The sequence below is a fragment of the Pedobacter jeongneungensis genome (assembly GCF_000633455.1).
Classification (GTDB): domain Bacteria; phylum Bacteroidota; class Bacteroidia; order Sphingobacteriales; family Sphingobacteriaceae; genus Pedobacter; species Pedobacter jeongneungensis_A.
Map to the genome: position 1 here is coordinate 57,672 of NZ_AYMG01000031.1, position 48,780 is coordinate 106,451.

21 protein-coding genes and 1 pseudogene (1 of these 22 cut by a window edge) are annotated in these 48,780 nt (G+C 41.1%); 8 read left to right on the forward strand and 14 right to left on the reverse strand.

Translation table 11 applies throughout. The annotated features are described in order from the left end of the window. Positions 1-738, reverse strand: the 5' portion of a protein-coding gene (locus U859_RS0125130) for a LacI family DNA-binding transcriptional regulator (RefSeq protein WP_025146017.1). 270 nt of this gene lie to the left of the window's left edge; 738 of the gene's 1,008 nt are visible here — the first part of the coding sequence; its start codon is at positions 736-738; its stop codon lies beyond the left edge, outside the window. 499 nt (positions 739-1,237) lie between these two features. On the opposite strand from U859_RS0125130, the gene U859_RS0125140 reads away from it, so the two are divergent. From U859_RS0125140 to U859_RS0125180, 8 genes and pseudogenes are all read left to right on the forward strand, one after another. Beyond that, complete coding sequence (locus tag U859_RS0125140; RefSeq protein ID WP_025146018.1) at positions 1,238-2,125, forward strand: inositol oxygenase family protein; 888 nt, start codon at positions 1,238-1,240, stop codon at positions 2,123-2,125. A 68-nt stretch (positions 2,126-2,193) separates the two neighbouring features. Continuing rightward, positions 2,194-5,232 carry a SusC/RagA family TonB-linked outer membrane protein gene (locus U859_RS0125145; RefSeq protein ID WP_025146019.1) on the forward strand — a complete coding sequence of 1,013 codons (3,039 nt, stop codon included), beginning with the start codon at positions 2,194-2,196 and terminating at the stop codon, positions 5,230-5,232. Between the two features lie 18 nt (positions 5,233-5,250). Next, on the forward strand, positions 5,251-6,924 hold the full coding sequence (locus U859_RS0125150; protein WP_025146020.1) for a RagB/SusD family nutrient uptake outer membrane protein: 1,674 nt from the start codon (positions 5,251-5,253) through the stop codon (positions 6,922-6,924). A gap of 205 nt (positions 6,925-7,129) precedes the next feature. After that, entirely contained in the window at positions 7,130-8,110 is a 981-nt protein-coding gene (locus U859_RS0125160; RefSeq protein ID WP_025146022.1) for a metallophosphoesterase, read from the forward strand. A 70-nt stretch (positions 8,111-8,180) separates the two neighbouring features. Beyond that, on the forward strand, positions 8,181-9,404 hold the full coding sequence (locus U859_RS0125165; protein WP_025146023.1) for an acyltransferase family protein: 1,224 nt from the start codon (positions 8,181-8,183) through the stop codon (positions 9,402-9,404). A 175-nt stretch (positions 9,405-9,579) separates the two neighbouring features. Continuing rightward, positions 9,580-11,645 (forward strand): annotated as a pseudogene (locus U859_RS32735) (alpha-N-acetylglucosaminidase); the annotation flags it as partial. Between the two features lie 27 nt (positions 11,646-11,672). Next, entirely contained in the window at positions 11,673-13,190 is a 1,518-nt protein-coding gene (locus tag U859_RS0125175; protein ID WP_025146024.1) for a glycoside hydrolase family 28 protein, read from the forward strand. A 1-nt stretch (position 13,191) separates the two neighbouring features. After that, positions 13,192-15,513: a GH92 family glycosyl hydrolase gene (locus U859_RS0125180; RefSeq protein ID WP_240183097.1), complete on the forward strand. Its 2,322-nt coding sequence runs from the start codon at positions 13,192-13,194 to the stop codon at positions 15,511-15,513. Positions 15,514-16,655: 1,142 nt separating this feature from the next. On the opposite strand, the gene U859_RS0125185 is transcribed toward U859_RS0125180, so the two are convergent. From U859_RS0125185 to U859_RS0125245, 13 genes are all read right to left on the reverse strand, one after another. Continuing rightward, positions 16,656-19,910, reverse strand: coding sequence for a family 78 glycoside hydrolase catalytic domain (locus U859_RS0125185; RefSeq protein WP_025146026.1), 3,255 nt, complete (start codon positions 19,908-19,910; stop codon positions 16,656-16,658). A 57-nt stretch (positions 19,911-19,967) separates the two neighbouring features. Continuing rightward, positions 19,968-21,440, reverse strand: coding sequence for a RagB/SusD family nutrient uptake outer membrane protein (locus U859_RS0125190; protein ID WP_025146027.1), 1,473 nt, complete (start codon positions 21,438-21,440; stop codon positions 19,968-19,970). Positions 21,441-21,622: 182 nt separating this feature from the next. Continuing rightward, positions 21,623-24,583: a SusC/RagA family TonB-linked outer membrane protein gene (locus U859_RS30675; protein WP_205314442.1), complete on the reverse strand. Its 2,961-nt coding sequence runs from the start codon at positions 24,581-24,583 to the stop codon at positions 21,623-21,625. 198 nt (positions 24,584-24,781) lie between these two features. Continuing rightward, a complete protein-coding gene (locus U859_RS0125200; RefSeq protein ID WP_162800038.1) occupies positions 24,782-25,846 on the reverse strand; it encodes a GntR family transcriptional regulator in 1,065 nt (354 codons plus the stop codon). Positions 25,847-25,996: 150 nt separating this feature from the next. After that, the gene (locus tag U859_RS0125205; RefSeq protein ID WP_025146029.1) at positions 25,997-28,750 is read right to left on the reverse strand and encodes a glycoside hydrolase family 2 protein; all 2,754 of its coding nucleotides are present in this window, start codon (positions 28,748-28,750) and stop codon (positions 25,997-25,999) included. A 185-nt stretch (positions 28,751-28,935) separates the two neighbouring features. After that, a complete protein-coding gene (gene galA, locus U859_RS0125210) occupies positions 28,936-31,785 on the reverse strand; it encodes a beta-galactosidase GalA (protein WP_025146030.1) in 2,850 nt (949 codons plus the stop codon). A gap of 15 nt (positions 31,786-31,800) precedes the next feature. Continuing rightward, the gene (locus tag U859_RS0125215; RefSeq protein ID WP_162800039.1) at positions 31,801-33,465 is read right to left on the reverse strand and encodes an alpha-L-arabinofuranosidase; all 1,665 of its coding nucleotides are present in this window, start codon (positions 33,463-33,465) and stop codon (positions 31,801-31,803) included. 6 nt (positions 33,466-33,471) lie between these two features. After that, positions 33,472-35,235 carry an alpha-L-arabinofuranosidase gene (locus U859_RS0125220; RefSeq protein WP_051584777.1) on the reverse strand — a complete coding sequence of 588 codons (1,764 nt, stop codon included), beginning with the start codon at positions 35,233-35,235 and terminating at the stop codon, positions 33,472-33,474. A 69-nt stretch (positions 35,236-35,304) separates the two neighbouring features. Next, on the reverse strand, positions 35,305-36,540 hold the full coding sequence (locus tag U859_RS0125225) for a glycan-binding surface protein (protein ID WP_025146033.1): 1,236 nt from the start codon (positions 36,538-36,540) through the stop codon (positions 35,305-35,307). A gap of 32 nt (positions 36,541-36,572) precedes the next feature. After that, positions 36,573-38,156 (reverse strand): RagB/SusD family nutrient uptake outer membrane protein, encoded by a 1,584-nt coding sequence (locus tag U859_RS0125230; protein WP_025146034.1) that lies wholly within the window; start codon positions 38,154-38,156, stop codon positions 36,573-36,575. A gap of 17 nt (positions 38,157-38,173) precedes the next feature. Beyond that, positions 38,174-41,338 (reverse strand): SusC/RagA family TonB-linked outer membrane protein, encoded by a 3,165-nt coding sequence (locus U859_RS0125235; protein WP_025146035.1) that lies wholly within the window; start codon positions 41,336-41,338, stop codon positions 38,174-38,176. Between the two features lie 41 nt (positions 41,339-41,379). Next, on the reverse strand, positions 41,380-44,223 hold the full coding sequence (locus U859_RS0125240) for a TIM-barrel domain-containing protein (RefSeq protein WP_025146036.1): 2,844 nt from the start codon (positions 44,221-44,223) through the stop codon (positions 41,380-41,382). A gap of 175 nt (positions 44,224-44,398) precedes the next feature. Further along, a complete protein-coding gene (locus U859_RS0125245) occupies positions 44,399-48,526 on the reverse strand; it encodes a hybrid sensor histidine kinase/response regulator transcription factor (protein WP_025146037.1) in 4,128 nt (1,375 codons plus the stop codon). Positions 48,527-48,780: the final 254 nt, after the last annotated feature.

Here is a 48,780-nt window from a genome sequence, read left to right on the forward strand (position 1 = left end):
AGAGAAAAGTGCATCGGGTTTGTGCCGGGAAAGCAAGGTCTTAATATTTTCCAGATTATTGGCTTCTTCATCATGGTATTTAACAACAAGCTGTTCATTAACATCCAACTGGTGTGCTTTTAAGGCATCAACATAGCCTGCAAACCTGGCCTTACCTGCCGGAAGGTTCTCTAAGCCATATAAATGGGCAATTTTAGTACAACCACACTCAATTAAGTGCGCTGTTGCCTCAAAAGCAATCTCATAATCATCCGTAGTTACCTTAACCGCATCGAGGTTTTCGTAAACGCGGTCGAAAAATACCAGTGGAATTTTTTTAACCAGATTTGCATAGTATTCACTGTTGTATTCGCTGCTCGATACTGATGTAAGTATTCCATCAACGCGGCCGCTCAGCAAACTATTGGTAAAGGCTACTTCTGCCTCTATATTTTCGTGGGTCTGATAAATGAGTACGTGGTAACCATACTGGCGGGCAATTTCTTCAATTCCTTTTATCGCTAAAGAAAAAAAGTTATTGGCTACACAGGGAATTACCACGGCTACAGTTTTGGTTTTATGGCTCCTTAGGTTACTTGCTGCCGGGTTTGGGGTATAGTTAAGTTGCTTGGCAAGGTCCCATACCCTGTTCTTTGTTTTTAAACTGATTTCATAACTGTCGTTAAGGGCTTTGGAAACGGTGGCTATGGAAATATTCAACTCCTGAGCCAAACGCTTAATATTTACTGCTTCCGCCATGATTAATAGTGTATTTGTTAGTTTCTTTGAGGATTATTTTCCATCGTTGGCAGTTCCTTGCCGCAACAACGGTTTATCCTCTTCTTCACCAGTATCTTCATCAAAAACAAACAGCAGCCCGGCCACATCGGTATGGCTCCAGGCGAATTGATGTTCATAATAAGTTATTTGGTTACAGCATTCAAACACCTCCTTTAACAGGAAAAAGTATTTGTTTACAAACGAAAATATAAAATAATCGTAACAAGAACGTTTATTTTTTTTCTTTCGCGTATTTCAAGTTCAGGTGCTTCAGGCAGAAAATGGCACCTGTAAAATCAAGAATTACTATAACCTACTAAATTTAAACATATTAAGTCGGATTGTAAAGACTAAAACATGATTTTACGTAATCGTTTAAGTAAATAAAATTGGCAAAATATAAAAGTTTAAGCTTTCAAAAACTCAACTTTAACTTACGAACCAACGAAAATTTTTAACCAAATCAATTTCTAGCCTTATGAGAAACCAAAGCGCAGCTTCGAAGGATGACCAAAATCCGTTACAAAACCTTGATCAATGGGAAGAGGATATTTTGATCCGTTATCCCGACCCTAAAAATATCAATGCTGAAAAAACAGAGGAACAGTTCAGAAATTACGAAGAAACAGAAAAAGACAGTGTAAAAGAATTTTACAGGCTTAACCATACTTATCAAACCTACGATTTCGTAAAACAGAAAAAAGCAGAATATTTAAAGTTCGACAAACAGGAAATGCCGATCTGGAGCGCATTTGATTTTCTAAATAAGTTGGTAGATGATTCTGATCCAGATACGGACTTAGACCAGATGCAGCACCTTTTGCAAACATCAGAAGCCATTAGAAACGACGGTCACCCCGATTGGATGGTACTGGTAGGCCTCATCCACGATATGGGTAAAGTATTATGTTTGTTTGGAGAGCCTCAATGGGCTGTTGTTGGCGATACTTTTCCGGTAGGCTGTGCCTATTCGGATAAAATTGTTTATCCGGAGTTTTTTAGTCAAAATCCAGATATCAACAATGAAATCTACCAAACCAAATTAGGGGTATATACGCAAAACTGCGGTCTTGATAATGTGGACATGTCATGGGGCCACGATGAATATGTGTACCACATGATGAAACCCTATATTCCTGAACCAGGATTATATATGCTCCGTTACCACTCTTTTTATTCGCAGCACCGCGAAAACGCTTACGATCACCTGATGAATGAAAAAGACCATGAAATGTTTAAATGGGTAAACCTGTTTAATCCTTACGATCTATACTCTAAAAACCCCAATCAAAAAAGCTGGGCCGAATTAGAGCCTTATTATAAAGCACTTGTCGCAAAATACCTGCCAGCTAACATAAAATTTTAACATTCTATCTCAAAATCATACATAACCAAATTAAACAAACCATTTATGAACCTAAATTTACAAAAATCATGAGATTTACATGTACAAGCTTAAAGTATGGCGGCATCTTTTTGCTGTTCTTACTCATTAGCCAGGCTTTTAATCCTGCTTTTGCGCAGGAGGAACGAAAAATCACCGGAAATTTGATGGATACCGAAAACATGCCAATCATTGGTGCTTCTGTTGCGGTAAAGGGCACCAGCAAAGTAACGGTTACCGGAGACAAAGGTGCATTTAGCATCACCGCTAAAAATGGCGATAAACTCGTATTTACATTTATGGGTTATGAGGCCAAAGAAATTACCATTGGTACCGCCTCCAACTATAAAGTAACCATTAAAGAAGCCACTGCCTCATTAACCGATGTAGTGGTAGTGGGTTACGGAAAAAGCTCACGTAAAACTTTATCAAGTGCCATTACTTCTGTTAAGCCTGAGGAGCTTAACAAAGGCGCCATTGCCGATGTTGGGCAGTTGCTGCAAGGTAAGGTTGCGGGTATGAATATCAGTGCCAGCGGCGATCCTAACAAACCAGCAGCCGTAATATTACGTGGTGCATCAACAGTTAACAGTCCCGGGGCGCCCTATTATGTAATTGATGGTATACCGGGTGCAGATATTGCGGCGATCGCACCAGCCGATATCGAATCAATCGATGTATTAAAAGATGCCGCAGCAACTGCAATTTATGGTAACCGTGCGGCGAGCGGGGTAATTATGGTGACCACAAAACGGGGTAAATCGGGCAAGCCACAATTAAACTACAGCGGCTACGGTGCAGTTGAAAAAGTGAGTAACCAGCTCGACCTGATGAATGCTGACCAATTAAGGTCATTCCTTTCAGCCAATAAAGCCGCATTTTCGCCAAATGATGACCTGGGTGCAAATACCGACTGGATGAAATCGATTGAACGTTCTACAGCTTTTTCTCAAAACCACAACCTTTCTTTTAGCGGAGGTGCCGAGCACAGTAACTATAGTGCCAGTTTAAACTACTTTAACAAGGAAGGTATTTTAAGTAAAAGTTCATTAAATCGTATTATCGGCCGATTAAATATTGATCAATATGCCTTTAACGATAAGGTAAAATTCAGTTTAAACCTATCCAACTCGAGCAGCAAATCGATCAACGAACCTTTGCAGAACATCGTTTTATTACAGGCGGCTAAACGTTTGCCGGTATCGCCTATATATAATGCAGATGGAAGCTACTTCGAAAACCTGAATAACTCGGGTTATTTTAATCCGGTTGCCATCGCTAATAATGCACAGGATGAAACCAAATACAACGTTTTACTGGGTGGTTTTAATACAGAGGTTAAATTACCTTTCGGCTTTACTTATAATATTAATTTATCTTACCAGAAAACTACCGCTGCACATGGTGAATTTTACAGCAGTTATTTTGGCAAATATCCAACTTCAAATTTTTATAACAACCCTGATCCGGGGATTGGGATAGCACATACGCTTATTGGCGGCTTATTCGGCACCAACGGATCGGCTTTGCGCAGCAATTACGAAAACACCAACAAAACGCTTGAAACATTTTTAACCTGGGATAAGAAACTCGGCGACCATAGCATCAATGCAGTATTGGGTTACACTTACCAGGATAATGTTTACGGAGACGGTTTCCAAACCTCCAGTACCAATTTCCCAACGGATTACATTGGCTTTTCGAACCTTGCACTTGGTAATCCTTACGCCATTTCTTCCTACCGTATTAATTTAGGCAATGATTTAACTTATGGCAGAATATTGATGATTTCTGACTTTTTTAGGGTAAACTATAACTACAAAAACAAATACTTGTTTCAGGGATCGATCAGACGTGACGGAAGTTCCGTTTTCGGAAAAAATAATCAATGGGGTTATTTCCCTTCAGCTGGTTTAGCCTGGAGAGTGAGCGAAGAAGAATTTATGAAAGGTCAATCTGTGATCAGCGATTTAAAAATCCGTGCCAGTTATGGAGTAACCGGAAATTCATCGGGTATTGGTGCTTATACCGGACAATTAATTTATGGCATAAGTGGTACTTATTACAACAATGGCGTTCAGGCAGCAGCCTACGCTCCAATTCAGGGTTCAAATCCTGATCTTAAATGGGAAAGAACAGCAACCAAAAACCTTGGTGTTGATTTTGGTATCCTAAACAATAAAATTACGGGAAGTGTAGATGTGTACGATAAAAACACAACCGATATGCTTTTCAAATATAATGTTTCGGCCTCATTGGTTCCGGGTGGAGCAATATGGGCGAACGGTGGCAGCATTAACAATAAAGGGATTGAGGTGAGCTTAACAGCCTCACCTGTAAATACCAAAAGTTTTTCCTGGGCGAGTACCATTAACATGGCTTATAACAAGAATAAAATCACCAGTTTAAAAGGTCCATATTCTAATGGCGATTCGGTACGTTACTCCGATCCTGAAGGTCCGGGACAAACTAATGCAACCTTACAGATCCTTAAAGTGGGCTATCCCCTTGGTCAGTTTTTCTCACTTAAATATGCGGGTAAAGATGCCAGTGGCAATTCACTCTTTTACAAACATGATGGTTCTACTACCACTACCCCAAGTATAGGTACCGATTACTTTTATTTGGGCAATGCGCAACCAAAAGTATTAATGGGCTGGAGCAATACCTTTAAATACAAGGCATTAGAGCTAAACATCTTTTTAAGGGGAACATTTGGGAACAAAATATTTAACGCAACCCGTGCAGATTTATCTTATACGGCCGGTGCAGCAGTTAATAATATCCTGAACAGTGCAGCAGATGATAAGATATCCGATACCAGAAACTCCTTCTATTCAGACCGCTACATTGAAAGTGGATCTTACGTGCGCCTGGATAATGCCACATTGGGTTATAATTTCAAAAACCCGGTCAAGTATGTAAATACGATTAGGCTTTACCTGTCAACCAACAACTTGTTTACCATTACAGGCTACAAAGGCATCGATCCGGAAATTAACCAGGGTGGCGTTGCCCCGGGTATAGATTACAATAACTTCTACCCTAAAACACGTACCTTCTTATTAGGCCTTAACGCATCATTTTAAAAGATAAATTTTAAAGACATGAAAAAGATATTATTTGGAATATTTTGTGCACTAACAGGGGCATTAATATTTACTTCCTGCCAAAAACTCGAAATTCCCATTACATCCGAACTTACACCGGAATCTTATCCGCAAACAGCTGCCCAGTTAACCTCGGCATCCGGCCCGGTGTACATCAATTTAAGAAGCGATTACGCGACTACCTATTTCTTTTTGCAAAGTTCATCTACGGATGAATCGGTACTGCCCATTTTTGCATCGGACTGGATTGATGGCAATAAATACCTGGAGCTGCATCGCCATACCTGGAATAAAGATAATGCCTGGGTGGCAGCGGGCTGGAGTTACTTAACCAATATTATTGGAACGGCTAACCAAACCATCTCTATTATTAACGCATCGGCCCCGGCAGGTGCAGCAAAAAATACCAACCTTGCAGAATTGAAAACCATGCGTGCATTGTCCTATTTTATGATGATGGATATGTACGGCAATGTACCTTTAGATACTTTGTATGGCGCTACAGCATTAAAAACCAATACGCCACGTGCACAGGTATTTAATTATATAGAAAGCGAACTTAAAGCGGCTATCCCTTACTTAAAATCGACAACAGGTGTTTCAACTTATGGTTTACCGACCAAATACCTTGCTTATTCTATATTGGCAAAAATGTACCTGAACGCTGTTGTTTACACCGGTACGGCACGTTACGATGATTGTATTGCGGCCTGCGACCAGGTAATCAGTTCGGGCTTGTACAGTATAGAGCCTATGTCGAGCTACCTGCAGATGTTTTATCCGACAAATGGCCCATCGCAAAAGGAATTTATTTTTGCGATCCCATTTGATGCGTCTACCTCTTCCGGCAATATGTTTTTAGCCCGTTACGATCTTAACCGAAACCTGGGAATCCGTTATCAGTATTCTGGTTCTACGGCAGGTTCTTTTACCAATCCGGTGATGAACCAAAGCAGCGGCGGTGGTTTAGCGAATAATAAACCCAGCGGACCAAGAATGACCACCAGCGAGTTTTATGCAAATTTTAACGATGCTAATGATATCCGCAATAAACAATGGCTTACAGGCCCGCAGTATTGGCCAGATGGCAGCCCTATTATGGTAAGTACCACCAATTTAGGCTACGATCAGTTTTATACTGGCGGAAGTCCTGCTACAGCGTACACCTACGCTTTAAACTTAACTCCTCTTACTGCCTCGCGTTTGGCTGCAGGTTCTTATGACCTGGGTAAAGACGAAATTGCCTGGAACACTGGCTACCGCAACATTAAATTTATTGCCGATTACACCAACCCAACCAACCGTAACCAAAATAATGACATGCCGTTATTCCGCTATTCGGATATTATCCTGATGAAAGCAGAGGCCATATTCAGAGGTGGAACTCCAACCCTTGGTGCCACTGCAATTGGCCTGGTAAATAGTGTAAGAAGCAACCGTACTACTTCTCCTGCTTTGGGAAGCTTAACTTTAGATGTTATTTACAACGAACGTTCGAAAGAATTTGCGTGGGAAACCTGGCACCGTAATGATATGATCAGGTTTGGTAAATTCGAAAACAGTTATGGTTTATCGAAAACCAATGCCGATACTTACCGCCGTATTTTCCCAATACCAAGCACGGCCATTGCAACAAATAATACCCTGGTACAAAACCCAGGCTACAACTAGGCCCGATATCATTAAGCTAAGGTTTTTAGCCACAGATGCACACAGATAAAAACAGATTTTTATATCTGTGTGCATCCTTTTTATCTTCCGAAAGGTCGGTACAAGTGGTGGTTAAATTATTTTTACGTGCCAACAGCCAGAGAAATTTATTTGCTCCTGGCCAAACCCACGCTTTCCAAAGTTTTTTCAAAATAAAATCAACTTCATGAGTAAACATTTACTTTTTTTTATTTCCGTATTTATATATGGTTCTGTACAGGCGCAGGTTTTGTTAAAAAATCCCTCAGAAAGCAATCAACCAACCAAAAGCCTGACCAAAGAATCTTCCGCACTTAATTTTATTGCCATGGGCGATTGGGGCCGTAATGGGGCCGACCACCAGAAACAGGTAGCACAACAAATGGGCATTACCGCAGCGGATGTGAAAGCACAGTTTATCATTTCAACAGGCGATAACTTCTACCCTAGCGGTGTAATCAGCGAACATGATCCGCTTTTTAAATATTCGTTTGAAGATATTTACACGGCATTTTCTTTGCAATGGGACTGGTATCCGGTACTGGGTAACCACGATTACAAATCCATTCCGGATGCCCAGGTGGCCTACTCTAAGATCAGCAGAAGGTGGAAAATGCCTGCCCGTTATTACGCCAAAAAATTCCCGATCAATGGCGATCTGAATAATCAGGTATTAATTGCTTTTATCGATACCAATCCCTTAATTCCCGAGTTTTACAAAAATGCTGAATATGGCCCCAATGTAAAAGGTCAGGATACCACGCAACAAAAACACTGGCTCACCAAGGTTTTAAGCGATAATGACCCGGGCATCCGTTGGAAAATCGTGGTGGGCCATCACCCTATGTATACCGGAGGAAGCCGGACAGACGGATATGATACCAAAGCCATCCGAAGCTCCTTAAAACCCATTCTCGACCGTTATGGCGTAGATGTGTACCTCACCGGGCATGAACACAGCTTGCAATACATTAAACCCGAAGGCAAAACGCATCATTTCATTTCAGGCGCAGCTTCAGAAAAAACACCCGTAAAACTCATTGAAAATGCTCAGATGGTGGCTTCAGTTTATGGTTTTATGCTTTTTTCGGTCAGTAAAGATTTGATCCGCGTACAAACCATTAATGATGAAGGAGAAATTATTTTTAATACCATTATCAAAAAATAAATCGCATTTTTCTCTCAACAGCGCTTATTTTTAGGAAACCAAAATCACCCATCCTCAGCTTAAAGATATTATGGCCATTACCGAATCTGTACCACAGGCTTTGTTACCGAAAAAGAAAAGGCTACTTTCTTTAGATGCCTTGCGCGGTTTCGACATGTTCTGGATTGTTAGCGGAGAAGGTATTTTCCATGGTTTGGCAGATGGCGTGATGAAAGAACACGCTTTGATCAGGAATCCCAATGACTGGACCATCGCCAGCAATGGCCATTTATCCTTTTTCGAAAGGATTTTTGTTGGCCTCAGCAATCAGCTGCACCACTCTCCCTGGAATGGTTTTACCTTTTACGACCTGATTTTCCCGCTTTTCATCTTTATCTCTGGCGTTTCGATGCCTTTTTCTTATGAAAAACATTTAAATGCCGGAAATGATAAAAAAAAATCGGCAAAAGCCATTTATTACGCACTGATCAGGAGAACATTGATTTTAATTTTCCTCGGCATGGTGGTAAACGGCCTGTTCAGATGGGAAGGTTATGAAAACACCCGTTTCGCGAGCGTACTTGGCCGCATTGCATTATCCACTTTTTTTGCAGCTTTAATTTACCTCAATTTTTCCTTGCGCAAACAGCTCATCTGGCTACTTGGAATATTAGCAGGTTATTACATCATCATGATTGCTATACCTGTCCCCGGTTTCGGGAATGGCGTTTTAACGCCTGAAGGCAACCTGGCTGCTTATGTAGACCGCTTATGGCTACCTGGAAAACTCCACCGCACGGTATATGATCCCGAAGGTCTACTAAGCACTATCCCTTCCATTGCAACAGCACTTTTAGGGGTATTTACAGGTACATTCCTTAATGCGAAAAACAGCCGTTTCAGTTTGGCACGTAAAGCGTTATACCTCTTTATAGCTGGCATCATACTGGTTTCGCTTGGTTTGCTATGGAATCCTTTTTTTCCGGTAAACAAAAATATGTGGACCAGTTCTTTTGTGCTGGTTGCCGGTGGATTCAGCCTGGTGCTATTCTCCTTCTTCTATTACATCATTGATGTTAAAACTTATCAAAAATGGAGTTTGCCCTTTATCTGGATCGGTACAAATTCTATTTTGATTTACGTTTGTGCGCACGGCCTATTTAATTTCGAATCAAGCTCGCATTTTCTTTTTGGTGGAATAATAGCCAAAATACCGCCTGATTGGCAATCGGCAGCCTTGTGGCTGGGTGTGTTGCTGATCCAGCTCGGGATATTAAAATTCCTTTATGATAAAAAATGGTTTTTAAAAGTATAGGCCGAAGCAATAAGACCATTAAAAAGAATAACAGATGAAACATAAAATATACATTCTTGCTGCATTTTTGATCATAGTTTCAGTGCAGGCAAAAGCGCAGGCTTATCTTTCCTCTTCAAATGAACTGATTAAAAGGATTTTACCAAAACAGCATCAGTTTTTTTTAACCGAAAGCATTGCTGCTGAAAATGGCCTGGATGTTTTTGAAATCGAAAGTAAAAAAAATACGATTGTATTGAGGGGAAGCAGTGGGGTGGCCATCGCATCAGCTTTTTATTATTATTTAACGGAATATGCGCATTGCCAGGTAACCTGGAACGGGGTTAACCTTAAATTGCCTCAAAATTTACCGGAAGTTAAAAACAAAATCAGGAAAAACACCCCTTACGAATACCGTTATTACCTTAACTATTGCACTTTTAACTACAGCATGAGCTGGTGGGACTGGGCAAGATGGGAAAAAGAAATAGACTGGATGGCACTTCATGGCATTAATATGCCGCTGGCCATTACCGGGGAAGAATATACCTGGTACCTGTTATACAAAGAAATGGGTTTTAGCGATAACGATCTTAAGGATTTCTTTACAGGCCCAGCTTATTTTTCCTGGTTCTGGATGGGCAACATCGATGGCTGGGGCGGCCCGCTTCCACTCAGCTGGATGAAAAGCCATTTCGAACTGCAAAAGAAAATCCTGGCCAGACAGCGTTCGCTTGGCATGAAACCTGTTCTCCCGGCCTTTACGGGCCACGTACCTGCCGCATTTAAAAAGAAATTTCCTAAGGCTAAACTCAAAGCAACCAACTGGACGAATGGTTTTGCCGATACTTATATCTTAGATTCAGAAGACCCGATGTTTGCGGAAATCGGAAAAAAATTCTTACAGAAACAAACTGAGTTATTGGGTACCGACCACCTGTACTCTGCCGATACCTTTAACGAAAACGAACCGCCATCAGCCGATCCCGAATTTTTAGGAAAGCTAAGCGCAAGGGTTTATGATGGCATGAGCCAGGCCGACCCTAAGGCCATTTGGGTAATGCAAGGCTGGTTATTTTACAGTGATCGAAAATTTTGGAAGGAGCCACAAACAGAAGCCCTTTTAAAAGCAGTACCCAATGATAAGATGATTTATTGGATCTGGCCACAGAAATAGAACCTGTGTGGAAACGCACCTCTGGTTTTTATGGCAAACCGTGGATCTGGAATATGCTGCACAATTTTGGCGGGAACACCAATCTTTTCGGGCGTATGGATGTCATTGCAAACGCACCCGCCGAAGCTTTAAATCACCCACAAAGTGGCAAAATGAAAGGCATCGGCCTCACCATGGAAGGAATAGAACAGAACCCGGTATTGTACGAATTAATGATGGCCAATGTTTGGCAGGCTAAACCGATAGACCTTAATACCTGGCTACCCAATTTTGTATTGAACAGATATGGCAAAAATAATCCCAATGCCCAAAAGGCCTGGAAAATTTTGAGAAAAACAGTTTACAATGTACCTGCCGATAAATACATCAGGGATGGTGCAGAATCCATTATTCAGGCCCGTCCAACCTTCGATTCGCTAAGCAGATGGGCCAAAACAACCTTGAATTACCGGGAAGCTGAACTGTTACCGGCCTGGGATGAACTGATAAAAGCTGCCCCAACCTGTGGCAAAAGCGATGGTTTTCAATATGATGTAGTAGATGTAACCCGCCAGGTGATGGCCAACTATGCCCTGCCCCTACAGCGTCGCTTTGTGGCTGCTTATGAAAAAAATGACATGGCTACTTTTAAAACAGAAAGTCAAAAATTCCTTCAGCTGATTGATGACATGGACAAACTACTGGCTACCCGAAAAGATTTTATGCTTGGGCCATGGGTTAAACAGGCCAGGGCCTGGGGAAGTAATGATGCTGAAAAAGCGCTTTATGAAATGAATGCAAAAGATCTGATTACTTTATGGGGTGATGCAAAGAGTCCTTTAAACGAATATGCCTGCCGGCAATGGAGCGGGTTGTTAAGTGATTTTTATAAACCGCGATGGGTACTTTTTTTCGAACAGGCAACACAGGCTATGCAACAGGGAAAAGCACCGGATATGAAACAATTTAACCAAAAGGTAAGTGCCTGGGAATGGAGCTGGGTAAACCGAAGAAAAGATTATCCGCTTAATACCATTGGAAATCCTGTAAGTACAGCAATTCAAATGCATAAAAAGTACCGCAGCTTAATGCAAAAAGTACATCAGTAAACTAAGAAATTTTTACTCAAAGTGATGAAAGCCCTTCCCTATCTATTTTTTCTATTTTTGTTCGTTTCAAATGCCAGCGCACAACAGCAATCATTCTACATCGTCGATTTTGGGGCAAAACCGGGTTTACAATATACCAACAGCAAGTCCATTCAGCAGGCCATTAATGCGGCTGCAAAAGCAGGTGGCCGTGTTATTGTTCCATCCGGACAGTTCGTTACCGGTCCTATTGAAATGAAATCGAATGTAGAACTTTACCTTGCAGAGGGCGCAGAACTACTGGGCAGTATAAACCGCTTAGATTATGGTAAACAAGATGCTCAACCACTGATTTCCGCAAAAAAACAGCAAAACATAAGCATTTTGGGCAAAGGAACCATTAATGGCCGCGGCGCCGAGGTAGTTAAAGATCTGTTATTGCTCCTGCACGAGGGCATATTGGAAGATGAAACGTGGAAGATTAAACGACCATCGGAAGCTAACCGCCCAAGGCTTATTGCTTTCTCAAATTGCGAGGATATAACCGTTAAAAATGTTACCATCAAAAACAGTGCAGGTTGGGTTCAGGATTTTGTAAACTGCAACAGGTTAAATATTGATAGTGTTACCGTAGAAAGTACCGCTTATTGGAACAACGATGGTATTGATATTGTGAACAGTAAAAACGTTCGCATTACCAATTGCAATATTGATGCAGCCGATGATGGCATTTGCTTAAAATCAGAAGGAAGTCCTGGCATCTGCGAAAATGTTTACGTAGCCAATTGTACCATCCGCTCTAGCGCCAGTGGCTTTAAACTCGGAACGGGTTCTTACGGCGGTTTCAAAAACATAAAGGTACGCAATATTACCGTTTACAATACCTATCGCTCTGCCATTGCTTTAGAAGCTGTTGATGGTGGTTTTATTGATAGTGTAGATATTGAAGGTGTAACCGCAAAATACACTGGCAATGCCATTTTTATCCGTTTAGGACACAGAAACAAAACTGATCAGTACAGCACCGTAAAAAACATCCGCATTGCTAAAGTGAAAGCCGATATCCCCAACTTCAAGCCCGATGCAGGTTACCCGCTTGAAGGACCTTTACCTAAAGTAGCACCACATAACTTACTTCCGGCATCCATTACCGGTATTCCTGGTTATTTGGTTGAAAATGTACTGCTTGAAGATATCGAGATTAGCTATGGAGGTGGTGCATCAGAAAAAACCGCATTTATCCCAATAGATCAATTGGATAGTGTAACAGAAAATGAAGCCGGCTATCCTGAATTTAGCATGTTTGGCGAACTGCCTGCCTGGGGCTTTTATGTCCGCCATGCACAAGGCATCTCCTTTAAAAATATCAAACTGAATGTTAAAACACCCGATTTCAGGCCTGGGGTGATCTTTGATGATGTAACTTCAATCAATATCGATGGATTAAATATCGACAAAGGAGAAAATCCACACCAGATTATCTTAAAGAAAACAGGTAAAGTTTCTATTAAAAACACCAAATTGCCTTCAAACGTTAAAGAAGCCATAAAGGAGCTTCCATAATATGATTTTATCTCCACTTTCAGATATGTTGTTAACCGATTTAAAAAACGTAGTTTCAAAACCAAAAAAATCAATCAGGATTTTTGAGTTCTTACTACTCTTTTTTGCCATAGGAGCCATTAATACAGCTGATGCCCAGCAAAAGTCGTTAATTCCTTATGTTCAGCCTTTTTCCGGCACTTCGGCCAGCACCACATTGGCCAGTCAGCACATTGAAGATAAAACCGAGCGCCTGGCCAACACCATTCCGGCGGTTGCCCCTCCCTTTAGTATGACGCAATGGACGCCACAGACCCAGCTTACTGAAAAAAAATGCCTCGCGCCTTATTATTACAACAATAAAAAGTTTTACGGTTTTAGGGCCACACATTGGATCAGTGGCTCCTGCACCCAGGATTATGGAAGTTTTACCATCATGCCCATTTCTGGTCGCCTTAAAACCGAAGCCAATCGATATGCGGAAGATTATGTTCATGAAAACGAAGTTTCTACCCCATCCTATTACAAGCTAAAATTACCTAAACATCAACTTTTAACAGAAATTACCGCCACCCTTAGAAGCGGTGTAATGCGCATTACTGCATTAAAAAGTGATAGCGTTTACATCATGGTAAGCCCAAATAGTGATCAAAATAAAGGGTTTATCCAAATTGACAAGAAAAAAGGTGAAATTTCAGGCTATAACCCTGTTCACCGCATTTATCAGGGATGGGGAGAACCAGCAGGTTTTAGTGGTTATTTTTTCATCCGCATCAAAAAAGCATTTACCTCAGCTGGGGTATATAGCGAGGGCAATATTTCTGAACAGCAAAGCATTAGCAATAAAAAAGATATTGGTGCTTACGCCGGCTTTAAATTACAAAAAGGAGAACAGTTAATTATCTATTCCGGCACTTCTTTTACCAGTATCGCCGCAGCAAAAGCCAACCTCGAAAGCGAAATTAAAAATGAAGGTTTTGATGATGTTCTGGCACAAACCAATCAAAGCTGGGAAAAAGCTTTATCGCAGGTGCGTATTAGCGACAGCAACGAAAAAGGCAAAAAAATCTTTTACACTGCACTTTATCACGCCATGCAACACCCAAGATTATATAATGATGTGGATGGAAAATACTCACAGTTTGCAGGTAAATACCAGAACAAAACAATTGATAAGGGAAGTTATTATGATGATTTTTCGATGTGGGACATTTACCGGGCACAATTGCCATTAATTGAGTTGCTGCAACCCGATCTGGCCAACAGTTTTGTAAATTCGATAGTACTCAAAGGTCAGCAAGGCGGTTGGATGCCTATTTTCCCTTGCTGGAACAGTTATACCGCCGCCATGATCGGCGACCATGCCACTGCTTTTATCGCTTCTGCATATAACAAAGGGATCCGCAATTACGACATCAATGAAGCTTACCGCTTGATGAGGCAAAATGCTTTCCAAATGCCCGATTCGGCCGATTATTTGAACGGAAAAGGCCGACGTGGCATTAACAGTTACCTAAAATATGGCTATATTCCATTGGAAGACAGTATACCAAACGCTTTTCATAAAAAGGAACAGGTAAGCAGGACTTTAGAATATGCATACGATGATTATGCTTTAGCAACTATTGCCAAAGATTTGGACAAACAAAGCGATTACCGGGAACTCGCTAAGCGTGCACTTAATTATCAGCATGTTTTTGATCGAAATGTTGGAATGGTGAGGGGGCGCTATGCTAACCGTAATTGGTACCAGCCTTTTTATCCCGATCACCGCGAGCCTTATATTACTGAAGGCACCCCAAGGCAATATACTTTTTATGTTCCGCATGATATGCCTGGATTAATCAAATTAATGGGTGGAAAAAAGAAGCTCGAAAACGAACTCGATTCGCTCTTTGCCAAAAAAGAATATTGGCATGGAAACGAGCCTGGCCACCAGATTCCGTTTTTATACAATTATACGGCCTCGCCATGGAAAACGCAGCTGCAGGTATCGCGCATTTTAGCAGAAGAATACGGTGAAGGTGCGGGCGGCTTAAGTGGTAATGATGATGCCGGGCAAATGTCGGCCTGGTATGTATTTGCAGCAATGGGTTTTTATCCGGTTGATCCTGTTTCAGGAAATTACCAGCTCACTAGTCCATTATTTAAACATACCACAATATCATTCAATAGTGGTAAAAAATTAACGATTCAGGCAATTAAAAAGAGTAAAAAATCCATTTATATCTCAAAAATCAGTTTAAATGGAAAAGTTTTTACTAAAAATCAGCTTACACATCAAACGCTTACCAATGGTGGCAAAATTATTTTCTATTTGGAAGATCATCCGATAAAAAAATAAGTGGTTTTTTATTAGACAACGGTTTATATTGGAATCTTTTCGGGCACGTATCGTCTTCCCAACTTGATTGGGAACCCTAATGCGTTAGCATGGCCATTCTAGGTTACATTCATTAAGATTCCCGCCTGCGCGGGAAAGACGACTGCTTTATTGAACAATCGCTTTATTGAACAACAACTATATTGGAATCTGATATAGCACGTTACGTCATTCCCAACCAGATTGGGAATCCTAATGCATTAGCAGGGCCTTTAGGCTACGTCATTAAGATTCCCGCATGCGCGGGAATGACGACCGTTATATTGGAATTTGCTATGGCCCGTACCGTCATTCCCAACTTGATTGGGAATCCTAATGCATTAGCAGGGCCTTTAGGCCACATTCATTAAGATTCCCGCGTACGCGGGAAAGACGACCGATTTATTAGACAATTGTTATATCAGAGTCTTGTTATGGCTCGTACCGTCATTCCCAACTTGATTGGGAACCTTAATGCGCTGCTTTGGCCATTTAGGCCACATTTATTAAGATTCCCGCATGCGCGGGAAAGACGACCGATTTATTAGACAATTGTTATATCGGAGTCTTGTTATGGCTCGTACCATCATTCCCAACCTGATTGGGAATCCCAATACATTAACAGTACCTTTAGGCTAAATTCACTAAGATTCTCGCATGCGCGGGAAAGACGACCGATTTGTTAGACAATTGTTATATCGGAGTCTTGTTATGGCTCGTACCGTCATTCCCAACCTGATTGGGAATCCCAATACATTAACAGTACCTTTAGGCTAAATTCATTAAGATTCTCGCATGCGCGGGAAAGACGACCGATTTATTAGACAATTGTTATATCGGAGTCTTGTTATGGCTCGTACCGTCATTCCCAACCTGATTGGGAATCCCAATACATTAACAGTACCTTCAGGCTAAATTCATTAAGATTCCCGCCTACGCGGGAATGACGACCGTTATATTGGAATTTGCTATGGCCCGTACCGTCATTCCCAACTTGATTGGGAATCCCAATACATAGCAGGGCCTTTGGACTACATCATTAAGATTCCCGCCTGCGCGGGAAAGACGATTGATTTCTAAATCTTGAATTACTAATTAGTTCTTAAAAAACAACCCTTTCCCCACTACTTGCCTTTAATCACAAAGTGATAATTCCCGGATTCGGCTTGATATACTAATCTATCAGCTTCGGTCCTTAAAAAACTTAAACCATCAGCTTTATCTACCGCTAAGCCACCTTCTTTTACCAGTTCGAGCCTGGTGGATGGAAGATAAATCGTTGCCGAGGTATTTACCGGAATCGAAATATCCAGTTCTATACCATTATCTGTTCTTTTCCAGCTGCAGGCAATGTCGCCGCTAATAGATTTAAAAGAACCCTTTACCCAGTTAATATCTGAAACGAAAGCTGGTTTGATGATGATTTTACGAAAACCAGCGCCAGATTCGTCAGGGCTGATGCCAATTAAGTCGTTAAAAAACCATTCGTTAATCTGCCCGGACATAAAATGGTTCTGAGAACCAAAATCACCCACACCGGCATCCCATTTTTCGGTTAAACTGGTGGCGCCTTTTTTAATCTGGTAGCCATAACCTGGTTTATCAGACTGGTTGTTCATATCATAAACCACATCCGAATATCCACCATCGGCCAAAGCCCTTAGTAAAAAACGGTATCCCACTTCACCAGAATTAAAACTGTTGTTGTCTTTTCTGATGCTATCTACCAATGCATTTAACAATTTAGGTTTGTTTTGCGGCTCTACAAGATTAAGGAATAAAGGTAAAGCGCAAGTGGTGTTTGAACCTGTTGCATACAATCCAGATGCAGCGTTGTAAAATTTATCGTTAAATGATTTTCGGATCTGTTCTCCCGATGCACGGTATGCATCTGCATCGGCCTGTTTACCGAGTTGCCTGGCAATGTTGTGCATAATCAGGTTATCATAGTAATATATGGCCGTTCCGGTAAAAGATACCGGAGTGAGCTGAGAACCCCATGCGGGCTTAGGACCGATATCGTACCAATCGCCAAGACCCGTAACAATGATATTATCTTTAGCTGTTGAAGATAAAAAAGCGACATATTTCTTCATTCGTTCATAATACCTTTCGAGCAGGGAAATATCGCCCGAAAACAGGTATTGCTGCCAAGGCACAATGATAAATGAACTTCCCCATTCAGTAGAATTACGGAAACCATTAGTCAGCTCCGGAGAACCTGCTATAAAATATTCGGGTGCAATATTGGGAATAAACCCATTTTCCAGCTGCGCATCTGCCATATCACTCATCGTTTTGCGGAAAAGCGGCGACATATCGAAATTGTATCTGAGCGCTGGTCCGTTTAATTGGTTTTCTTCCAGCCAGCCCATCTTTTCGCGGTGCGGGCAATCGGTCATCAGGCTCTGCATATTGCTTCGCTGTGCCCACCTTACCAATTCGTAAATTTGATTAAAGAGAGGATTTGATGTAGAAAATTTACCTACAGGCGCAGATGATGAATGTACAATGAGGTCTTCTATATCTGTTACTTTTGGCAGTTGCCCGCCTGGTTTGGCTGCAAATAACTCTACCTGTACATACCTTGCACCCTGATAAAAGAATTTTGGTTGCCAATGTTCGATCCCGCTGCCAGCAAGGGTATATTGCCACCAGGCTGGCCGTGCACCATCCTGAGTAGCGGATTTACGGTCGACCAGGCCATCAGCACCTAAAAGTTCCGACGGGATCATCCGCACATAAGCACCTTTTTGGCCACTAACGGTAAGTTTTGGCATCATGGAGGCATTTTGTCCGAAATCGTAAATAAACAGGTTATCTTTAATTTTTGTAACCTTAACAAATGGTTTGGTTTCGATAACCTTAACCGCCGGAGCAGCGGAAGATAATCCACTCAACCTCCCCCCAGGACCTGAAGACAGGGCAGCCATTTTCCAGTTTTTACTGGCTTTAAATCCACTCTTGTTCCAGCCTGCAGCTTCCAGGTTGGCGTTATAATCTTCCCCGCCAAACATGTTCGAATAAGTGATTGGGCCGGGTGCAACCTGCCAGGTTTTATCGGTCCCGATTGTTTTCACCGTTCCATCAGTATATTCTAAACGCAATTGTGCAATTGCTTTTAGTAGTCCGAAAGAATTAAGGAATTTAACATAGCGTACCGAATCCGGCTGAATATTGTACATCCCATTGCCTAAAATAATGCCGATGGCATTATTACCGGCCTTTAGTTTTGCTGTAATGTCATAAGTACTGTACAAAATGGTCTTTTTATAATCCGTCCACCCTGGGTTTAGTAAATCCTCTCCTACTTTTTGGCCATTGATGGAAAGTTCAAATTCAGACATGCCACTCACAAAGATCACAGCACGCGACAGGCCTTTATTTATCGAAAAATCTTTCCGCAAGGCCATAGACGAATAGTTGGGCAAAGCCGATCTATCTAAAGGCTCATCAGTTAAGTTTTGTTTATCCCATCCATTGGCTTCATTACTATCCAGTGCTTGCACAGGACTTCCTGAAGCGATATTTTTGCCGTCTGAAAACACTTCAACCTGCCTCAGGGCAAACTGATAATTCCGCTCCCAACCCCATAATTTATTGGCTGTTATCCTAACAAATCTTGCATTGGCATTTTTAATGCTAAACGATATAGGTTTCCACCCGGGGTTATTGAACGCCCTTTTGCTGTAATCGGCAACTATTGTAGCGTTTTTAAAATCTTCTTCATCAGCTATTTCGACTTTAAAGTTGGATGGGAAACCATAACCTGCACGATCCTCAAAAAACATAGGAGTGATCCTGATGGAAGAAATCGGTGATATTTTTTTTAGGTCAACCTGTACCCACTTGGTGGTTGTTTGTGAGGCAGCACTTTTGGCCCGATATCCAAACGGACTAAGTGAAAATTTTTCAGCCCCTGCCGCAGTAATCCAATTGGCTACCCAATCTTTAGCCGTTAGTAACCCCATCGTAAAGGTTGCGGGATTGCTCCATCCGGAAACCGCTCCATTGTTATCCCATACACGCACTTTCCACCAATACTTTTTTCCTGATTTTAGCGGTTGGCCCATATAACTGATGTATGCCATCTGACTGGAGGCCACCTTGCCCGAATTCCACAGATTGCCTTTATCGTTTTTCAGTGATAATTCAGTATCAGCAACCAATACCTGATAGGCAAGCTGTTTTAACCCGCGTTTACTATTTTCAGCACTTAGTGTGTAACTAAGGCCTGGATGGGCAACATCTATGCCCAGCGGATGATAGAACAATTCGCACTTTAAATCTACCGGCTTTAGTGCAGCTGGTGTAGCAAAGCAGAAAGAACTGCTAAGCAATAACAGGAAAACGATAAAATATCTTTTGGAATGGAACATGATATTGGGATAATACAAGGAAGGAAACAATACGCTGGTCGTTTCCTTCTGAATAATTTAAAAATAAGGATTTAAGGCCACTTCTGATGCCGGTATTGGAAATAATATCCTGATATTGGTATAAGATGATGGCGATGGAGTAATGCCAGCAGGGAAATAATAATTAAGCGGATTTGCTTTAAATCTGGTACCAAAAGCTTTCATCACCTCATCAGCTTTACCTGTTCTTACCAGATCGGGCCATCTTTTGTTTTCGAAAGCCAGCTCTACCCTCCTTTCATTTAGTATGGCATCCCTGACAGCGGTTTGCCCTGATGCTGTACTTGCAGTTAATCCTGTTCTTGGATTTGCCCTCACCATATTTAAATAGGTTAAGGCCTCTCCTGGTCTGTTTTGCTCGTTTACAGCCTCAGCTAAGAATAATAGCACTTCTGCATAGCGGTAAACCGGCCAGTTATCGTTAGTATTATTGGTAACCGCATGCGGATGGCTGTATTTTTTGATGTATGGATAAGTTACACCACCAGCAGTAAGGTAGCCGATTGATGCATCTTTACGTTTATCATTTGCTTCATAAGCAGCAATGATATCAGGTGTTGGAAGATTAAACCCTTGTATGGTTCTGGGCACTTCTGCTATTCCGGTTACAGCTTTGATCTCTTCTGCAGAAATGGGTTGAATTAAAAATGTATAAAAGAAGTTGCTCGAAAGTCCTTCATTTCCTTCTTTATATTGTATTTCGAAAACAGATTCGATGTTATTCTTGGTTGCAGGATTAAATACTTCGCTGTAATCTGATACCAGGTTATATCCCGTAACTTCTTTCAGGATTATTTCTGCCTCTGCCCATCTTTTTAAAACCATGTAAACATTGCCAAGCAATGTTTTGGCAGCGCCAGAGGTTGCACGACCTGCTTCTTGCGTAGCCTTATTTGGCAGCAATGTAGCAGCCTGCTTGGCATCGGCAATAATCTGTGTATATACATTTTCTACACTGCTTAACGGAAGTGAGGTTTCATCAAGCGTTTTGGCTGGTTTAAGGTGCAAAGGCACTTTACCGAAGTATTGAACCAGATCGAAATAGGCAAATGCCCTTAAAAAATAGGCCTGCCCTTTAATATTATTCTTTGAAGCCGTATTAAAATCAATACCATCAATCGGTTCAAGCACCTGATTTACCCGGGCAATGATAGAATAATCCGTAAAATATTTATTTGCCGAAACCGGATTGTTGGCATCATCGGTAAAGTCTTTAATATATTCAGACTGGTTGCTCCCCCTGTCGTTTGGATTGTATTTATAAGTGGTATTATCAGAACGCTGCTCAGCCATTGCCCATGCACCGTTCTGCCCGCCGTAAAGACCACGAAGTGGCGCGTAAGCACCGTTAATGGCCTGCTGAAAATCACTTTCTGTTTTAAAGAAAATGGCGGTACTTAATGATGTTTTAGAAGGTGTTTCTAAAAACCCCTTTTTGCAAGCCCCTAATGAAGTCATCAGCAGGATTGCCAAAAAAATATTTTTATTCATGATCGTCAGATTTAATAGTCGGATGATTATTTAAAATTTACGTTTAACCCAAAAGTGAATGTTCTTGGAACCGGGTAGGCCGAAAAATCAAGGCCCTGCGATAGTGAATTTGGTGCATTTCCATTTAAATCGGTTCCAATTTCTGGATTTACACCATCATAATTGGTAAAAACAAAGGCCTGTTACACACTTGCATAAACCCTAACACTTTTTAGTGCTTTTATTTTCGCTACCGGAACGGTATAACCAAGGGTAATGTTCTTAATGGTTAAATAACTTCCATCCTGAACAAAGCGGGTATGGAACTGGGCACGGTCATCACCTGTTGATGCTGTTGTTTTTCCATATTTGCCTGCGCCCGGGTTTTGTGGCGAACGCCAGCGGTCTTTCACTTCTTTTAGCACATTAAACACCCCATCCAGATTGGTTGTCCCTTCATCCATCATCCTGGCGATATCATTGCCGTAAGATCCGCTTGCTACCACAGCAAAATCGAAATTCCTGTAGGTAAAACTATTGGTTAATCCGAAAACAAATTTTGGAAACGGATTTCCGATCACTGTTCTGTCGCCTTCTTCATCACCGTATTTAATAACCCCATCGCCATTAAGGTCGCGGAATTTTATGGTACCCACCTGTGAGTTCACGCTTTTTGGAGAGCGGTCAAAATCTGCCTGATCGGTATATACCCCATCCTGTATAAGCCCCCAGAACTGTCCTATCCTTTGGCCAACCTGAGTAATTGATCTTGCCGTACCGTTTCCGGTATATAAACGGTCGCTCAACGATGATAGCGCCAATACTTTATTATCGCTAAAGGCAATGTTAAAATTGGTATTCCATTTAAATTTTCCAATTAAGTTATTGGAGTTAATGGCAAATTCATGCCCCCAGAATTTTATTTCGCCAACATTCCCGGTAAAACTTGAAAATCCGGATTCGCGTGGTACAGCCAGCGAGAACAAAAGATTGGAGGTTTTCTTGGTGTAGTAATCGTAAGTAAAACTGATGCGGTTATTTAATATAGAAAGGTCAATTCCAAAGTCTAACTGTTTGGTATTTTCCCATCCTAATTCATCATTCCCTAAATTGGTTACGGCCACACCACTAGCCGTTGTAGAGCCGAAAGGACTATTTACCCCGCTTGATACCGTAGCATATTGTCGGTAATCACCAATATTATTGTTGCCAATTACACCATAACTACCGCGTAATTTTAAAAATGAGATGATTTTCGAATCACTCAAGAATGATTCCTGGCTTAACACCCATCCTGCAGATACCGAAGGGAAATTTCCCCATTTATTGGCCGAACCAAATCTCGAAGAACCATCACGACGGATGCTGGCTGCCACTAAATATTTCCCTTTGTAATTGTAATTAAGGCGTGCTAAAAAAGAGGTAAGGCCCCATTCTACAATATCTGAAGAAGGATTATTTTTAATTAATGCCCCGGCAATGGTTTCAATCCGATCGTCAGGGTAGTTTGAGCCGCTGATGGCACTGTAATCACTGCGGTATTTCTGTTTGGTAAAACCCGCTAAAACATCAAATCCGTGGTCTTTAATCTGTTTTGAATAGCTTACGGTATTTTCTGATAACCAGGATTGGTATTGATAGTTGGAATCGAATAATCCTGCAGAAAGTGCACTTGGCGTAGAAGCAAAGGCCCTTGAAGCTGTTGAAGGCTGAAAAGAGTGAAATAATGACTGCCCAAAATCTACATTTATGCTTGATTTAAGTACCAGTTTGCTAATCGGTTCATATTCGATGTATCCGTTTGACAGGATCCTGTTGTCTTTGCTTTTGTTGGTAATATCCTGAATGGATCTGACCCAGTTGGGTGTAGGAAAAGCCGTAATACCAGCTGTAGTAACCGTAACCGGATAAGAGCCATCAGGGTTTTGGTAGTTAAGAACAGGTGGAGTTAAAAGCGCATTGTTAATTAAACCGCCACCACCAAAAAACATCCCATCGGTAGATGGAGAATTATTTACAGTATGCGTTGGTGCAAGATTGAAACCTACCTTAACCTGATCGTTTACTTTAAAAACCGAGTTGAGACGAACTGAAAAACGTTCATAATCTGAATTTAAAAGGACACCTTCCTGTTTAAAATAGCCTGCAACAACGGCACTGCTAAAATTTTCTTTGTTGGTATTTATTGAAACACTATAGTTTGTTAAAGGTGCTGTACGCAACATGGCATCATACCAATCGTACCCTTCGCCATATTGTGCAGGGTTTTGAAGCGCAGCAGGTACAGGCTGACCTAAATCTTCGTAATATTCTTTTTTGAACTGCGCCCATTCTGTACCGTTCATCATATCAGGACGGCCTTTTTGGGGCACCTGCTGGATACCTGTGTAAACATTTGCAGAAACATTGGTCTGTCCGGATTTAGCTCCTTTTGTAGTGACTACCACCACACCAAAAGCGGCCCGCGAACCGTAAAGCGCTGTTGAAGCCGCATCTTTTAAAACCGTAATATTTTCGATTTCATCGGGATTGATATTGCTGATATCGCCTGCTATGGGAAAACCATCTACCACATATAAAGGAGTTGAACCGGTAGAAAGGGATGCACTACCACGAACACGTACCTGTAAGCCCTGACCTGGTTTGCCGGATGCCTGGTTGATTTGCACACCGGCAAGTTTCCCCTGAAGTTTTTGTGTAATCTGTGCCGCCGGGATATCCTGAAGTTCTTTTGCGTTTACCGTTTGTAATGAACCTGTTGAGCTTCTTTGCGTGGTACTCCCATAGGCTACCACCACTACCTCATCTAATGATTGATTATCTTCAATTAACTTAACATTAAGGCTTGTTCTATTGTTAACAGGCACTTCGAGGGTTTTGAAACCTACAAATGAAAACACCAGCGTTGCTGTTGGGTTAGCAAGCGTAATTTTATAAACACCATTTCCATCCGACGAGGTTACGTTTTGCCCTCCCTTAACACTCACACTTACACCTGGAAGTGTTTCGCCTGAGGTAGAAGTGATCTTCCCTGAAATGATTAACGATGGTGTTTGGGCCCATGATGGCTGGGCAATAAACAGGCTGATTGCCATTGCAAAAAGCGCTATTAAATAGTTGGGCCTACCTTTTGTTTTATGGTAGATTAATGTAAAAATTCTCATAATCTGTTATTTGGTTAGCAACTAATGATGATTGGTTAACTTTAGTAAAATTAGCCTCAGAAGTATGCTCAAAAAATGCATAAAGTGAGCATTACCATATCCTTATTGATTTTTTTAATTAAAAAACATCAACATATACTATCGTTCTGAGCAATTTGCTTAACCAGTATTAGAAAAAAGAGATTTAATGCTTAAATTTTATAATGATGCACGTTCGATAAAATCAAAAGAATTCCTGACCTGCTTGAATTGCTTACCAACAATCATTTTTGCTGCCCTTTTTCCCATGGCAGAAAAATCGGTTGATACGACTGTTATGCCCAGAAGTTCTTTAAAAACAGTTTCATTGAAAGAAACTATTCCCACATCCAGCCCCTGCTGCAGATCTGTTGTCCGTATTTTTTTGATCAGCTCTGCCAGGTCTATCTCGGTAAGGGTAATGAAACATTTGCCCTTAGCAATTTCTACCTGGTTAATATCAGCCAATAGCTCAAAATTTTTCTCAAAAAGATCACAGAATTTCTTTACACCAGAAGTGATTTCGGCCGGGTGGTGGCTATTTTCAGGAAAAACAACTGTGATGTTAGTGTATTTGGAGAACAACCCGGCTTTTTTTTTCATGGCCTGAAAAATATCCATTTCAAAATCCTGAAAAACAGAGATAAATCTGCCATCAAGATTGATTTTCTTATCGAGGATTACCAGTTCATTGGGCGATATTTTCTTCAACACATCCAAATATTCTTTTTCTTCGGTTCCTGAATAAAAGTGAGGCATAATCACATAATAATGATATTTTCCGTGATTATCCTGAATAATATCCCGAAAAATTTTGGGGTTATAGTGGTGTATTTCGAGATGAACATGTGCATTATCTCCCAATTCTTCAATAAAAGCTTCGTAAACCTCTTTTTTATAAGGGCTCATTTTATTGAGGATCATCAATATTTTCATTTTCTGGATTGGTCCCTTCGCAACATAGTTGCCCTTACCAGGAACAGACACCAGATATCCATCTTTTCGCAGGATTTTATAAGCCTTTTCAACAGTTTCTCTTGCTACCTGGTGGGATCTGCTGAATTCGTTTATCGAGGCTACCTGGGTATTTCTTTTCAGGATTCCCTTTTCTATATCATGGGTCATCCGGTTTGCTATCTGCAGTACCTTTGTAACTTTATCCTCGTCGTTTATTGTTATTTTATAATTTACCATATTGGTTCGATCCGTACTTATGCCATGCCCAGAAATTAATCTATTTGCCAATAGCGCTTTTGAAACAAGTATTAGTACAGAACGATAAATCTAATGGTGATCCGGTAATTTTAAAATGTACAATTTGATCATTTAAATGCATGTTATGCTTTCTGCAACCATAACATGCCAGATCTGATTAATGGTAATGATAAAATTCTTTTATTTAAAATCGAACCAAAGGCTGCCTTTGTTCCAGGTATAATTAAGCTGCATATTTTTCTGGCTTTGCGGCCCCATTTTATCTGCGGATTGAAATTTTGTTCCGATCGGACTTATGGCATCTAAAAAGCCTAAGTCGCCATCAGGAAAAGGCGGATTGGTATTATCGTTTTTTGCACCGGCAGCTTTCTCCGGTTTTAACATCTGAAAAAAAGTTCCTTTATTGGAAGTATAGACAGTAAAAGGAGATTGTTTATTTTTAATGGTTACCCAATAAATGTTCGAGTAATAGCCTTTAAATTCGGGATAATGCCAGCTTTCGCCAGTGATGATATTATTGAAATCGTTATCCCAAATACCAAATTTTGTTCCTTTCAACCTGTTTTTCCAAACCCGGTATGGTCCGTTTCCTTCCCATTTCATCCCGGTAATGTTTTCTTCGGGATAATTAAAGGTGATGCCCATAAAATCTACTTCTCTGCTGATCGAATACTCATAATCTAATTTTACAGGCTTGCCAGAACTGAAAATCCATTTTACTTTAAATTTAGCCTCGCTATTGTAAACCGGTTCTACCACATAATCATGGCCGGCGGCATAGTGTTTTAAATCATTCAAGCTGCATTTAACGCCTGCTAAAGCCGGACCACCTGAAATCGATATTTTCGATTTTTGATTGGTAACATCCTGAATGTAACCTGTATTTTTATCGAAATTATAGGTAATTCCATCGAGATTTAAGGTGAGTACTTTATTGGTTTCTGACACCTGAATTTCAGATTTTTCAACGTTCCGGGTAATTATAGAGGCTGCTGGCATTTTAATTGGCCAACTCCAGGTAAACAGCTCCCGGCCATATTGATCTGTAGCTGTTAAATACAAAACATCATTATTTTTCCAGTTTATGGGAAGTGGAAGGGTTAAAAAACCACTCTCACCCGGTAATAAATTGTTTCCTTTCAATTTGCCCGATGCAGTTACTACAGATTTATTTTGATCTCCCGGAGCAGGAAGTTTAGCTAAACGCCATTCGAAACTACATTGGTTAAGGTTGGTAAAATGGTATTGGTTGGCTACCGCTATCTTTCCATCAAAATTGACAGGTAAATCTTTTAGCGTGATTTGAACAGGAGACCAGATTTCTTTGATCGTATAAAAACTTCCTTCCTTTTCGCGGTGTGGTCCTAAAATGCCATCAGGTGCGGCATTGCCCTGAATATCCATTTCACCATTGCGGTCTAAGCGGGTAACGCCTTCATCGGCAAAAGACCATAAAAAACCACCTGCAGCATGAGGGTTTTTCATCATCATCGCCCAAAAATCATCCAGGCCGGCACCATGCCCGCCATCATGTAGCCCATGCATAAATTCTGTCGGGAAAAATACCTCACGACCATATAAAGTTGCATTTGTTACGTAATTATAATCTGGATAATGCTTGGTATCGGTACCGTTAAATTTCTCCCAGGGGTGAATCACCAGCCTTTTCTGGTTATCGTATTTGGCATAGAGGCTGTCAAGCGCATAATTAAAGCCGCCTTCATTTCCGTTGGCCCACATTACAATTGAGGGGTGATTTACATCACGTGTAACCAATTCTTTTACCAGTTTCGTACCAATTCCGGTATCATATTTAGCTTGCCATCCGGTAAGTTCGTTAATTACAAAAAGGCCCAAAGAATCGCATGCATCTAAAAAGCTGGGATCGGGTGGATAATGAGACATGCGAACAGCATTCATATTCATCTCCTTAATCAGTTTTACATCCTGGATATTGAGCGCTTTACTAAGCGTTCTACCCGATTCGGGCCATTCGCTATGCCTGTTAACACCTTTAAATATTACTTTTTTATTGTTTACATAAAAGCCATCCTGTGGACGGAGCTCTGCTGTTCTAAAACCAAATTTCTGTTTCGTACGGTGAATCAATCGGCCTTTACTATCGCTTAAAGAAACCACCACCTGGTATAAATTAGGCGATTCCGGATTCCAAAGGGCAATACCTTTAAACTGGCCGCGAAGTGTTGAAGCTTTTTCTGATGAAGTTATTTTCGAAGAAATTTCAGCCCCTACATTTTCACCAGTTAGTTTCTGCACCTGGGCTTTTAAAACCGATCCAATTTCTGCATTTGCACTATAAACATCTAAACTGAATGCGCCACTTGCTTTGGCATCAACTGCAATTCTATCGATATTGGCCTTTGGTAAAATTTTAAGGTAAACAGGCCTGAAAATCCCACCGAAAAGCCAAAAATCTGCTTTCCGCTCTGCTTTATTGATGGATTGATCGGTTGATTGTTTGCTCACTTTTACTTCTAAGAGGTTATCGCCTCCGAAATTTAATAGCGGGGTAATATCATACTGAAAAGTATAAAATCCGCCCTGATGTATCGGACCAGCCAACTTTCCGTTAATTTTTACCTCCGCCTCGGTCATTGCGGCTTCAAAAACAATAAAAACTGTTTTATCTGCATTGTTTTTTGAGATTTTGAACTGATACTTATATCGTCCGGTTTCTTCAGGATTTTTAGTATCCTGATAATAGTTATAGGTACCGAAACCTTGTTGTTCCCAGTTTGAGGGTACCTGGATTTTATCCCATTGTCCGCTCTTCATTCCGGTGTTGATTAAAAAATCCCAGGTTTGGGTATGGTCTTTGTCTTTTCCGGATAAATATTGATACTGAGTTTCCTGCGCACGGATATTTAGTACAAGCAGCGTGATGGTAAACGTTAAAAATAGTTTCCTGATCATGTTTTTCTGTTTAGGGTTAATAGGGGCAGTAGGGTTATTTTGGCAGCACGAACGCTGCCTTTGTAAATCAACAATTATGTTTAGTACCCGAATTTAGCGCTATAATTTCTTTTTTATGTTCGATTGCTTTTTTATTTGCATTTAAAGTCATACAAATTGGCGACCTTAAATTTTTCTACCATCAGTTATCGCTTTAGCTTTAATGTAGCTGGTTTTAAACCGTCGGAGGATGCTTTTAAAGTGATATCGCCTGCACCGCCTGTTGATTGTATGATTACCTGAGCCAAACCACTAAAAAGTTTTCTTTTCCAGCCTGCTGCAGGTTTTAATACCTGAACTGCACCTGGATCGGTATTGATATTGTCCCAGCTTTGCACTTTCAAAATCGGTGTAGCCAATATGGCAATGCTATTTTTTCCGGTCTTTAACACAGATCGGTCGAGTACAAAAACATTTCCTTTTTTATTGGCCGGCAGTTGACCACCGATTTTTTTGCCGTTGATGTAAACAGACTGCTCTTTACCCAGGCTTTTATAATAAAAGGTGATTTTAGTTTGATCACTCCAATCGGTTAAATCGAAATCTCCCCGATAGATCAATGCTTTCACTTTTTTGCCAAATTCTTGTGTTCTTTCCTGTTTAAAGGCGTAATCCCAATCAGTGGTTGATGTAGCTAACTCAGCTAGATCATCAATGGCCGAAATTGCTTTTTCTTTGAGGTTATTAATGCGAACAACACTCACCTGCTCTATAAACTGATCGGGTTCTAAGGAAGTGGGATTGCCGTTACCTACACCAATAATTTTAGCAGGACCACTGATTTCGAAATCGATATCGTTAACTGCAGTCGGCACGCTCTTCCCCGAAACATCGCGAACATCAACGGTGAGGATGGCAATATTAGAATTTTCTACCGGAATAGTTTCTTGTGTAATAGCTATTTGTGTAGGCTCTGAGGTGGTTTTTACTACATCCGTCAATATTTTTTTGCCGTTTTTAAAGCCAACTGCTTCAAGGGTACCGGGTGCATAGTTTACCAACCAGCTTAAATGGCCGTTAGGTTCCATGCGTTTTTTACCCAAACTTTTTTTGTTGAGGAAAAGTTCAACTTCATCACAATTGCTATAGGCTTTCACATCGATTAGTGTACCTTCTTTACCCTTCCAGTTCCAGTGCGGTAAAAGGTGCAAGGTAGGTTTATCGGTCCACCATGATTTTAAATACCAGGTATTATCCTTGGGGAAACCACATAAATCAAGCATTCCGAAATAAGAAAGCACCGATGGCCATCCAAATGGTGTTGGTTCTCCGCGGTAATCGAATCCTGTCCATATAAACATGCCGGCCAGGTATGGCCGTGCGGCATAATGTTTCCAGCCATCTTCCAAACTCAGGAAGTTTTCGTTTTGCCTGGTATCATAAGCTGCAATTTCGTGCTGAACCATATTGGTAACATATAATCCCCTATTGGCAACGGTAGAGCCTTCTTCAGTACCCCAGCTAAATTGCGCAGGGTACTTTTTATGCTGTTCATCTGTATTTTTCGTTGCTACATAATTATAACCTAAAAGATCGATGGTTGTGGAAATTCCGTTTCCAATACCCCCGCTCACCGCAGCGGTAATTGCCCGCGTGGTATCGATGGTTTTGGCAAAGGCCTGCATGGTTTTAGCAATGCGTGTACCGGTAATGTTACCTTCGATATTCCATTCTTCGTTACCGATAGACCAACTGATGATGCTGGGGTGGTTACGGTCGCGGATGATCAGTTTTTTAAGGTAAGCGAGGTTCTGATCGGTGATGCCCATTAAACGATTTTCGTCGATCACCAGCATGCCTAATCTATCGCAGGCATCCAATAACTCTGGTGTTGGTGGATGGTGTGAACAACGGTAAGCATTACTGCCCATTTCTTTTAATTTACTGATTCTAAAATATTGTAATTCATCCGGAAGGGCCACACCAAGGCCGGCATGGTCCTGATGGTTATTTGTACCTTTAATTTCTATCCGTTTTCCGTTTAAAAAGAAACCTTTATCGGCATCAAACCTGACCGTCCTGATCCCAAAAGTGGTTTTATATTCGTCTACTACTTCTCCATTTTTGCTAATGGTTGTTAACAATTGATACAAATAGGGATTTTCAAGATCCCATAATCGTGGCTTATCCATTGGAATGGTTAAAGTAAATTCTTTTTCGGTCAATACATTTAGTTCAAGATTTTGGAGTTCGCCGGAGGCTACCACCTTGCCTGAAGCATCAACAACACTTTGTTTAATATCAAACTTTTGGTTCTCCAGGGCATCATTTTTCAAGGTAACACTGGCGGTAACAACTGCCTGATTATTATTGATATTACTGCGCACAAAGGTGCCGTTGGGCACTACATGCAAGGGATCTGTTTTATTCAACCATACATGACGATAAATGCCTGCACCTTCATAAAACCATCCTTCTTCAATGGTTACATCTGCGCGTACGGCGATTACATTTTCGCCGCCATAGTTTAAATAATCGCTAATATCATACTCAAAACCATGATAACCGCTAGGTTCGGCACCCAGGTAATGGCCGTTTACCCAAACGATGGAATTTCTGAACACGCCATCAAAAGCAATGCTGAGCTTGCGGCCCAGATCTTTGGCTGGGATAAAAACAGATTTACGATACCAACCCACGCTGGCGTCAGGAAAATTTCGGCCGATTGCTTTAAAGCCGTGGCTCAAACTTGCTTTCGGATCAAATCCCTGTTCTACAGCCCAATCGTGGGGCAGGTTGAGTTTTCTCCAGGTACGGTCATCAAAGCCGGGATCTGCGGCACCATCGCCATAGCCTGTTTTGGCCAGATAAGAAAAATAACCTGTTCCATTGTAAAAATCTTTTTTCACTTCGTACGGGTGACCCAACGCAAAACGCCATCCGGTATCAATCAATATATGTTCGCGTTTTACCGGATTATGGTTTTGGGCGAATGACAGGACTGGCTGAATTAGTCTAAGCAAAAGCAGTAAAGCCCATATTTTATATAATTTCATCTGTGTGTTGTGTGTTTATTCTGTTAATAGGTATTGGACTGAAAATGGCTGAGATTCGAACTTTATCTTTCCGGTAACAGTGGCCGATAAGGCTTTTATCTTTTTAGGATCTTCGGGTCCGCCTGCTGCAAATTTTGTGGTTTGTCCGTTCACCAAAACTTTTTGAGAGAAAGCGCCATTATCATCACCGCCCGTTAAACTATAGAGGTAATATTTTTTGGAGGCTTTGAATCCGGTAATATCAAGATCGATAATCTGAGTGCTATTGCCTTTATTTATTATGACAGTTCCCAATTCTCCATTTTGAAACTTAGCCGCATAAGCCAGTATATCTTTGTTATCGCTTAACTGGGTGGTGAGGAGTTGATCGCCAAAAAACCGCTGAAAGTAATACATGTAGTAAAATACCGGCCTGGGATTCCACAGCGGAACGCCAGGTTCGTCGCCTTTATTGAACATACCATGATCATTGCCATGAGCATATCCGTTAGCGAGATCCCATCTGCTGGCCATACCAAATTTTAAATTAGCCAGTTCGCCCAAAACAATGGCTGCGTGCATTCCATTGATAAAGGAGCAGGATTGTTTAGAACCTGTGGCGAAAATATTCCATTCGGTAAGGGCTAAGGGTCTTTCTGGAAGCTGGTAAATTTTGGACAGCTCATTCATATAAGCCGCCATTTTATGGGTTTCCGTTTTTGCGGTATTCAGAATAATTTCTGGCGAAGAATTTTGTTCGTAAGGGGTATAATAACTATGCATCACATAATAATCTATAGCAGAACCGGCAGACTTTAACAATCCATCATTCCAGTTTTTGGTAATGCCACCTTCCCACGATTTCTCTTTGGCAGTTTCAATCACCACCGCACCGATAAAAATCTCGCTATTGATTTCTTTTGCAGCAGCTTTCATCGAATCGGCAAAAACCTTTAAGTGTTCGCCATACAGTTTACCCGAAATCAGTTCTGGTTGGTGATCTTTATTTTTAGAAGTATCTATTTTATAACCTGCCTGCCAGGTACCGTAGTTTTCATTGCCGATTTCCCAGAATTTGGTTTTTCCTTTATCAAAACGGACCCAATCGGCCGCCAGGTGCGCAGCATTTTGCACGGGTTGATTGCCAGTACCATAACGGGCGTAGCTGTAATTAACGCAGATAATGCCCGTGCTCCTGGTTTCTTTAAGCAATTGATAATAATTTGCCAATGATAACGACGATGGATTATCGGTAATGCCATACCATAACCGTTCGGGCTTTTGCTTCCGCTGATCGCCATATAAAATAACTTCGGGTACATCTTTTGGCCCGTTTTCTTTTGAGGTGTTCCAGAAATACACATTACTAAGGTTGCCCCCGGGAAAGCGGATGATATTTGGAGAAAGTGTTTTAATATGATCCATCAGCACCGGCTGATCGACAATCTGGCTCATGTAGGGATTAGAATTGTTTCCGTACAGGTAATTGGAAACCAGGCCTGCTTCGGCCGTATAATTAACTTTAATATTCACCGAAGCAGGTTTTAAAGGAATTGAATGTTTGATATAGGCAGGTTTATCAACCTTTTTACGTTGATTGTCCTGTAAAAAAAAGGACTGTGGGTTTTGTCCAAACACATCACTATGTATCATTAAAACTGAAAATGGCAATAGTAGGTAAAGGAATGTTTTTCGTAACATGAATAACTACTTTTTATCTACCGCTATAAACACAACTGACCTTGCCGGTAAAGAAACTTTTATACCGCCATCAACCAAAGCCGATTTTGCGGTTAAAGTCTGGTAATTGGCAGGCCCGCCTGAAACGCCTGCTGGGCCATTATCATTTACAAATACCTTTTGAGAGAATTCGCCGTTGTCATCTCCACCGGTTAGGGTATAATAATAATACCTTGCACCGGGCGCAAAATTTGCAATGTTGATGGTTGCAACCTGGCTTGCGGTTCCTTTATTCACTACCACTATACCAGCTGCGCCAGAAGCATAACCTGAGGCATAACTTACCACATCGGTTGAGCCGGAAACACTAGAACTAAGCATTCTATCACCGAAAATTTTCTGAAAATAGTACATGTGGTAAAATGCAGGTCTCGGTGTCCATTTGGCTGTTCCGTTACCTTCATCGCCCAAACTGAACATGCCGTGATCATTGCCTCCGGCATAACCATTGGCCAAGTCCCACCGGCTGGCCATGCCATAATTATTTTTAATCAGCTCGCCCAATACCATCGTAGCATGCATGCCGGCAATGTGCGATACCTGCTGTTTAGACCCTTCTGCAAAAATATTCCACTCGGTCATGGCGATCGGTTTTAAAGCAACACCATTTTCCTGGGTTGTTTTTTTCATGTAATCCATAATCATTTTTGACTCAGTAACTGCTGTATTTAGAATCACCGTAGCAGAAGAATTTTGGCCATAAGGCGTATAATAAGTATGTACGATATAAAAATCGGCTGCATTGCCCGCCGCCGATAGAAAACCGGAATTCCAGGTTTTATCTACAACGTTGCTATTGCCTATTGAGGCATCGTATTGGATCAGCTGTCCACCAATTTTAATCACTGAACCAATTTCAGCCGCAGCCTTACGCATAGAATCTGCAAAAACTTTAAAATGTTTACCGTATAATGCGCCGTTGATAATTTCTGGCTGCCCGTCTTTATTAGTAGCGGTATTGATTTTATATCCTGCCTGCCATGGTCCGGCATCTTCATTTCCAATTTCCCAGTATTTGGTTTTTCCTTTATCAAAACGCACCCAATCTGCGGCCAAATGTGCAGCCACCTGATCCGGATGTGCACTGGTTCCATAACGGGCGTAACTGTAATTTACAGTGATGATGCCTGTGCTATTGGTTTGTTGTAAAAAGCTATAATAACTGTCTACAGAAAATGTCCAGCTGGCAGTATTTTTACCGTACCAGTAACCTGCATTAACCGGAGCACCAGAAGTATTATACAAGCTAGCGGGTGCATCATCAGGTTTTTGCCCGGGATTGGCATTAAAGAAAAAAACACTGGCAATGTTGCCTCCAGGGAAACGGATAATGTTTGGAGAAAGGTTTTTCACATGGTTAATCAAATTGGCCTCGGTACCCAGTTGGCCGATGTAAGGATTGCTGTTGTTACCGAAAAGATATTTGGAAACTTTACCAACAGTTTCGCTGTAATCAGCATTAATGGTTACTGCAGCAGTTCCGTTTGGTTTAGCGGAATCAACAAAGGATGGTGCCACAAAGGTTTTGCCTTCCCAATTGTCCATAAAAAACCCAACGGTTGTCGCGGTAGTTACCTCTTTAGGTGGAATAATGGTACCGGTATTGGGTGGCGTTACAGGTGGTTCCTGAATGGGCTCATTATTATTCTTTTTACAGGAAGTGATGGTCAAAATGCCCAAAAGCATGCAAACGCCCATCACTTGACATTTATGATTTACAGAAGTTTTCATTTAAAGCAGGTCAAAAAGGTTTTGTTAAAAGTTGGTACCGGATACGTTTATCCGGTACCAACCGGAAAACTATTTTTTCAATTTTACGATACGGATATTGTCAATCCCCACATCAAACTTGGTGGTTACCGGGGTTGCGGTATCGTTGATGTACATAAAAACAATGGCGCCTTTGCCCGTATTGGTCACACTGCTTGATGAGGTAATCAGGTCGTTTAAAGTTGGTGCCGAAGTTCCTGTGCCTTCTCCATTACCTGTTTTGGTTTTAAACTGGGTTAAAGGAATGGTTACGGTGTACCAGGTATCTGATTTAAAAATTCTAGTAGCTTCTGCTTTCCAAGGCTCGTAACGGGCCAGGTATAGCCACGACCCTTCGTTACGGCGGACCATCAGCCCTCCGCCACCCCAGGGTTCTTTAACCGAAATCTCGAATTTGAGTACATAACTCGAAACCGGATCGGCGAGATTGGCCTGTGGCACCCATTGTACCTGGTTAAGGTTGATAGAGCGGTTGGCATCATACCATGCATAATTAAAGGCCGATATGTTGCCGGTAAACATCCTGGCATAATTACCCTGTGCACCCGGAAATAAAGCCTGACTATTCGTTATTGAAGCGCCATAGCTGTAATTATTTACATTATCAAAATTGCATAACATGCCCGTTACCTGATCGTTATAAGAACTGTAGGTACTTGTTCCGCCTTGTGTTTTCACCACTATATCGCCTGAGGTGGCCGATAATGGAATGGTTACGGTACACGAAGTGCCATCGGGTTTGGAAACCACATTGGTACCATCTGCCCCACCCGGAAAAGTAATGCTCTTGATCAGATAAAGATACTGACCATATAAAGTGATGGTTTGCCCCTGAGGGGTATATTCGTTACTTACACTGCTTACCACGGGTGGTGGCGGCGATACCGGGAAAGTAAAGGTGGTTTCGCCATATTTGGTTACCAAACGGATCGTGTTTTCCTGCCCTTTAGGAATATTAGAAAATAAAATGGAAGGAACGGTGACCACGAAATTATCATCACCAACCAAGGCAGCGTTAAAAGATGCTGCAAAACCGCTAAAATACACAGCCGAAACCGTTTTCAGGTTTTCACCCTGGATTACAATATTTTGCCCTGAACCTACTTTGGTTAAGGTAGAATCATTAGGTGCTGCTGAAATTGCCCTTATCCTGGTAATTACCGGTGGTTTTTCGTTGTCACTTTTTTTACATGCAGTTTGCATGGCCAATACCATCATCAATAGGATGATAATAATTCCAGATCTGCTTTTTATAAGCTTTTTCATTATGATTTAATTTAAAATTAAACTTATAGCTGTTATTTATAATAAGGTACTGCCGGCTGACTTAACAATGGATTGGTGGTAAGATCGGCCAGCGGATAAGGCAACTTAAAAGATGCATCGCTTGGTGTAGAAAACTGATCTTCGTTTACCCTTACATTTGTAGCCGAATTAAAGGTTAAACGACCACGGTTCTGTGCAGCAATTTTAGAAATTGTCTGTGCTGGATTAATATCATGCTCGCGGAGCAGATCGAACCAGTACTGCCCTTCAATAGCCAGTTCCAATTGTCTGTCCACTAAAACATCAGCTTTTGAAACAGGTGAAGTTTTAGCATCTAAACCAGCCCTTGTACGCACCAGGTTATAATACTTTAAAGCATCTGCATCAGTAGTGGTGGGCGAATTGCCTAATATGGCTTCAGCATAAATCAGGTAAACATCGGCCAACCGCAGCATATAAGCTGCTGAACTGGTAGAAAGCGAGTATACCTGTCCGGGGTTATCATCATTGGTACCCACCACGTATTTTTTTACATGTGGCCTTTCATCAGTAACCCTGTAACCGCCATCTTTTTTTAATAATTCGGGATAGAAATCGCCATTCTGCATAAACGTGGCTTTACGGCGCAGGTCTTTTACATCGTATTTATTATAGATATCGATACTTGGGGTGTTGGCAGCACCATATCCATCACCTGCGTTGGTCAATTTGCCTTCTGCTGCATAATAACCTTGCGTACTATTGCCGAGGCCATAATTGTTCGGACTGGCAATAAACTGAAGGGCAAATAAACTTTCCTCGTTATTGTTGTTTTCTATTTTAAATAGATCAGCATAACTTGGAAGCAATTTTAAACCACTGTTGTTACAAACATCGCCGGCATATTTCTTTGCACTATCCAACAAGGCCACATCACGCTGTCCGGTTCCTGTACCAGTCCCATCATCTTTCAGGCCCGAACGGGTGAGGTAAATTTTAGCCAGCATGCCTTCTGCCGACCATTTGTTAACCCTTCCTTTATCAATTACCGTACGCAGGTTTTGCGAAGCGAATTTCAGGTCTTCGATAATGAAGCGGTAAACATCCTTAACTAGGTGTTTGTTAACCTGAGGCTGTTCGGCAAGAGTACGGTTATCGGTAATGATGGGTACTTCTCCGAAATATTGTACCAGGTAGAAGTAAGATGTACCCCTTAAAAAACGCAGCTCTCCTATGGCATTGTTTTTCGCTATTGCGCTTACCGATGGATCAGTATTCTGGTTAATGTAAATGATATTCAGGTTGCAATAGGCTATGATTTTGTATAACGAGCGCCAGGCTTCGTTAATCCGCGCATCTGAACTGTTTACCGCAAAAGTAGAATAAGATACAAAATTGGTGCGCGACAGATTCCCTGCCATTGCATCGCCTAAAACCAGGATTGATTTATCGTTAAAATCAAACCATGGTGTTCCATACAGGGCACCGGTAGCCAAACGCAGATCGCCTTCTGATTTAAAGAAGCTTTCTAAAGTCACTTTATCCTGTGGCGTTCTGTCTAAAAAGCTTTTTTTACATCCTAAAAATGATGTCAAGCCGGTTAACAGGGCTATTGTGAAATATATTTTATTTTTCATCTTTATAAATATTAATGTTAAAAACCGGCATAAATACCAAAGGTGTAGGTACGTGATGATGGGTATCTGCCATTATCAACCCCTGCCGATTGCGCGTTCTGGAACCTCGATCCTACTTCGGGATCATAACCTGTATAATCGGTAATGGTAAACAGATTGGTCACATTGCCATAAACTCTTAAATAACCAAGTTTTACCTTTTGAACGATTTTATATGGTACACTATAACCCAGCACTAAATTTTTAAGACGCAGGTAAGATCCGTTTTCGATATACCTCGAAGAAACCCTGTTGTTGCCATTTAATGTTGAAGTTGAAATCCGTGGAACGGTGGTGTTAGGATTGGTGACATATACATTATTAATGTCTGTAGCGCTTCCATTAGGGTCTTTCAGGCCAATACGGGCATAATCGTTAACCGATTGCAACAATCCGAAACCACTTTGAAGATCTTCGTTTGTACGTTTTAACTGGTTAAAGATTTTGTTGCCATAATTTCCGTTGAAAAATACGGTCAGGTCGAATGCTTTATATTTGAAAGTATTGGTGAAGCCATACTGGAATTTTGGCAACGGTGAGCCCAGATAAGCTAAATCTTTACTGTCGATTACTTTATCTCCGTTTAAATCCCTGAATTTAATATCGCCAACCCAAACCCCGTTTACACCGATGGCACCTTGATTAGCGCTATTGGTTAAATCGGCGCCATCTTTAAATACGCCATCGGCGATGTAGCCATAAAACTCACCGATTGATCTGCCTACAGCAACCTGTTGAACGATATCTGTGCCCAGATATTGAGGCAAATTGGTGTTTTCAGTAATTAAACTGGTAACCTTGTTTAAATTCCTCGATAAGGTAATATTGGTTGTCCAGCTAAAATTTTTGGTTTTGATATTGGTAGAGTTTACACTGAACTCGATCCCTTTATTTACAATAGAGCCTATATTTTTGGTCGGTGCATTCAATTTTGCAACCGTAAACTGATCCTGCGGCGTAGTACCCGAATAAAGCGGTAAGGATAGGCTATTTAATAAGTTATTCGTGTTCTTATAATAAGCATCTACCGTAAACTGCAACCTGTCTTTAAAGAAACTGGCATCAATACCCACGTTTGATGATTTGGTGGTTTCCCATTTGGCATCCGGGTTAGGTACATTATCCAACAGGACACCTAGGCCTAAAGCCGTTTGCGTGGTGCGGTAAGAGGTCCCATAAACATAATCGGCAATGTTCTGGTTGTTTACCAGGCCATAACCCACACGAAGCTTAAGGTCGCTGATAAAATCAACTGATTTCAGGAAATTTTCCTGTTTTAAACGATAGGCCAAAGCTACGGCATAAGTAAAATTCCACCGGTTATCCGGTGAAAACTTCGATGAACCGTCGTACCTCACAGTAGATGTTAGGGTATATTTATCATCATAAGTAAAGTTGAACCTGCCATAGTAAGAATCGATGGCTTGCTGGCTTTTGCCACTGGTTGAAGTTGCTTTTGCCGGATCGCCCAGGTTCAGTTCAGAATTTACAGACTGAAAGTAACCGGTTGCGGTGGCATCAACAAAACTGCTGGTATTTAAACGCGATTCGTGTCCTAAAGTACCGTTAAGTTTATATTTCGAAGCAAAAGTATGGTTATAGGTTAAATAAGTACGAAAGGTATTGTTGTTATAAGCTGTAGTTCCCCTCCGGCCAAAACTATTGGTTTTAGGGAACTGACCGAATTGATAAGCTGGCTCAAATTGCTCAATCTGTCCGAAATTATAATTTACGGCAATCTCATTCCTCAATACAAAATCTTTCAGGAAAGTAATGTCTGCAAAAGCACTTCCGTAAACCTCGCTACGCGTTCGGGTATTGGTGTTGATCTCCGTTAACGCAAATGGATTGGTTAAGGTAAAAAGAGGACTTGATGGGCCACCATAAGAACCATCTGGGTTTACAACGGCAATATCAGGCGATTGTCTGATAGCCAGTTGAACTAAATTACCATCCTGGTTATTGATATTTTCGTTAATGCGGTTTCCGGAGATGTTGGCAGAAAGTTTTAACCACGTAGTTGCTTTGGTTTCCACATTCAGCCTTACATTGTATCTTTTAAAATCAGATTTTACCGCAATACCATCCTGCGAAAGGTAACCTGCATTCAAAATGTAGGTTGTTCTTCCGTCTCCACCGTTTACCGAAAGGTTATAATTTTCTACTGGTGCCGTGCCGAAAATCGCCTTTTGCCAGTTTGTGCCTGACCCTAACACTGAGGGATCGGCAAATAACGGATTTGGTACTGCCCCGTTCAATACGTCCCGTACATTTCTAAAGGCGGCATATTCGGGAAGTTCCATCACCGGTAAATATTTTGGTAATTGCTGTATGCCATAAGAAGCATCGATGCTCACTTTTGGCGGACCTGATTTTCCTTTTTTGGTGGTTACAATTACTACACCGTTACTGGCCTGACTACCGTAAATAGCCGTTGCAGAAGCATCTTTTAAAATATCGATACTTTCTATATCTGAGGGTGAAATGGTGGCCAGTGGATTGGTACCCGGGCTACCGCCTGTATAAATGGCACCGTTAACATCACCACCGTAAAATACCCCATCAACTACATATAAAGGTTCCTGGTTACCACCTAAGGTAGAAACTCCCCTGATTTGTACCGAAATACCACCACCAGGCTGACCAGAATTGGTATTGATGACCACTCCGGCTACACGCCCCTGTAATGCCTGATCGAAAGTAGTTGCTGCCGATTTAGCAATATCATCTGCCCGTATGGATGATACCGAACCGGTAAGGTCTTTGCGTAAAGACGTTCCGTAACCTACCACTACCACTTCATCAAGTTTATTGATGGTGGTAACCAGGCTCACATTAATTACATCCTGATTGCCAATGGTAACTTCTTTTGCTTCTGCACCGATGTAACTAAATACCAGTACATCGCCTGTGGCCACTTTTACCACAAAATTACCTGCCCCATCGGTAATGGCCAATTGTGTTTTTTTCCCTTTTAGGGAGATGCTCACCCCTGGAATAGCATCTTTAATATTGTCGCTACTGGTTACTTTACCACGTACTGTTTTTTGAACCGCCTGCCCAAAAACAGCAGAACTGAAGTGGATAAGCATGAAAAGAAACATCAGCAATACAATTCCTGTTTTGTTTAATGTACGCCTCATCTTTTAAGTTTTGTAAATAATTGTCTCATAAATCTGGTTAGTTAAAATTTGGTTATTGTTTGTTTGCCGGTGTAGTGTATGGTTTTATCCGGTGTTTGATTAAAATTTAAAGCTTTTGCTTTTTTAGGCGTAATGCGTATAATATTGAAGGTTCTGTTTTCTAACATGCCTTTAAAGGTCCCTTTACGATCGGCAATGGTTAACGTTTTGGCACTTTCGCTATAGATAAACTCAATGGTAGAAAAAGCCTCTTTTTCGTAATTGTAGTTTAAACCTTCATCTTCGTAGAGTGTAAATGCTCCATCCTTGCCCGTATATACATATAAGGTAATCGGATCGGCAGGTTTTTCGGCTGTATACTGAATTTCGGGTCCATAAGGAATAATTGCACCTTCTTTTACATAAATAGGCATCTGGCCGTAAGGTGCTTTAGCGTTGATGCTTTGTCCACCCTTAACATAAGCGCCCGTGTATAAATCGTACCAGCCATTTAATTTTGGTAAATACACTTTTCTGCTGGTGGCGCCATATTTATACACCGGATTGATGAGCAGCGAAGGCCCGAACATGTACTGATCGGCAATGTTTTTAACCTGTTCATCTGTTGCATAATCCATGATCAGGCCACGCATAATAGTATAATCTTTTTGGTAGGTATTTCCTGCTAAGGAATAGATGTAGGGCATTAAACGGTAACGCAGTTTATTGTAAAATAAAATGCTTTTGTAAGCCGGATGATCTGCTGGTGCAATATTGTACACTTCGCGCAGCGGAAACTGGCCGTGACCCCTAAATAAGGGAACAAATGCACCAAACTGGTACCATCGGGTATTGAGTTCTCTCCATTCGGCCAGATCGGCTGCATCTGGTTTTTCATACCTGCGTTCTACCGAAAAACCACCGATGTCCATGGTCCAGTAAGGAAGGCCGGACAGTGAAAAATTGATTCCTGCCGAAATCTGCGATTTCATATCCTCCCAACGAGAGGCAATATCGCCGCTCCAGGTAGCTGCTGCATACCTTTGCAGACCACCATAAGCAGACCTTGTTAAAATAAATACCCTATCGTTCGCATTGGCTTTCCGCTGCCCTTCGTAAACGCCTTTCGAATTCTGAAGCGGAAAAGCATTGAAATATTTCGTAGCAGAACCTAAAAATGTTGGCGTCATCAGCTGTTTTCTTTCTTCGATAGGCAGGTTAGAATGGATATCCGGTTCGGTAGCATCCATCCACCAGGCATCTATTCCTTTTTTGTAAAGGTTTTTGTTCATCAGGTCCCAAAACAGGCCACGGGCTTCCGGGTTAAAGGCATCGTAAAAAGTAGATGGATAGCCTAACCAATCTTTTCTGCCATCAGCAATATTGCGTTTATACAAAAAGCCGTTTTTGTTCATCAGGTCGTAATTGGCATTGCCGCTGTAAAATTTTGGCCATACCGAAATCATCAAACGGGTATTATAGGTATCGTGAAGGGTTTTAATCATGGCATCGGCATCCGGGAAACGGCTTTTATCAAATTCATGCGTTCCCCAGCTATCGGGTTTCCAATACTGCCAATCGAGCACAATATTATCAATCGGGATTTTACGATCTCTAAATTCTTTCACTACGCCCAAAAGCTCGTCCTGGGTTTTGTACCTTTCTCTGCTCTGCCAAAAGCCCATGGCCCATTTTGGCATCAGCACTGCTTTACCGGTAAGGGTTCTGTATCCGCTAATCACTTCATCGGCATTGGCTCCCGAAACAAAATAGTAGTTGATCTCATCTCCGGCCTCTGAAGAAAAAGCATACTGATCTTTTTCGCCCTCTGGTATCGGAGTTAAACATTTTATGGCCAGGTAAGATTCTGAACCATCTGGAATCCATTCTATTTTAATGTCGTATTTTTTATCTTTCTGCATTTCTGTTTCCACAACAGCAGTACCCGGATTCCATGCCTGTCTCCACTTATCTACCAACAGCTCTCCATTAATCCAGATTTTAATGTAACCGGCATATTTAACATGAAAGTGTTGCAAGCCTGTATATCCTGAAGAGATTTTGCCTTCCCAAAGTACTTTTCCGTTGGCCATTTTAAAGCTATCGGGGAATTTTTTCATATCGCTTAAAAAAGAATAATCGATATCCGATTCGGCCCTTGTGATGGTTGCCGCATTTTTTTTCTGATCGCTGTAGGTAGCGGTTAACCAACCCTGGTCGCCATCTTTAGAAAATAGTCGCAAACTTGATAATGGTTGATAATCCCGCACATCGCCCACTTTCGTAATAGAGTAATTATCCCAAAGGATGCCGTAATTTTTACTACTCAGTAGAAAAGGAATCGCTACATCGGTATTGTTCTGAAGGAGCAAAACCTGTTTGCCTTTATAATTCATCATATCGTCCTGATGTTGCCCTAAGCCATAAAGCGCCTCATCATTTGGCGAATTAAAAACCTGCGTAATCTGATAGCCTGCTTCTCCATCGTTAGAAACGGCTTTGAACGACCTTGCGCTTTGTACTTTTTCTTCGAGAATATTTTTTCCGTTGAGATCCTGGTATTGAATCTGACCTGAGTGAATGTCAACCTTTACCAACAGTGATTTTGTGGTCAGCCTGATTCCGTCTGCATTTTCAGTAACTGTCCACTCTGGTTTAGATTTTACCGGAATCACCATTAAACTGGGTTCGAGCGAAAATTGATCACCTGGTGTAATTATGGCATGGATAATCTGATCGGTGATGACTTCTATTTTAATCTGTTTACCAATGGCAATGTTATTAATACCTAGACGCACAATGATTCCATTATCGGTTTTTTGATAATGAACGGTCTGCGAAAAAGCGCACACTGGAAAGACTAATAAAAATACAACTGTACTTAGGAAGGAATAATATTTTCTCATAAAGCTTATAGGACAACCAATGTTAGATGGCGCCGCAGAATATTTGGTTGTTTAATAAGCTAAAGGTAAAAGGCTACCGAAATAAGCGTGGTATGCAAATGTTTAAGAATAGGTATGCAAATGTTAACCCAACATAAAACACCCTATAAAACAGCATTTTACAAGAATAAAGAAATTACTTTTTGATGGATTTTTGAGCAACGTATACCGATGGCAAGATGTTAAACTCCTGCTTAAAATACTTGGTAAAGTATTTTGGGTTGTTGAAACCCACCTCGTAAGCAATTTCGGAAATGGTTAACTGCGATTTTTCTAAAAGCTGGGTCGCTTTTCTGAGTCGGTAAAAACGGATATATTCTACCGGAGATTTTCCGGTTAACAGCAGTACTTTTTTATAAAGGCTTACCCGGCTCATGTTCATTTCCTGACTGAGCTGATCTACGGAATAATCGGCATTGGAAACATTGGTTTCGATCAGTGCGGAAAGTTGCCTCATAAATTTTTCATCAACAGATTCAATTTCATCTGCTTTAGGACTAATATCAACCTGCTTTTTATATTTGATTTTCGAAGACGCCAACTGCCTGAGCTGGTTTTTGATTTTGAAGAGCAGGATTTCGAAGTTAAAAGGTTTCATGACATAATCGTTGGCACCGGTTTCCAAACCCGAGAGCTGTACTTCCTCTCCGGTAAGGGCTGTAAGTAAAATTACAGGAGTATCTGCCGTGCGCACATCACCTTTAATTTTTTTACATAAATCAATACCATTCATTTCGGGCATACTGATATCGCTCACCACCAGATCGGGATGAACCGACAAAACCTTTTGCCATCCTTCTTTTCCGTTCGCGGCTTCGTAGATCTGATAAAACTCGCTCAAATTATCTTTCAGGTAGAATCTGAAATCGTCATTATCTTCTATCAGCAACAGCACTGGTTTTTTATCGAATCCGGGAAGGAGAACAGGATTATTTTCTTCGGTTATTTCCTTTAAAGGCGACTTAACGGTAAAACTAAGCTTACTGTTTTCTACAATGGTTACGTCTGCCTCATCAAAAGGAATTTTAACGGTAAAGGTAGATCCTTCACCTACTTTGCTTTCGGCCCAAACCTCGCCGCCATGCAAGCGTACAAACTCTTTGGTAATCGACAGACCAATCCCACTGCCCTGGTTAACAAGTGAACCCGGGATATCGCTCTGAAAAAAACGGTCGAATATCCGGTTCAGTTTATCTTCTTCGATACCAATCCCGTTATCGCTAACGCTGATTAAAAGACAGGTTTGATTATATTCGTTTAGGGCTGATCTTAATAAAACGGTAACCGCCCCACTTTCGGGTGTAAATTTAAATGCGTTAGAAAGCAGGTTAAACAATATGCGTTCTATTTTATCATAATCAAAAGCGGTAATCAAACTGGTAAGCTCCGATTCGAAATGGAATTTAATATTTTTCTTTTCGGCTATATCGGTAAAGGAATAAGTTAAGTCTTTGATAAAATCGACCACATCACCTAGTTTATAATCCAGTTTTAGCTGTTGCACCTCCATTCTTCTAAAATCAAGCAACTGGTTAACCATGTTCAGCAGGCGCCTTCCGTTTCGGTGGATCATCTGCAGTTGCTGTCTTTTCCCTTCATCGTCCGTTTGTTTGATCAGTTTCTCCATTGGAGTAATGATCAGCGATAAAGGCGTACGAAACTCGTGACTTACGTTGGTAAAAAACCTGATTTTCATCAGATCGAGGTCGTGCATGCGTTTGGCCTCGTGGCGCTCCTGCTCTAATGCAAATTCTCTTTTTAATTTTTGGATACCGCGGTGCCTGATCAGGAAAAGTACAGCCCCGGCAAATGCAAAATAAAGCAGATAAGCCAATGGCGTTTTCCAAAAGGGTGGTAATATTTTAATGGAAATTTTTTTCTCGTTCGGAACCCAATCGCCGGCCGAATTGGTAGAAGAAACCCTAAACACATACGAGCCTGGATCGAGATTGGTATAGGTTGCCCTTCGTAAATTGCCTGAAGGTTCCTGCCAGGTTTTATCAAAACCTTCTAACATGTATCGGTACCTGATTTTATCGGGATTAAAATAGTTTAATGCCGTAAATTCGATTGAAATAACATTGTTTTTATGGTTTAAAGACAGATCTGGCGTACTATTTAAAGTTTTATCCAAAATTACCTCACCATCTACTTCTTCACCTACAGCAATACTTTTATTCGCAATCTGCAGGTCAGAAAGGGCAATTTCCGGTTTCGTATGATCTGTTCTGATGTCTTCTGGCTTAAAAAGATTAAAACCATTGGCTCCTCCAAATATCAGTTCGCCGTTTTTGGTCATATATGCCGAATTTACATTGAACTCCCTCCCTTGTAAACCATCCTGCTGATCATAATTTCTAAAAGTATAAGCAAAACCTTTAGCCGTTTTTTTTACTTTGATAAACGTCAAACCCCTGGTAGTACTTACCCAAAGGTTTTTATTTTTATCTTCAAGTATATTTAAGGTGTTATTATCAGAGAGTCCTTTATCTACCCTGAATACCTCAAATTGATTATTTTCAGGATTATAGCGGTTTAGCCCATCTCTGGTGGTTACCCAGATATAACCATAACTATCGGCTAAAATATCGTACACATTGCCGTTACTGAGTGAGTTTTTAAGGTGCGGATCTGCAATAAAATGTTTGAATTTCCCTGTTTTTTTCTCCCAAAAATCTAAACCGGATGAGGTGCCGATATAAGCATTACCATATTTATCTTTTAATAGCGCTGTAATAAAGTTAGAGCCCACACTATTTGCAGATGAATAAGCCTTATAATGCGAAAAAACACCTTTTGAACGATCGAGTACATCAACACCTCCTCCCAGGGTAGCGATCCAGAGTTTCCGGTCATCGCCCTCAATAATATCCCAGATCCGGTCATCACCAATGCTATTGGCATTACCAGTGCTGTGACGGTAATTTTTAAACTTCTGCCCGTCAAAACAGTCTAAGCCGCCAAAATAAGTCCCGATCCAGAGTTTTTTTTCATCATCAATAAATAAGCTGACCACAATATCGTTGCTGATGCTGTTAGGGTTATTGGCCTGATGCCTGTAACTTTTATAGCTTTGCGTTTTCCTGTTGTAATAAATCAGCCCCTGTCCGTTGGTGCCGATCCATATATTGCCTTTTTCGTCCTCCACAAAGCGGTTAACATCATCATAGGGCAAACTCCGGTTATCAGAAGCCAAATGCCTGAATAGCGGGAATTTAATGATGTTTTTATGGTAATAACTGATTCCTTTTTTAAAAGTACCCACCCAGATAATGCCAACATTATCCTGATAAAGACTCACAATGCTATTCTGGCTTAAGGTTTTCGGATCGTCTTCCCTGTTCTGCACATAACTTACCTTAAGCGTTTCTCTATTTAAAATATTGATTCCACCATGATCGGTACTGATCCATATTGTACCATTTTCATCCTGAATTACCCCGGTTACCAGGTTATTATTTAAACCGCCTGCTTTTTGGCTGAGGTATTTCACCACGTTAAGTTCTGGCTGGTAATAGGTTAAGCCTTCCTGATCATTAAAACTCCAGATGAAAACGGCTCCTTTATTATCGATAAAAAAGCGCAGGGGCTTAAAATCAGCTTTATCTTTCAACCTGATCCCATAAGAGCGGGCTTTGATTTTCAGGGTGCTGATCGCTAAACGTTCAAAGGATTTATCGGTATGTAAAACATACATATCGCCATCTGCACCGCTTTGGATATGGGTAACAGGCGCAGAACCGAGTGCATTTGACTGAAGATCTGCACATTTTAAATGAAGTGTTGTTTTTTTAAGGCTATTGTATATAAATACACCCTCAGCACCTGCATTGAACCAAAAATTGCCAAGTTTATCTTTTTTAGTACCTGTTATTTTTGCAGTCGGTATGCCGAGGCTTTTAAAATGAGCGTCAATATCATGAGAAAACTGCTGTTTTTCGAGATCAAAAATATTTAAACCCGCCCGTGTATCGATCAAGAGTTTTCCGTCTGGAAGTTCGCTTATGCCATTGATAAAATCATCGCTTAATGATTTCGGATCTCTGGCATTGTGCTTAAAAACCTTAAACTGATAACCATCGTAACGGTTAAGGCCGGCCATGGTACCGAACCACATATAACCTTGCGTATCTTTGTAAATGGCATTTACCTGGTTATTGGAAAGCCCGTTTGAAAGGTCAAGCCTCGAAAATTGCAGTTGCGTTTGCTGTGCATAAGCAAAATTACAAATCAGCAATAAGATCGGGATGATTTTAAAACGCATTTTAATCGAAAAAATATTTGGTTTGGTTAATGGATCTGTAAGGTAACAATAAAAAACCTAAAGCCATAAATGGTCTTTATTAATTGTGATTTTCGATTATGCTGGAAAGCAATGAAGAACCCGTAAGCGATGAAACACAAACCATTAAATTGCACCACATCCCCTTCGCTGTCATTCTGAATGCAATGAAGAATCTGTAACCAATGAAACACAAACCGTTAAATTGAACCACGTCCCCTTCGCTGTCATTCTGA

Coding starts and splice junctions, on each gene's coding strand:
- U859_RS0125220 (WP_051584777.1), bottom strand. CDS start 35,235: ATGAAAACTTCTGTAAATCATAAATGTCAAGTGATGGGCGTTTGCATG.
- U859_RS0125160 (WP_025146022.1), top strand. CDS start 7,130: ATGAGTAAACATTTACTTTTTTTTATTTCCGTATTTATATATGGTTCT.
- U859_RS0125240 (WP_025146036.1), bottom strand. CDS start 44,223: ATGAGAAAATATTATTCCTTCCTAAGTACAGTTGTATTTTTATTAGTC.
- U859_RS0125180 (WP_240183097.1), top strand. CDS start 13,192: ATGATTTTATCTCCACTTTCAGATATGTTGTTAACCGATTTAAAAAAC.
- U859_RS0125165 (WP_025146023.1), top strand. CDS start 8,181: ATGGCCATTACCGAATCTGTACCACAGGCTTTGTTACCGAAAAAGAAA.
- U859_RS0125175 (WP_025146024.1), top strand. CDS start 11,673: ATGAAAGCCCTTCCCTATCTATTTTTTCTATTTTTGTTCGTTTCAAAT.
- U859_RS0125190 (WP_025146027.1), bottom strand. CDS start 21,440: ATGAATAAAAATATTTTTTTGGCAATCCTGCTGATGACTTCATTAGGG.
- U859_RS0125235 (WP_025146035.1), bottom strand. CDS start 41,338: ATGAGGCGTACATTAAACAAAACAGGAATTGTATTGCTGATGTTTCTT.
- U859_RS0125205 (WP_025146029.1), bottom strand. CDS start 28,750: ATGATCAGGAAACTATTTTTAACGTTTACCATCACGCTGCTTGTACTA.
- U859_RS0125185 (WP_025146026.1), bottom strand. CDS start 19,910: ATGTTCCATTCCAAAAGATATTTTATCGTTTTCCTGTTATTGCTTAGC.
- U859_RS0125230 (WP_025146034.1), bottom strand. CDS start 38,156: ATGAAAAATAAAATATATTTCACAATAGCCCTGTTAACCGGCTTGACA.
- U859_RS0125145 (WP_025146019.1), top strand. CDS start 2,194: ATGAGATTTACATGTACAAGCTTAAAGTATGGCGGCATCTTTTTGCTG.
- U859_RS0125150 (WP_025146020.1), top strand. CDS start 5,251: ATGAAAAAGATATTATTTGGAATATTTTGTGCACTAACAGGGGCATTA.
- U859_RS0125140 (WP_025146018.1), top strand. CDS start 1,238: ATGAGAAACCAAAGCGCAGCTTCGAAGGATGACCAAAATCCGTTACAA.
- U859_RS0125245 (WP_025146037.1), bottom strand. CDS start 48,526: ATGCGTTTTAAAATCATCCCGATCTTATTGCTGATTTGTAATTTTGCT.
- U859_RS0125225 (WP_025146033.1), bottom strand. CDS start 36,540: ATGAAAAAGCTTATAAAAAGCAGATCTGGAATTATTATCATCCTATTG.
- U859_RS30675 (WP_205314442.1), bottom strand. CDS start 24,583: ATGAGAATTTTTACATTAATCTACCATAAAACAAAAGGTAGGCCCAAC.
- U859_RS0125215 (WP_162800039.1), bottom strand. CDS start 33,465: ATGTTACGAAAAACATTCCTTTACCTACTATTGCCATTTTCAGTTTTA.
- galA (WP_025146030.1), bottom strand. CDS start 31,785: ATGAAATTATATAAAATATGGGCTTTACTGCTTTTGCTTAGACTAATT.